Below are 55,770 nucleotides of genomic sequence, written 5' to 3'. Positions count from 1 at the left end.
AGACCCCGCCGCCGATGACGAAGCGGTCCGGGTCGAGCACGGCGGTCAGGTTCGCCATGCCCTCGCCGAGCCAGTGGCCGATCTCGGTCAGGCAACGGATCGCCGCCGGATCGCCCTTGCGGGCCGCCTCGGTGACGTCCGGGCCGGTCAGCCGCTCGGCGTCGCCGCCGCATGCCTCCAGCATCGCCGCCGCCGCGGCCGGGTCCGTCGCGGCGATCTGGCGGGCGACGCGGACCAGCGCCCGGCCGCTGGCGTACTGCTCCCAGCAACCCCGGTTGCCGCAGCCGCACAGGTGGCCGTCGGGCACGACCCGCATGTGGCCGGTCTCCGCCCCGATGCCGAACGCGCCGCGGTAGAGCTCGCCACCGAGGACGATGCCGCTGCCGATGCCGGTGCCCACGGTGAGGCAGACCAGGTCCCGCCGGCCGCGGCCGGCACCGAAACGGTACTCGGCCCAGGCCATCGCGTTGGCGTCGTTCTCGACGACGACGGGCAGCCCGACGCGGCCGCTCACCTCGTCGCGCAGCGGCTCGTCCCGCCAGGCCAGGTTCGGGGCGAACAGGACCCGCGAGCGGTCCGCGTCGATCCAGCCGGCCGCGCCGATGCCGACAGCCCGCACCTCGTAGTCGACGCTGAGCTCCGCGACCACGGCGGCGATGGTGTCCGCGACCTCGGACGCGGAATGACCCGGGGTCGGCCGGCGGACCGCCGCCAGGACGGCGCCGGCGCCGTCGACGACGCCGGCGGCGACCTTCGTCCCACCGACGTCCACGCCGATCGTCAGGCCCTCACTGCGGCGATCGTCGTCGGCCGACGCGTCCGCGGTGGGGGCGAGCGGGAGGGGGCTCTGCCGGGCGTCCGGGCCCGCGGGGCGGGCGGAGGAGGTGTCCGGGGTGCCGTGACGATCCGGGTTACCGGGACGATCCGAGCTGCCGGAAACAATGGTGCTCACGTGACATCGATCCTCTGGACGCGGGGTCTGGGCGCTGTGGCGGAACGGGTGCCCGCGGCGGCCCCCGGCCGCGGGTCCTGGTGGGCTGTGCGTCCCGCGCCCGGGGACGCGGGACGAGGGGCGCCGGACTCGTCGCGGGCGTCACCGGAGCGGGCGTCACCAGAGTAGGCGTCGAGGGCCGCGCGGAAGGCCGCCGCCAGCGACTCCGCCGCGGTCAGCAGGTGGCGGACCACCTCGGGCCGGTCCCCGGTGAACATCGCCAGCAGCCGGCACAGCGGGCACGACGTGCACGGCCGCCCGTGGCCCGGGCAGACCGGTCCCGCGGCTGCCTCCGCCGCGCCGGCGGGAACATCGGCGCCGGTTGGCGCACCGGCGCCGGCCCCAGCACCGCCGGCCCCAGCACCGCCGGCCCCAGCACCGCCGGCCCCAGCACCGCCGGCCCCAGCACTACCGGCGCCGACGACGTCGGCGACGGCGTCCCAGAGGCGGCGGCCACCCGAGTCGGCGCCGGTCAGGCCCCGCAGGGCGTCGACGAGCAGGGCCGCCTCGACCGCGAGCGGCCCGGGCGGCGGTGGCCGCTCCCCCGGGCGCCTGCCGGCGGATCCGCTCGGGCCAGGAGCGCCGGACGGGTTGGGACCGTCGGGAGGCGCGCCGGTCGGGACGGAGGTCATGCCCGCACCCACTGGTCCGGATCGGGCACGAAGGAGACGACCAGGCGGTCGCCGCGCAGCCGGGCGGCGCTGACGTCGCAGCGGCGCAGCGCCGCGGGCAGCGGGACCGCGCGGCGGAACGCCCCGACGGTGACGATCAGATCGTCGCCCAGTCGGGCCAGGTCGATCTGGGATCCGTCGACGAACGGAAGACCGAACGACAGCGCGTAACCGTCGTCGGTGCGTTCGACCCGCGGCGCCTCGCCGGCCCCGGTTGGCGAGGCGCCGAGGACGCCCGCCGGGTCCAGCTCGCCGTAGGTCGCCGCGCCGAAGGCCGCGAGCTCCTCCAGGCCGACCGGCTCGCCCGCACGGTAGCCCACCGGAAGGATCGGGGTCGGCTCGAACGCCCCGGTGATCTCGGCGAGCGCTTCGCGGTGGGCGGCGGCCCAGCCGGCCCGCCAGGCGTCCGCCCCGGCCGGCGAGAAGATCCGGTTGACGATCACACCGTCGAGGGTGAAGCCGTGCAGCGACAGCGCGGTGAGGCTGCTGCGCGCCGCGGCCAGCGCCCCGCTCTCCGGGGTGAGCACCAGCCGGATGCTGGTGGCCGCATGGTCGGTGAGGATCGCCCGCAGGTCCACGGCGGCGCGGTGCACGCGGGAGACGGTGTCGTAGGCGGGTGCGGCGAGGCTCCCCCACCGGCCGCCGAATGCTCCCGCCCACCCGAAGCCGGGCCGCAGCCAGCGGGCGAAGGCCCCGTCGGGCGGCAGCAGCCGCCGGCAGTACCACGACAGCGTCTCCGGGAAGGCGAGCAGCCGCAGCAGGCCGGCGACCGGGCCACCGTCGACGATGACGACGTCGTGGTCGGCGCTGGCCAGGCCGTCGCGCAGTTCGAGCAGGGTCAGCGTCTCGATGGCACCGGGCAGGAAGGCCAGCTCCTCGAGCTCCACCGGATCGACGTCGAAGGACGGCCAGGTGCCGGCCAACACCTCGCGCACCGCCGGCCAGCGCGTGCCGACGGCGCGGCGCAGATCGACCTGCTGGCCGGTGAGCCCGGGTTCGAGGTCGGTCGGGTCGGCTCCGATGGGGTGGTCAAGCGCGCCGGCGAGGCCGGCCGCCGGGTCGACGGACAGGACCAGGGTGCGATGACCCCGTTGCGCGGCAAGGATCGCGGTCGCCGCCGCCACCGTCGTGGTGCCGGCGCCGCCCTTCCCGGTGAAGAGCACACACCGCACGTGCGCTCAGCTCTCCACGTGCTTCTTGAGGTCCTTGAGAGCGGCATCCACGATGCCGCTCTGTACCTTCCGCCGAAGCAACCCCGGAATTTTGATCTTGGTTTCGGCGGTGAGGTCGTAGGTGACCTCGGTGGTGCCGTCGCCGAGGTCGCGCAGGGTGTAGCTGCCGTCCTGCGACGACATCGCCTGCCCCTCGACCATCGACCAGGTGACCTGGACGTCGTCGGACCAGACGTACTCGTTGACGAACTCGTCCTTGACCACGACGGCGTTGATCCGGAAGCGGGCGCGCCGGGGCCGGCCGTCCGGGCCGACGTCGAGCACCTCGGCCTCCTCGATCTGGCCGACCCAGGTCGGGTACGCCGGGATGTCGGCAATCGCCCCCATCACCGCGGCGGGCCTGGCATTGATGACGATGGTCGATCGGGCGTGGTCCGCCATGGGAGAGCAGCACCTCCACATTCGTCAAGCACGTCTGAAGGAGCACGGCGTCGCCGGCTCACCGGCAACCCGGATCTCTCCGGGATCCCGGATCATTCCCCGACCGATCGCCTGAGGCTACCGGAACCTGGGCCACATCTCGCCGAGCGGCTGGCTACCACTCGAGGACGAACGGGGTGCCACGGGCGTTGAAATGACCGACGTTCACGCAACGCGTTCCGTCGATCTCCAGACTGGCGGTGAGGGGCTGGTGAACGTGCCCGAAGAGCACGTAGCGGGGCCGGGTGGCGTGAATGGCCTCGAGGATCGCGACGCTGCCCCGCTCGAAGCGCCGGGCCTGGACGTCATAGACCAGCTCCGGCAGATGCGGGGGAATGTGGCAGCACAGAACGTCGACCTCGCCGACGGCGGCCACCTTCGCGGCGAAGACATCGTCGTCGATCTCGTACGGCGTGTGCATCGGGGTCCGCAGCCCGCCGCCGACGAAGCCGAACCGCCAGCCGCCGATCGTTGTGGTCTGCCCGTCCAACAGGGTGATGCCGTCGCGCAGGTAGTCGGGGTAGAGATGGGGCAGGTCGACGTTGCCGAACGTCAGGTAGGTCGGGGTCGGGAAGGCGGCGAACAGCCGCTCGTACTGCCGGCGGATGGCGGCCTCGACGATCTCGGAGCGGTCGCCGTCGAGGCGCGCCCACAGCGAGCGCGACCACTCCCGCGCCTCGTCGAAGCGCTGCGCGGTGCGCAGCTCCACCATCCGGCCGACGGCCTCGGCGCCGAACAGATCACCCATGATCCCCCGGCTGTGGTCGCGGTAGTCGATGAAAAGGATGAGGTCACCGAGGCAGATGAAGACGTCGGCGCCCTCGGCGGCGGCGGGCAGCGCGTCCGCTCGGCCGTGCACGTCGCTCACCACGTGGACCCGCATACCAGGAAGCTTAGGCGGCGACGAGGAACATCCGGCACGGTCCGGACGGGTCGGTCGGCCGGCGCCGCAGTGCCGTGCGACACCCGCGCGGCGGGCGAGCCTGATCCCGTCGCGACCAGCCACCATCCGTATGCGGACAGGTCGCGCCCCACCGATCGTCGTCCGCACGGTCGCCAGCCTCCGGTCCGCCCGCTAACGTCTGGTGCCCTGAACGGTCATCCGCCGTTCGGCGGCGTCGTCATCCGGCGGGCGCCCGAGGGCATCCGGTAGGACGCACGAGAGCACCTGGTAGGAGTAGCAGTGCGGGAGTACACCTCTGCGCCCCTGGTCACCATCGCGGACAATGCGACGCTGACGGACGCCGTGTTCCGACATGCCGCCGCCCGTCCGGACAAAATTCTCATTCGTCACAAGGTGGCCGAAGAGTTTGTCGGGATGACCACCCGCGAGTTCCACGATCACGTGGTGGCCACCGCCCGGGGACTCGTCGCACGCGGGGTGGAAACCGGCGGCCGGGTGGGGATCCTCAGCCACACGCGGTTCGAGTGGACCGTCGTCGACTACGCCACCTGGGCCGTCGGCGCCGTCTGCGTGCCCATCTACGAGACGTCCAGCCCGAGCCAGATCGAATGGATCCTCCGGGATGCGGGGATCGAACTGCTCGTCGTCGAGAACGCCGAGCTCGCCGCGCGGGTCGAGCAGGTCCGCGGCAAGGCGCCGGCCCTGCGCGACGTGCTCGTCCTCGACGACGGCGCGCTGGCCACCCTCGCCGCCGACGGCACCGGCGTCGACGAGGACCGGTTGGCCGCGGCGCGCGCGTCCCTCGGTGCCGACAGTCTTGCGACGATCATCTACACCTCCGGCACCACGGCGCAGCCGAAGGGCTGCGAGATCACCCACCGGGCGCTGCTGTTCACCGCCGAGTCGTCCATCGCCATGCTGCCGGAGGTGTTCGCGCCGGGCTGCTCCTCGCTGCTGTTCCTGCCGCTGGCCCACGTGTTCGCCCGGATGCTGCAGGTGGGCCTGGTGCAGGGGGCCTTCGAGCTCGCCTACACACCGGACTCGCGCACCCTGTTGCCGGACCTGGCCAAGGTGCGGCCCAGCTTCCTGCTCGCCGTTCCCCGAGTCTTCGAGAAGGTGCACGCCGGCGCGCGGCTCAAGGCGCACAGCGAGGGCAAGGGCCGCATCTTCGACGCCGCCGAGAACACCGCCGTGGCCTACAGCGAAGCCCTCGACCACGGTGGCCCCGGTTTGCTGCTGCGGCTGCGGCACCGGCTGTTCGCCGCGCTGGTGTATGGCAAGCTGCACGCGGCGCTGGGCGGGCGGGCCCGGTTCGCGATCAGCGGCGGGGCACCGCTGGGCCCGCGGCTCGGCCACTTCTTCCGCGGGATCGGCTTCACCGTCGTGGAGGGCTACGGCCTGACGGAGACCTCGGCACCGGCGGCGGCGAACCGCCCACACTCGGTGCGGATGGGCACCGTCGGGCAACCCCTTCCGGGGGTGACGATCCGCATCGCCGACGACGGGGAGATCCTCATCCGAGGCGACCTGCTGTTCCGCGCCTACCACCACAACGAGACCGCGACGAAGGAGGCGCTCGACGCCGAGGGCTTCCTGCACACCGGCGACCTCGGCGCACTCGACGACGACGGCTACCTGCAGATCACCGGCCGGAAGAAGGAACTGCTGGTCACCGCCGGCGGCAAGAACATCGCGCCGGCCCCGCTGGAGCACGTCATCCAGTCCCACCCGCTGGTCAGCCAGGCGATGCTCGTCGGCGACCAGCGCCCGTTCATCGCCGCGCTGGTCACCATCGACCCGGAGGCGTTCGAGCACTGGCGCGACGGCGCCGGCAAGGCTGCCGGGGCGACCGTGGCGGACCTCGCCGAGGACGCCGACCTGCGCGCCGAGATCCAGCAGGCGATCGACGCGGCGAACGCGACGGTGTCGCGCGCCGAGGGCATCAAGAAGTTCGTGATCCTGCCGCAGGACTTCACCGTCGAGACCGGGGAACTGACCCCGAGCCTGAAGGTCCGGCGCTCGCTGGTGATGGACCGCTTCGACAGCGCCGTCGAGGGCCTCTACGCCGGCGCCCGCCGCTCCTGATGCGCTGGGCCGGCGTGGGCTGGGCCGGCGGATCAGCGGGTCAGGCGGGTTGGCCGGCGAGCAGCGAGCGCAGCTCGGCGGCGAGCACGTCCCAGCGCCAGCGCAGCTCGACCCAGGCCCGCCCGGCGGCGCCCATCGACGCGGCCCGGTCCGGATCGGCGAGCAGGTCCCCGACGGCCCGCACCACCTCGCCCAGGTCGGTGCCGTCGACGACGAGGCCGGTGCGCTGGTCGAGCACCGCGTCGGGGGCGCCGCCGCTGCTCCCGGCCACCACCGGCAGGCCGGTGGCCGACGCCTCCAGGTAGACGATCCCGAGCCCCTCCACCTCCAGCCCACCGAGCCGGGACCGGCACGGCATTGCGAACACGTCGCCGGCCGCGTAGTGCGCAGGCAGCTCCTCCCACGGCACCGAACCGGTGAACGTGACGTGCTCGGCCACGCCGTTGTCCCGGGCGAGCCGTTCGAGGCCCGCGCGATGCGAGCCGCCGCCGACGATGAGCAGCGCCGCCTCCGGCACCCGGCGCCGCAGCGCCGGCAGTGCGCGCACGAGCATGTCCTGCCCCTTGCGGGCGACGAGCCGGCTCACGCACACCACCACCCGCCGGCCGGTCAGCCCGTACCGACGGCGGGTCTCCTCCCGCCCGGCGCCCGGGCAGAACAGCGTCGCGTCGACGCCACTGGGCAGGCGGGCGAGCGTCGGATGGGCGCCGAGCGCGGGCCCGATCCTGGTCCGGGTGTAGTCGGTCAGGTAGGTGACGACCTCCGCGGTCGCGCCGATGCGGCGCAGCAGCTGGCGGGCGGCCGGCAGCGCCGCCCAGCCGACCTCGTGCCCGTGGGTGCTCGCCACGACGCGGCGCACCGCCGTGTCCCGGCGCAGCCGCGAGCCCAGCAGCCCGAGCGGGGCGGCGGCGCCGAACCACACCGTGTCGCAGCCCTCCGCTCGCGCGATCTGGCGGGCCCGGCGCAGGACGTCCGGGGTCGGCAGCATCAGCGAGGACCGGTGGCGCACGACCGGGAAGTCCTGCCCGGCGTCGAAGGCCGCGGCGCCCTTCCACGACGGGGCGTACACGACGATCTCGTCGGCCGGCAGCCGCGCCGCGAAGTTGTGCACGTAGGCCTGGATGCCTCCCGGACGCGGCGGAAAGTCGTTGGTGACGGCCAGTACGCGCATCCGCCCATGTTCTCCCACGCCGACCGGCGGCCACCGCCCGGCTCCGGCCCCACGCCCGCCCGCGCCTGCACCATGCGGGCAGCCCCTCAGACCTCGGTGAAGGTGGCGCCCGGACTGGCGAGGCGGCGCCCCCGGGTGGTACGCCCCGGGGTAACAGCCCCACCGCCATGCCCCTGACGACCGCAAACAGCCTCAGCGGCCAGCGCCTCGACACGGCGGGCCGCTCAGCCGGCGCGGCGCGGCGGCCGGGCCGCACCGTGCGCGGCGGTACCGCGGGGCACGCGGTCGAGCACCGAGCCGGCCAGCTCCTCCGGTGGCGGCAGCAGGCCGGCGGCGGCCAGCACGGCGAGCGCGCGGTACTCCTGCGCGTCCCACACCACGCCCCCGCCCTCATCGGCAAACATGACGGTGACCGCGCAGTCGGCGCACCGGGCGCCGCGGCCGACGCAGGAGTCGCAGTCGATCAGCATCGCACTCACCTTCCCGAGGTCCGGCCGGTGACGGCCGGCGGCGGCGGCACAATCCGCGCACCGATATCCCGACGTCATCGACGGTAGGACCCGGGTCCGACAACTTTCGGCGGTCGACTGGACAGCAGGCGGCGGGGCGGCTCAACGACGGGACATCTGGACGGCTGACGACGTGACTGCCGGGCTGCTGAGACGCCGGGATGCCGGGATGCCGGGATGCCGGGATGCCGGGGACCTCAGCGGTCGAGCCGCGCCAGCAGCGCCGCGGACGGCACCGCCCGGGCCCCGGCCGCGGCACTGTTCTCCGCCACCTCCCGGTCGGAGGTGACGACGAACACCGGCCGGCCCTGCGGCTCCATCCGCACCAGCCGGACGATCTCCTCGTCGGCGAGCTGGCCGGGGCGGCTGAACAGCACCCGGACCCCCCGGGGCATGGCGACACCGACCGGGCGGGCGACGACCGCGGTCGCGTCGAAGACCACCGTGACCTCGCTGTCCGGGTTGCGCCCGGCGAGCGCACCGAGCCCGGACAGCAACCGTTCCCGCTGCGCCTGCAGGGTGAGCCGGCCGTAGCCGCGCTTGGTCACGTTGTACCCGTCGATGATCAGATGCACGCCGGGCACGCCGAGCACCTCGTCGATGAGGGTGGGGTCGTCATCGGGCCGCCCGCGGGCCCCGACGAACGCCTGCGGCGCGCTGCTCGGCCCGTCGCCGCCGCGGGCGAGCAGGTCCGCCGGCCGGGCGACCATCGTCGGCAGGTCGAGCTCGCGGCGCACGCCGTGGGCCGAGGCGATGAGCGTGTCGAGCAGGACGCGCATGCGGGCGTCGTCCACACTGCGGGAGTCGCGGGTGTCCCGGCGGGCGGCGGCCAGGGCGCTTTCCAGCTCGGCGACCCGGCCGCGCAGCCGGCGGACCTCGGCCTCGGCGTCGCGGCCGGCGGCGAGCGCCGCGTCGCGCGCCGTCTCGGCCGCGGTCACCGACTCCCGGGCGGCCTCCTCGGCGCGGCGGATCCGATCCGTCGACGCACGCAGTCGCCGCCGGGACTCCTCCGCCTCGGCGCGGGCCGCGGCGAGGCGTTCGCGCAGCTGCCCCAGCTCGCCGGCGGCACTGCGCTGGTTCGCCGCGAGCTGCTCGGTGAGCCGGCGGATCGTCCGCTCGGCCTCGTCGGCCCGGCCGCGGACCTCCGCCTCCGCGGCCGAGGCCGAGGCCAGCTCGACCAGCTCGGGCCAGCGCGAGACGCGCAGCAGGTAGGCCACCGCGGCGACCTTCTCCGGCGGGGCGGCCGGCGGGGGCCCATCGGCGGCCTCGGCGGCCTCGGCCAGCTCCGGCTGGTGCCGGCGGATCCACTCGGCCACCCGGCCGCGGAACACCTCGTTGTCGACCGCGGCGGCCAGCGGGATAGCGCCCGCCTTCGCCCGCCGGGACGCCTTGAACCGGCGCACGGCGACGAGCGACGTTGGCACGTCGGACTCGGACAGATCGGCGAGCGTCTGCGCGGCGAGCTCGATGACGTATTCCCGCACGGGCGCGGGCAGCGGCCCCGTCACAGCCTGCTCCCAGCTGGGGCGGCCGCCGCGGACACGGCCCGGATGGACATTGTCGAGAACCCGGCCGACGCAGCACCGACCACCTCGGCCGCGGCCCGGTGGGAGAGGTCGCCCGGCGCGGTCAGAGTGCCGACCGGGGCGGCCTGCGGACCAGTCCTGGGCAACGCGGGCACAAGCCGCGCGCAGAAATGTCCGTCAGCGTCCGGATGACACGGGAAATTGGACGAGCCGCGTCTGTGACGGCTCGTCCGACCGGCCGGACAGCAAGGCACCTGGGACTCCGGAGCCGACGGGAAGAACGATGACGGTACAGCCTATCGAGAGAGCTCAGAGGGCTCACACGGACCACCGGCGTGGGATCACGGACCGGTGGCCCGCGCCGGGGCGGGCATTGTCTCATGTGATACCCGACTTATGTAGCCTCGCGTGGTGCGTTCCCCAACGCACGATTTATTCCAAACGCGGCCCTGGCTGCGCCGGAGAGGACCATCGTGACCGACCAGAACCCCCCTCACCAGCCCCCCGGCGGTGACGGGAGCCAGGAGACGTGGAAGCAGCCGAGCAATCCCTGGCACCAGCCCGCAGAGACATCGAGCGGCGGCGCGGCGTCGGGCCCGTCTGGCTCGACTCCCCCGCCGGCTCCGTCATGGGGCACCGGTCCGGACCAGTCCGACGAGCAGACCCGGCTCGCCTGGTCCGCCGGCACCACCCCCGCGCCGGGCGGCACCACCCCCGCGCCGGGCGGGACCTCCCCGAGCGGACCGCAGGCCCCCGGGCCCGCTGCCCCCGGGCAGCGGTGGGGAACAGCGGAGCAGTCCTGGCCGCCCCCGCAGCAGCCCGGCGGCGGCTCCGCCGGCTGGGGACAACCCGTCGCCGGGCAGCCTGGAACCGAACAGCAGGGCTGGGGGCAGCCCGGGGTCGGCCAGCAGGCGCCCGACCACCACCAGGGCTGGGGGCAACCCGGTGGGGGACAGCCGGGCGGGGACCAGCAGGGCTGGGGGCAGCCGGGCGGCTGGCCCCAGGGCGGCTACCCACCCGGCGCCACCGGCGCCTACCAGGGTGACGCGGCCTACCAGGGACCGGGCGGCTACCCCGGCGCGCAGGGCCCCTACCAGCAGAGCCCGCCCGGCGGCTGGCAGCAGGCCGGTGGCTGGCAGCAGGGCGCCCCGCCCCCGCCGCAGCGGCGCCGCAACCCGCTGTTCGTGATCGTGCCGCTGGCCGTCGTCGCCGCGATCGTCCTCGGGGTGGTGATCGCCCTTGCGGTAGGGGGTGACGACTCGAACGACATCTCCGCACCGGTACCGGCACCGTCGTTGACCGCGCCCGGACTTCCGGGGACGGGACCGACGGCGGCCGCGCCGAGCGCCACCGCGACGGGGCCGATCGGCGTCTCGAACTGCGTCGCGGTCACCCCGCAGGGTGCGCCGGGGGCCGGCGCGGCGGGCATCGGCGGTTCGGGGACCGTCGTCGGCGAGGCGAACTCCTCGGTCAGCGACTTCGAGGCCCGGGTGACGCTGAACAGCGTCTGCTCGACCGGCGGCCGGGTGACCGAATACGGCGACCCGCCGACCCTGGGCGCCTACTACGTGCTGAACGTGACGGTCGAAGTGAGCCGCGGGGACACGTCCGCCTCCCCGTCGGACTTCTACATCCAGACCCCGGACGGGACGCGGTACGACGGAAGCTACGACAACGTGGAGCCGCGGCTGTCCGCGTCGACGGTGAAGGCCGGCCAGAAGGTTCGCGGCAACGTCGTCATCGACGCGCCGCCCGGGCACGGCCTGCTGAACTGGGAGCCGCTGTTCGCGGTCAGCCCGGCCACGTTCCAGCTCTGAGCCCGGTCCGGACGGCGCCTGGCGTTCGGCGTCAGCCGACGGCGGCGCGGATTCGTTCCGCCACGGCGTCGAGCTCGGCCGAGTCGGGGTTGTGGTCGGCGAGCGCGAAGTCGATCTGCGTCTCGTTCTCGATGGGCAGGAGGTGCACGTGCACGTGCGGCACCTCCAGCCCGGCGACGAGCGCCGCCACCCGCCGGGGCCGCAACGCGGCGTCGATGGCCCGGCCGACCGTCGCGGCGGCGGTCCACAGCGCCGTCTGGACGTCGTCGGGCAGGTCGATCCAGTGGTCGATCTCGGCGCGCGGGACCACCAGCGTGTGGCCCGGCCGGATCGGCGCGATCGTCAGGAACGCCACCGTGTACTCATCGGAGTACACGATGCGCCCGGGAAGCTCGCCGTTGATGATCCGGGTGAAGACGCTCGGCATGGCTCACGACCTTATCGACCACGCCTCTGCGCGGGCCGACCGGCGGGCGTGGCCCGGCGGACGTGGCCCGGCGGACGCGCGGGCACCCGCCGGCGACGACGCCCGACCCGCCGTTGGGACGCCCGTGCGGTCCTCAGTCCGCTGACCGGCAGCCAGATCCCCGGCCGGCAATCGGACCTGTGCCCCGGTCATCAGCCCCCGGACCGGTCATCATACGAAGGGCCGGGCGAAGCCGGCCGGCCCGGCCGTCATCACCCGGAACTCGTTGCCCTCGGGATCTGACAGGACGTACCCGCGCTCCCCGTCGTCGTCGTAACGGCCGACCCGGCGGGCGCCGAGGGTGGACAACCAGCCGATGACCCGCTCGGCGTCGACCGCGTAGAGGTCCAGATGCAGCCGGCTGGGACCACCGCCGCGGCGGGCTCCCGGCCGCAGCAGCAGCTTCGGCCCCGCACCGGCGGGGTGGCGCAGCAATGCCGCTTCGTCGTCGCGCCGGGCCACCTCGTAACCCAGCGCGGCGGACCAGAAGCGCACCATCACGTCCACGTTCGCACAGTCCAGCGCGACTCGCCCCACCCGAATGCCATTCGTTTCAAACCACGCCACCCGCGCATGATTTCGCATTCCAGGCGGGTTGGCCTGCCGAGTGGCCGCCGCGTGTCTCCGGCGTGGCGCCACAAGGAGTTCGGGACAGCCCCGACAGGACCACAATGAGACCCGCACCGGGACCCACCATCCCCTCCGACGCCTCCCGCGCCCGGAGCCCGACGGCCGACCCGTGGCGAAACTGTCGGCGGTGGGGCTTACCGTGACCCCGTGCGCCCAGATCCCGCCCCAGCCGACCGCTCCACCGCCGACGCCGGCATCCTCGCCGGCCTGGCGGGGGCGACCAACCCGGCGGGCGAGGCCGCTCGCCCCCGCGGTGGCCCAGCCGGCGCGGGCGCGGCCGGTGGCCTCCCCGGGCACCGGCAGACCAGCCTGGACGACCTCGGCCGGCCGCTGTCCGACCTGACGTTCGTCGTGGTCGACCTGGAGACGACGGGGACCTCGGTGGCCACCGGTGAGATCACCGAGATCGGCGCGGTGCGGGTGCGCGGCGGCGAGGTGCTCGCGGAGATGTCCACCCTGGTCCGCCCGAGCGTGGGCATCCCGCCGATGGTCTCGGTGATCACCGGGATCACCGATGCCATGGTGGCGACGGCCCCCGCGGAGGCCGAGGTGGTGCCGACGTTCCTGGAGTTCGCCCGCGGCGCCGTGCTGGTCGCCCACAACGCGCCGTTCGACCTCGGCTTCCTGCGTGCGGCGGCGCAGCGCTGCGGCTACCCGCCGCCCGTCTGGGAGCATCTCGACACCCTGCGCATCGCGCGGCGGGTGGTCAGCCGCGACGAGGCCCCCGACTGCCGGCTCGCCTCGCTGGCCCGGCTGTTCCGCAGCTCGACCGAGCCCTGCCACCGCGCGCTGGCCGACGCCCGGGCCACCGTGGACGTGCTGCACGGGCTGTTCGATCGGCTCGGCAACGCCGGCGTGCGCACGCTGGAGGAGCTGCACGAGTACAGCGCCCGGGTCTCGCCGGCCCAGCGCCGCAAGCGGTACCTCGCCGACGGGCTGCCGACCGGGCCCGGCGTCTACATCTTCCGCGACGCCGACGGGCGGGCCCTCTACGTCGGCACCTCGCGCTCGGTCCGATCCCGGGTGCGCACGTACTTCACGGCGAGCGAGCCCCGCACGCGGATGGCCGAGATGGTGGCGCTGGCCGAGCGGGTGGACGCCATCGGCTGCGCGCACGCCCTGGAGGCCGAGGTGCGCGAGCTGCGGCTGATCGCGGAGCACAAGCCGCCGTACAACCGCCGCTCCCGCTTCCCGGAGCGCACCGTCTACCTCAAGCTCACCGACGAGCCGTTCCCCCGGCTGTCCCGGGTGCGCGCCGCCCGCGACGGGGCGACCTACCTCGGTCCGTTCGCCAGCACCCGCGGCGCGGACGACGCCGCCGACGCGCTGCTCGCCGCCGTGCCGCTGCGCCAGTGCGCCGGCCGGCTCTCGCCACGAGCCCGCCGTCCCGCCTGCGCCCTGGCGGACCTGGGCAGGTGCGGGGCGCCCTGCGACGGCCGGGAGGACGTCGCCGCCTACGCCCGCCACGTCGCCGCCGCCCGGGCGGCCATCACCGGCGATCCGGGACCGGTCATCGCCGCGTCGACGCGGCACATCGACCGCCTCGCCGGCGAGCGGCGCTACGAGGACGCGGCCGTCCACCGCGACCGGATGGTGGCTTTCGTCCGCGCCGCCGCCCGCGGTCAGCGGCTGGCCGCGCTGACCCGCGTCCCGCAGCTCGTCGCGGCGGCGCCGACCGCGCAGGCCGGCTGGGACCTGGCCGTGGTCCGTCACGGCCGGCTGGTGTCCGCGGTGAGTGTGGCCCCGGGGGTCGACCCGCGGCCCTGGGTCGACGCCGCGGTCGCCAGCGCCGAGACGGTGCAACCGCAGCCGGGTCCCGCGCCGTGCGCCTCCGTCGAGGAGACCGAGCGGATCGCCCGCTGGCTGGCCGGGTCCGGGGTGCGCCTCGTGCGCATCGACGGCGAGTGGAGCTGGCCCGCTGCGGGCGCCACCCGCGACGCGCTGCGCTACGCCGACGTGCACCGCTCCCCCGACCTGTCGGAGCAGGCGGCCGGCCGGCGCGCCGAGGGCGAGCGCCCCCGCCGCTGAGGGCGGCCGGCGGATCGACCGTGCTCCCGGCTGGTGCGGGCCCCGGCTCGCCCGACGGTCACGCATCTGTGCGGATCATGGGCGCCGGGGGCGACAAAGGCCGCGGGGCCGGTCTGCCGTGACGGCGGACCGGCCCCGCGGCCGGTGTCAGCTCAGCGCTGAGGCGTTGGTGCTGGCCGTCAGTGCTTACCGCCGCCGACCGGTGTGCTCGGGCCGCCGGGGCCGGTCTCCTTCTCCTCGACGAAGAAGCCGCTCACCGCCTTACCGGCGCGGCGGGCGAGACCCTTGCCATGACCGTCCCCGTGGCCGTTCGCCGCCGGCAGCGCGAACCGGTCGGTGGGGACCTGCGGGTGGTCGGGCACCGGGGTCGGCTTCGGCCGGTGGTCCTCCACGAACTCCCCGCTGGGCAGCTGGCGGATGATGCCGGTCTCGATGCCGTGATGCTCGACCTCGGCGTCCTTCGCCTGCAGGTTGAGGCAGATCTTCTTGGTGATCGCGTAGGCGATCGGCGGGACGATGATCAGACCGATGCGGCCGGCCCACGTCATCGCGTTCAGCGAGATGCTGAACGTCTTCGCGATGACGTCGTTACCACCCGAGATCAACAGAACCAGGTAGAAGCTGATCGACATCGCGCCGAGCGCGGTCCTGGTCGGCGCCTCCCGGGGCCGCTGGAGCAGGTTGTACGACTTGGTGTCGCCGGTGAACCTGGCTTCCAGGAACGGGTAGAGCGCCAGCAGCGTGAACAGGATGCCGGGCAGGACCGCCGTCGGCCAGAACACGGCCGGGACGGTATGGCCGAGTCCGCGGAACTCCCACGGTGGCATCAGTCGGGTCGAGCCGTCGAGGAAGCCGATGTACCAGTCGGGCTGGGACGCCGAGGAGACGTTCGCCGGGTCGTACGGACCGAACATCCAGATCGGGTTGATCTGCGCGAGGCCGCCGAGCAGGGCGAGCAGGGCGAAGACCATCATGAAGAAGCCGCCGGACTTCACCGCGAACACCGGGAACACCCGGTGGCCGACGACGTTGTGCTCGGTCTTGCCCGGGCCGGGGAAGTCGGTGTGCTTCTGGTGCCACAGGATGCCCATGTGCGCGCCGATGAGGGCGAGCAGCACGCCGGGCACCAGCAGGATGTGGATCACGTAGAGCCGGGGCAGGAAGTTCTCGCCCGGGAACTCGCCGTTGAACACCAGGAACGACGCCCACGTCCCAATGATCGGGATGGACTGGGCGATCGAGGCGGCGATCCGCAGACCGGTGCCGGAGAGCAGGTCGTCCGGCAGTGAGTAGCCGGCGAAGCCCTCGAGGATGGCGAGGATCAGCAGGCCGACACCGATCAGCCAGTTGGTCTCGCGCGGCTTGCGGAAGGCGCCGGTGAAGAACACCCGGAACAGGTGGACGACGATCGACGCGACGAAGACCAGCGCGGCCCAGTGGTGGATCTGGCGGAACACCAGTCCGGCCCGGGTGTCGAAGCTGATGTCCAGCGTCGAGGCGTACGCCCGGCTCATCTCCACGCCCTTGAGGGGGACGTAGGAGCCGTCGTAGATGACCTCCGTGTTCGACGGGTCGAAGAACAGCGTGAGGTAGATGCCCGTCAGCAGCAGGACGATGAAGCTGTAGAGCGCGATCTCCCCGATCATGAACGACCAGTGGTCGGGGAACACCTTGTTCAGGTTGCGCCGCAGTCCGGCCTGGGTGCCGAACCGCTCGTCGATGGCACGGTTGGCCTTGCGGACCGGGGTCGGCCGCTTGACGAACTCCGGTGGGGATGCGGTTGTCATGAGCGCTCCCAGAAGGCGGCACCGACAGGCTCGTCGTAGTCACCGTTGCGGGCGTAGAGGAATCCGTCGTCGTCCGCGGTGATGGCCAGCTGCGGCAGCGACCGGCTGGCCGGACCGAAGATCGCCCGGCAGCCGTCCAGCACGTCGAAGACCGACTGGTGGCAGGGGCAGAGCAGGTGGTGGGTCTGCTGCTCGTACAGGCTCACCGGGCAACCGGCGTGCGAGCAGATCTTGGAGTAGGCGACGTGGCCATCGATGGACCAGTTCTCCCGCCCCTTGCGCGGCCGGTCGACACCCGGTGGCAGCCGGATGAGGATCGTGGTGCTGTCCGCCTTGGCGTGCAGGTCCATCTTCGGCTTGTAGGTGGTCGTGCCGTCCGACTCGGTCACCGGGATGGCCGGGAAGACGGTCTCGATGCCGCCGATGGAGATGTCGCCGAGCTTGACCAGGCGGCCGTCCTCGGTGACCAGGCGCGCGCCCTTCACCCAGGAGGTGTGGTCGAGCTTCTTGCCCGGCTTGGAGTTGGTGAGGTTGAGCAGCGGCACCACGATCAGCCCGCCGAGCACGGTGCCGGCGCCCAGCAGGGTGCGGCGCAGCAGCGGGAAGCGGGCGAGACCGGTGTCGGCGAAGCCGGCGGCGATCTCCGCCTCGGTGACCGCGATGTCCTCCTTGCTGGAGGTGAACTCGTGGCGCTCCTGGACGGCCTGCTCGTGCGGCATCAGCCGCTTGGCCCAGAGGATCATGCCGATGCCGAGGCCGCCGACGGCCAGGCCGAGCGCCGAGCCGAGGCTCGGCGTGTAGTACGCCTTGTGCTTGTCACCGACGAAGTTCGTGATGACGAAGCCGACGGTGCCGACCACCGAGATCAGGAACCAGAAGGCGATCAGCCGCTCCGCCCGCCGCTCGGCGCGGCGGTCGACGTCCTCGGCCCGCGGCGGGCGGACGGTGACCCCGCCACCGCCGCCGGCCCGCTCCCCGTAGGTCGGCTGCGCCACCCCGGCGTCGCCGGCCCGAATCACCGTGGTCTCGGGATCGCGGGTGGAGTCCGTCTGGTGCGGCGGGGTGCCCAGGGCCTCCGGGCCGTCGGAGGTACCGGCCGGGACGTCGGGACCCCCGGCCGAGATCCCCGACCCCCCGGCGGGGGCGCCTGAGGTGTCGACCGGGTGCTTGGCCCGCTTGAAGATGCTGCTCATCGAATCCTGGTCCGACTTGTCGGCCGGCTCACCCTGGTAGCCCGCGTAGTGCACGCGTTCCTGGGCGGAGTCGCCCGGCTGGTCCCCTCCGCCCGAGCCCGCCGGTCCCGGCGTCCCCGGGCCCGTCTGGTCACTCATACCTTCTGCCTCGCTCCGATCCACAGGCACACGACGAGCAGGCCACCAATGCCTACCAGCATGGCCAGCAACCCTTCCGGCACCGGACCGTACTTGCCGAGGCTGAAGCCACCGGGGCTCGCGCTCTCGTTCAGGTGCTTGACGTAGGCCGCCACCGCGACGGCGTCCTCTTCGTTGAGCTGACGGTCACCGAACACCGGCATGGATTCCGGCCCCGTACGCATGGCCTCGATGATCTGCACCGGGGTGGACTCGCTCAGCGAGGGCGCGAACTTGCCGTAGGTCAGCGGAGCGCCCTGGGCGACGGCCTGGTGGCACTGCGCGCAGTTGGCACGGTAGAGCTCGCCGCCGTGGGACAGGTCGGCGTCGCTGATCGCCTCGTCGCTGACCTTGGGCACCTCCGGGCCGCCGCCGAGGCTGGCGATGTACGCGGCGAGCTGGTCGATCTGCGTCGCCGAGTAGATCGGCGGCTTGCGGTCGGCCTGCGCGGCCGGGGCGGCCAGCGGCATGCGCCCGGTCGAGACCTGGAAGTCCACCGCGGCCGCGCCGACGCCGATGAGGCTGGGGGCGTCTTTCGCGCCCTGCGCGCCCAGTCCGTGGCAGCTGGAGCAGCCCTGCAGGTACAGGGCGCGGCCCTGCCGGACCGCCTCGTTGGCGTCCGCCGTCTGCGCGGCGTTGCCACCGGGCGCCAGCACCGTCCACAGCACCCCGGTGGCCAGCAGGCCGAGCGCGAGGACGAGGGCGGAGGATCTCCGGCGCCGGCGCGCGGCGGGACCACGCTTGCGCGCGGACCGCTTCGTGGCGGCGGCCGGCGTCGCGACCGCGCTCGGCGCGGGGTCCGACGGCGTGTCCGACGGCGTGTCCGACGGTGTGCCCGAGGTTTCAGTCATGTCGCTCACTGGAGGAGGTAGATGGTCGCGAACAGGGCGATCCAGACGACGTCGACGAAGTGCCAGTAGTACGACACGACGATCGCCGATGTCGCCTTCTCCGGCGTGAAGCGCCCAAACGTCGACCGGCCCAGCACCATGACGAAGGCGACGAGACCACCGATGACGTGCAGCCCGTGGAACCCGGTGGTCAGGTAGTACACCGAGCCGTAGGCGTGCGACGCCATCGTGAACTCGTTCTCGCCGAAGTACTCGTTCGCCTGGCCGCCGACGAAGACAAGGCCCATGATCAGCGAGATCAGGTACCAACGCCGCAGCCCGAAGACGTCACCGCGCTCGGCGGCGAACACCCCGAGCTGGCAGGTGACGCTGGACAGCACCAGGATCACGGTGAAGAACAGCGCGTACCCGACGTGCAACTCCACGGGCCCGTGTTCGGAACCGACGGGATCGCCGGTCGTCGGCGGCCAGTTGCCGCTGTTGACCGAACGGATCGTGAAGTACATCGCGAACAGGGACGCGAAGAACATCAGCTCCGACGACAACCACACGACCGTGCCGACCGAGACCATCGAGGGACGGTTGGCCGTCGGGTGTGGTGGAGGAGCCTTCTCGAGGACGGGGGCTGAGGCCACGACGGTCATTCTGGCACGCGACGCTCCAGGCGCCACCGTAGGTTCGACGTTCGGTAGGACTACGACTCGTCGATGACCGGCCCGAGACGCCGTGCGGACCGCCCCACCCACCGCACAAATCCCTGCGTCGCAGCGGAAACCGCAGGTCCTCGGGGTGCAGCGACGGGAGTCGAAAAAACCATGGCGACCGGCGCGATCCCGGCGGATGTTGCGTGCCTCACCCGTCGAGCGTCCACCTCACGAGCCGGGTCGCCCGGCACGGTCCACTCGGGCCAGACGGCACGGCCCGAGTGGACGGCCGCACGGCAGGCGACCGCCCCCGCCGATCGAAACGGCAGGTCACGGGGCCCGCCAAGCGGCGCGCGCACCCGGGCGGGCACCGCCGGTGGGCAGGTCGGGAGGATCGAGGTGCGGGGCCGCGTTCGGAGGCGGCCCGCCGGGCGGAGAACGGGCAGCGAAGAGAGAACGGTCGGCGGGCCGATCGCGTGCCCGCCAGGATCGTGGTCGGACGGGAGCGAGATACGTGATGCGATGGCTTCGGCGGTCCGGTCGCGCCGCGGCGCCGGTCCTGGTCGACGACGGCTCCCTCGCCGTGCTCGCCTCGTCGTCCGACCCGGCCGCGGGCGAGGGCCCCGCGCTGGCCGCGCTGGCCGCCGCCGGCCATCCACCCGGCACACCCGTGCTGCTGCGGCACCTGTTCGCCCTTGCCGGGCCACCCGACGCGGCCGGCACGCCGGCACGCGACGTACCCACGGGCGCTTCCCCGCCTGCCCACCGGGACGAAACGGACACGGAAGCCCGTGGCAGGGCAAGCGAGGCGGCGCTGCGCGCCCTGGTCGAGCGGGACGGCTACGAGGTCCGCCGCCTCGGCCCGGAGCGGCTCGTCGCGACCCGCCAGACGGTGCCGACCGTGCTGGACGTGGCCCGGGAACGGGCCCGGATGACCGGTCTGGAGATGCGGTTCCCCGTGACCTACCTGGGATGGCAGGCGCTGGCGCCGCCCCCCGCCGGCCGAGCCGGCGACGCGCCGCCGAGAGATGACGGTCGGTAGACCGAACCGCCACCCCTCACCGACGGCTACGGCCGCCGCCGGGCACACGGCCGCGCTGGGACCGGCCGGGCGGCCCGGCCCCGGCCGCACGCCCAGGCGGAAGGCGTGCGGCAGGCCGGTCAGATCGAACGGACGGCCAGGTCAGGCGGACAAGGCGGCGAGTGCCCGCAGGCCCTCCGCCGGCAGGGCAATCCCGGTCTCGGAACCGGGATCCACCGCCAGCAGCAGGTCGTCGGACGGCCAGATCCGGCCCAGGGTCGCGATCTGGACCGTGCGGTAGCGGGCGACGTCGGGCAGAGCCTCCGTCAGGCGCTGCTCGGAGGTGAACGTCGGGACGAACTGGGTCCCGTCCTGACGCTCCGCAACGGGCAGTTGCAGGACCTCGCTCTCCTCGGACAGGTCGGTGACGTCGTTGCCGAGGTCGGGCAGCAGGACGTCCGCGAGGGCGAGGTCACCGAGCGCGGAACGCTCGTCCTCCCCCTCGGCCAGGCGGTGCAACGCGTCGAGCGCCGCCGCGCCCTGCTCGGACGGCCGGCCGCCGGCCGCCGGCGCTGCGCTGGAGTCCCTGGCGGGCCTGGCGTCGCGGGCGGTCGCGCCGGCATGCGCCGGGTTGCGGCCGGGGGCCCCGCGGGACGGGTCGGGAGCGCCTGAACCGGCGGACGCGAGGTCGGGACGTAGCTGGTCATCGGTCACGGGTGACTCCCTTGACGTGGATGAACGTGCTGACGTGGTGTGCCGTAAGCCGTGGTGTGCCGTAAGCCCTTCGCGTACCCGGTCGCGGGCGCTGGCGAACGGATGACCCGCGACAAATCTCGCCGGCCGCCCGGAGTGGCCCACCGACCTCATGCTTCCCCGACTATCCGTTCCCCGGATCGGTGGCCCGTATGAGGGACGGCCGCCTGTTTCAAGACGCGCACGGGCCGGGGCAGTCTGATCTCATGGGGGAGCAGAATCCTGATATGCCCGCTTCGGGGGGCCGGCTGGGTTGGGACTTCTTCGTGTCCTACACATCCGCTGATCAGGCCTGGGCGGAGTGGATCGCCTGGCAACTGGAGAACGCCGGCTACCGGGTGCTGATCCAGGCGTGGGACTTCGTCCCCGGCGCGCACTGGATGACCCGCATGGCCGAGGGGGTCCGCACCAGCCAACGGGTTCCGGCGGTGCTGTCCGAGGCCTCTCTGAGCTCGGTGTACGGCCACAAGGAGTGGGAGACCGCCTTCCAGCAGGACCCGGGCGGTCACCCCCAGACCCTGACCACTGCACACAACCTCGCCGTCGCCTTGAACGAGCTGGGCGACCATCAGGCGGCCCGCGACCTCGCCCAGGACACCCTCACCCGCCAACGCCAAACCCTCGGAAACGACCACTCTGCTGCCCAGGCAACCGGGCAGATGCTGAGTCGCATCGACCGACAGCGAGAGCGCGGTCGCCACCGGAGCAGGTGGCTCGGCAGGCAGCCCTGACCCGATGAAGGCCCTCCGTCCTGCAGAGGAGGCCGGCGGGGCGGGTCAGGGGCGCAGGGCGAGGTCGGCGATGAGGGCGCGGCGGGTGGCGCCGGTCAGCGGGGTGGAGTCGTTGTACTCGGGGTGGTCGACGACGAGTTCGGCGGGGACGTCCGGGTCGCGGAAGGCGTCGCGGAGCTCGTCGGTCAGCGCGAAGCGCACCATGTGCACCGAGACCGTCTCGGAGGGGACGTCCGGGTCCTCGTCGAGGCCGGGGATCTCCTCCCCCGCGATGCGGGTGCCGCCGATCTCCAGGGACAGGCTGTGCTGCAGGCCGGCGAGGCGGCTGAGCTCCTGGCGCACCGTCTCGAGCACGTTGAGCTCGATGAACACGGTGGCGGTCAGGACGTGACTGCCGGGCAGCAGGCGGGAGTATGCCTCGATCTCGTGGGCGACGTCGGCGGAGGCCGTCAGCCGCTCGGTGTAGACCATCTCCTGCACCTGGTAGCGCAGGGTCTGCTCGTTCTCGAACTCGGCGAGGACGATGTCGCCGACCCGGACGCGGCGCTCGGCACGCACCGGGATCATCTGGCGGCGCAGTTGCGGGCGGCTCTCCGCGTACGCCTGGTGGTCGGTGGTGATGTCGGCGACGGTCAGCGCCATGGCGCGGCCTCCTGTCCGGAAGCGAGGGTGGTGTTCGACGGCGATGCGGTGATGCGCGGTGATGCGCGCGGTGATGCGGTGGTGCCGGGCGCTGCGGCCGGTGGCGAGCACCGACAGTGGCCGGCTCCGACGGGATGATGCTCGGAGCCGGCCACCGGTGTGGTGCCAGGGGGCCGATCAGGCGTCGGCGGTCTCCTCGGCGTTGAGGGCGTCGAGGGCCTTCTTGAACCGGCCGGCGTGGGTCTTCTCGGCGCGGGCGAGGGTCGAGAACCAGTCCGCGATCTCCTCGAAGCCCTCCTCACGGGCGGTCTTCGCGAAGCCGGGGTACATGGCGGTGAACTCGTAGGTCTCGCCGGCCACGGCGCTGGCCAGGTTCTTGGCGGTGGTGCCCAGCGGCTCGCCGGTGGCCGGGTCGCCGACCTCGGCGAGGAAGTCCAGGTGCCCGAAGGCGTGCCCGGTCTCGCCCTCCGCGGTGTCGCGGAACAGCGAGGAGGCGTCGGTCAGGCCCTCGATGTCGGCCCGACGGGCGAAGTACAGGTAACGACGGTTGGCCTGGCTCTCGCCGGCGAACGCCTCCTTGAGGTTCTCGTGGGTCTTGGTGCCGTCAAGCTTCGGCATGAAGCGCTCCTTTGGCGTGGGTGTTCACTGTTGGCCGGTCCCGCCCGCGGTGCGGGCCGGATCGGAGCCGTTCGCCTGACAGTCCGGACACAGCCCCCGGAACTGCAGGTCGTATCCGGTGATGGCGAAGCCCGAGCGACGGGCGATCTCCGCCATCATTCCGTCCGGTACGGGGTGATCGATGTCGACCGCGCGGCCGCAGCCGTCACAGACCGCATGGTCGTGGCGGCGGGTGTTGGCGTCGTACCGGGCCGCCGCGCCGTCGCCCAGGTTGAGTTCCAACGCCCGACCGGTCGACACCAACAGCGCCAGGGTGCGGTACACCGTAGCGCTGCCGATCCGCGGGGAGGCGCGGCGTACCCGCTCGTACACCTCGGCCGCGGTGGGATGGTCGTCGGCGGCCCGCAGGACCTCCAGCACGGCCATCCGTTGAGGGGTCAGTCGAAGATCAGCCAGGTCGGTCATGGATCACGCCCGTCGGTCGCAGCGGAGCACCCCTCGCCGCCCTTCGTCCCGGGCGAACGCCCGGAGGAACCGCCGACGGATGGCTCCGCTGGTTGAGAACGACTCTCAGTATCACCGTTCTTCCCGCCGGCTGGCAACCACCCCGGCCCGGCGGCTCCCGCGCGGGCGGAGAGGGGATGACGCGGGCCCGTAAGCGGGTAATCTTCGGAGCGGATCGCGCCGGTCACCCGGTCGCTCCTGATCGCTCCCGGTCACCCGCCCCGCGGCGGGTCCGGTCGCGGGCGGAGCGGCGGTCCACCCCGGGCCGCCGGTCGGCGGTGGCCACCTGATGCGAAAGGCCGCGGACGCCATGAGCACCGTCCTCGTCTACGCCGACCGCGCCGACGTGCGCGCGCGAGTCATCACCGCGATCGGTCGACTGCCCGCCGCCGACCTCGGCCCGCTGGAGTTCGTCGAGGCCGCCGACGCCGCCGAGGCGATCGGCGTGGTCGACCACCACGAAGCGGATCTGTGCATCTTCGACGGGGAGGCCGCCCCCACCGGCGGCATGGGCCTGTGCCGCCAGCTGAAGAACGAGGTGGCCGACTGCCCGCCGACGATTCTGCTCGTCGCCCGGGCGGATGACCGGTGGCTGGCCACCTGGTCGCAGGCCGACGCCGTCGTCTCCCACCCGGTCGACCCCGGCCGGCTCACCGAGGCCGTCGTGACGCTGCTGCGCGCACGGGCCGGCGGCGCGGCGGCCCGGCGGCCGCTGACGGGCGCCCAGCTCGCCGGCTGACGCGGGTGACCATCGAGGCGACCGTGGCGCCCACCGAGGTGGCCACGGCGACGACGAGCTGGCCGGAGCTGATCGGCGCCCTGCTCGCCCGCGAGTCCCTGGACTCGGCGCGGACGGCCTGGGCCATGGACCAGATCATGGCCGGCGCCGCCTCCCCCGCCCAGATCGCGGGGTTCGCGGTGGCGCTGCGTGCCAAGGGCGAGACGGCGGCCGAGATCGGCGGGCTGATCGCGGCGATGCTCGCCCACGCCGCTGCGCTGCGCATCCCCGACGAGATCCGAGCACGCGCGGTGGACACCTGCGGGACGGGCGGCGACCGGTCCAACACGGTCAACCTGTCCACGATGGCCGCCTTCGTCGTGGCCGGCGCGGGCGTGCCTGTGATCAAGCACGGCAACCGGGCCGCGTCGTCGGCCTGCGGCTCGGCCGACCTGCTCGCCGAGCTCGGCGTCGTCGTCGACCTGTCCCCGGCCGGGGTCGAGGCGTGCCTGCGGGCGGCCGGCATCGCCTTCTGCTTCGCCCGGATCTTCCACCCGGCGATGCGGCACGTCGGCGGCCCGCGCGCCGAGATCGGCGTCCCGACGGCGTTCAACATCCTCGGCCCGCTGACCAACCCGGCCGCCCCGGGCGCGCAGGCCATCGGGGTCGCCGACGCCCGCCTCGCGCCGGTCGTCGCGCAGGTCCTCGCCGACCGCGGCACCCGGGCGCTGGTCTTTCGCGGCGACGACGGTCTCGACGAGCTCACCCCGACGACCACCTCCACCGTCTGGGTGATCCCCGGCGACCCGGCCGGTGCCGCCGACACCCGGCTCACCCTCGCGACCGCGACCGCCACCGCCACCGCCGGGGCGGCCGCCGCCGGGAGGAGCGGGGCCCCGGCTCCGCCGCCGCGCCGTGATCGGTTCGACCCGCGCGATGTCGGCATCCACGTGCCGGACGTCGCCGCCCTGCGCGGCGCCGATGCCCCCCACAACGCCGCCGTCGCCCGCGCGCTGCTCGCCGGCGAGCCGGGTCCGGTCCGCGACGCGGTGCTGCTCGCCGCCGCCGCCTCGCTGGTCGCGGCCGCGGGCCCGACCGAGGCGCCCGTCACCGAGCAGATCGCCGGGGCGCTGCCCCGGGCCGCGCACGCCATCGACTCCGGCGCCGCCGCCGCAGTCCTGGACCGCTGGGTAGGCGCCAGCCAGGCCGCCGCCGCAGCCGCCGATACCACCGCCCGCTGAGCGCCTGGCCGGTCGACCCGACCCCTTCCCTGTGGGAGGCGGCCTTGGGCGGTGCTGGCGACAGGGGGGGAAGATCGCGTGTTCGACGACGCGAAGGCTGACTCGTAGCCGCCGGTCAGGGGTCAGCGTGGCGAGCGCGCAACCGCACCACACGTCCAGCACCAGCACCAGCACCAGCACCAGCGATCATGGTGTTCCGCGGAACCGGGGTGCGCGTCCGGGCGGATCCCCGGCCCGCGTCGATCCCGACCCAGACCTGACCCACCCATGCCGCCGTGGAGCCCGGCGCCCCCGCGAGGGCGGGAGAAGCAGCGAGACCCACGGCGGGGGCGCACACGCGAATGGGGCCGGCCGATGCCGAAGCATCTGCCGGCCCCATCCACGCCCTCGTGTCAGAGGCCGCGGCCGGGTTCTGCCCCGGGCCGCGGGCACGCGTCTCAGTCCTCGGGCACCGGGGGGTGCCAGAAGTTCTCGAACACGAGGCAGGTCGTGAACACCACGACCATCGCCAGGCCGAGGACGAGCAGCCAGATCCCGAAGACGAGGCCCATGGCGGCCGTCACCGAGCTCGCCCCGATGAAGAACGGGTAGTAGCTGCCCGGCGTGAAGTGCCCGAGCTCGCCGGCGCCGTCCGCCACCTCGGCGTCCGGCAGGTCCTGCGGCCGCATGCCGATCCGGCGCCCGGTGAAGATCAGGTAGCCGCCGACCAGCAGGCCCAACCCGGTGGTGAGGGTGAGCGCCGCGGTGCCGGTCGGGTCCTTCGCCCAGAACCAGTAGACCAGCGCCGCAGCCCCGGCGAAGACGCCGAAGAAGCTGAAGATGATGCCTTCCACCTTCATACGATCACCGTCCCCTAACCGATCTCGGGTGTCGCGTGATAATCGACCCGGCCGATCGTGGCCGGGAAGTGCAGGTCGAACGCGGGCCGCTCGGAGCGAATCCGCGGCAGCGTCCGGAAGTTGTGCCGTGGCGGCGGGCAGGACGTCGCCCACTCCAGGGAGTTGCCATAACCCCACGGGTCGTCGACGACGGCGAGCTGGCCCCTGCGGTACGAGTGCCACATGTTGTAGATGAACGGCAGCGTCGACAGCGCCAGCAGGAACGAACCGGCGGTCGACACGGTGTTCAGGGTGGTGAAGCCGTCCGTCGGGCTGTAGTCGGCATACCGGCGGGGCATGCCCCGCAGGCCCAGCCAGTGCTGCACCAGGAACGTGGCGTGGAAGCCGAGGAACACCGTCCAGAAGTGGATCTTACCCAGGCGGTCGTTCATCATCCGGCCGGTGACCTTCGGGAACCAGAAGTAGGTGCCGGCGTAGGCGGCGAACACGACGGTTCCGAAGATCACGTAGTGGAAGTGGGCGACGACGAAGTAGCTGTCACTGACGTGGAAGTCGATCGGCGGGCTGGCCAGCAGCACCCCGGTCAACCCGCCGAACAGGAAGGTCACCAGGAAGCCGATGCTGAACAGCATCGGCGTCTCGAAGGTGAGCTGCCCGCGCCACATCGTGCCGATCCAGTTGAAGAACTTGATGCCGGTCGGCACCGCGATCAGGAACGACAGGAAGGCGAAGAACGGCAGCAGCACGGCGCCGGTGACGTACATGTGGTGCGCCCACACCGCGATCGACAGGGCGCCGATGCCGATGGTGGCGTAGACGAGGCCCTTGTAGCCGAACAGCGGTTTGCGGGAGAACACCGGCAGGATCTCGCTGATGATCCCGAAGAACGGCAGGGCGAGGATGTAGACCTCGGGATGGCCGAAGAACCAGAACAGGTGCTGCCAGAGCAGCGCGCCGCCGTTCGCGGCGTCGAACACGTGCGCACCGAACCGGCGGTCGGCCTCCAGCGCCAGCAGCGCCGCGGCGAGCACCGGGAAGGCGACCAGCACGAGGATCGAGGTGACGAGGAAGTTCCAGCAGAAGATCGGCAGCCGGAACATCGTCATGCCGGGCGCGCGCAGCGTCAGGATCGTGGTGATCATGTTGACGGCGCCGAGGATGGTGCCGAGACCGGACACCGTCAGGCCGACGATCCACAGGTCGGAGCCCGCCCCGGGCGAGTAGACCTCGTTGTTCAGCGGCGAGTAGGCGAACCAGCCGAACGACGCCGCGCCGTTCGGGGTGAGGAAACCGGCCACCACCGTGAGGCTGCCGAACAGGAAGAACCAGTACGACAGCGCGTTGAGCCGCGGGAACGCGACGTCCGGCGAGCCGATCTGCAGCGGCACCAGGAAGTTCGCGTAGGCGAACGCGATCGGCGTCGCGAACATCAGCAGCATCAGCGTGCCGTGCATCGTGAACAGCTGGTTGTACTGCTCGTTGGAGAAGTCCTGCAGACCCGGCCGGGCGAGCTCGGCTCGCATCATGACCGCCAGGATGCCGGCGAACAGGAAGAACGCGAACGAGGTCACGAAGTACATGACCGCGATGTCCTTGTGGGACGTCGTGCGCAGGTAGCCGAGCAGGTTCGTCCGCTTGGGTAGGTGGGGTTGCTCGGGCTCGGCGTGGCCGACGCCCGACTCTTGCACGAGGGTCACTGTCCGCTCCCGGTGGTGGCGGTGGTTGCGGCGGCGGCGGTCGTCGTGCCGGCCGACGTCGACGGCACGGGGGCGTTCTGCCGCTCCGTGATGAACCTGTCGTACTCGTCCTGCGGCACGACCTTCACGTAGAAGTTCATCCGGTCGTGGTCGGTCCCGCAGAGCTCGGCGCAGCGACCGATGAAGGTACCGGTCTTGGTCACGGTGAGCTCGAACTGGTTGATCCGACCGGGCACGACGTCCCGCTTGAACAGGAACTCGGGCACCCAGAAGGAGTGGATGACGTCCGGCGAGGTCTCCACGAACCGGATGGAGCGGTTCTGCGGCAGGACCAGCACCGCGGGCTCACCGGGCCGGCCGGTGACCTCGATCTGGTTCGGCCCCTTGTGACCGGCGCCGGGGTCGATGTACTTGAACTGCCAGTTCCACCGGAAGCCGATGACGTCCACCGTGACGTCCGGGTTGGCCGAGAGCTTCGTGACCTTCGACTCGTCGCGCGCGGTGTAGTAGAACATCCCGGCCACGATCACGACGGGTACGACGGTGTACAGGATCTCGACGGGCAGGTTGTACCGGACCTGCCGCGGGAGCACGTCGCTGCGCTTACGGAAGGCGACGACCGCGTAGAGGATCATGCCCCAGACGATCACGCCGACAATCAGCGCCGCGATCGCCGAGCCCTGCCAGATGTTGAGCAGCCGCGGAGTGTGGTTGGTCACACCATCCGGATAGCCGAAGTTGGGTTTTTCGCAGGCGGTCGCCGCGATCCCCACGACGGCGAGAGCGCCGACCAGGCGCAAGGGTCGGCGAACCGGCCGCGCCCGTCGCCTCCCATGGGCGCCGACCGTGCCAACCGCCTCGACCGCGTCGTCCGCGACCCCGCCCGCAACGCCGGAGTCAGCCGGCGTCGTCGGCGTCTCCTCGACATCCGCGACCGACGGCCGGGTCCGACCGAAGGATCTCCTCACCAGGTCCTGCCTCCCACGACTAGCGGCCCGCGTCGACGGGGCGGAGGCTGTCCGCCGCCATCCGCGAAGCCCCAGAAACGCCATGTCACCCCGGTCGATCCCTCCGGACGACATGCTGTCTTCGACACGCTGTAGATGGTGCGGCAGCAGCGTATCTCAGCGGCCCGGCAGCTTCTCGTCACAGGCCCCATCAAGGGCCTGTGACGCACGCCCCCCAAGGCTCGTCACGGCGTAGCGTCGCACCCGTGTCGGCCTATCTCGACCACGCGTCGACCACGCCCCTGCACCCCGCGGCACGGGAGGCGCTGGGGGTGGCGCTTCAGGACGGCTGGGCGGACCCGGCGCGGCTCTACCGCGAGGGCCGCCGCGCCCGGATGCTGCTGGACGCGGCCCGCGAGACCGTCGCGGGCGTTCTCGGCGCCCGGCCCGACGAGGTCAGCTTCGCGGCGAGCGGGACCGCAGCGGCCACGCTCGCCCTGCTGGGCACGGCGTCCGCCCGCCGCCGCGCCGGCAATGTGATCATGGTGAGCGCGGTCGAGCACTCCAGCGTGCTGCACGCGGCGCAGCACCACGAACAGGCCGGCGGGCGGGTCGTGGAGGTGGGGGTCGACCGCTTCGGGCGGGTCGATCCGGCCGCGTTCGCGCCGGTTCCCGGCGCCGCCGTGGCCAGCCTTCAGCACGCCAACCACGAGGTCGGCACCGTCCAGCCGGTCGCCGAGGTCGCCGAGCGGCTGCACGCCGCGGGCGTCCCGCTGCACACCGATGCGGCCGTGACGGTCGGCCGGGTGCCCGTCGACCTGGGCGTGCTCGGCGCGGACCTGCTGACCGCGAGCGCCCACAAGTTCGGCGGCCCGGCCGGGGTCGGCATCCTCGTGGTGCGCACGGGGACCCGCTGGCGCAGCCCCGGGCCGGCCGACGAGCGCGAGGGCGGGCGGGTCGCCGGCTACCCGGACGTCCCGGCGATCGTGGCCGCCGCCGCCGCGCTGGCCGCCCGCACGGCGGAGATCGCGGCGGAGGGCCCGCGGCTGGCCGGCTACGTCGGTGACCTGCGGCGCCGGCTACCCGAGCTCGTCGACGGGGTGGAGCTGCTCGGCGACCCGGACCAGGCCCCGACCGTGCCGCACATCACCGCGTTCTCCTGCCTCTACGTCGAGGGTGAGGCGCTGCTGACCGAGCTGGACCGGGCCGGCATCGCGGTCAGCTCCGGGTCCAGCTGCACCTCCGACACCCTCGCCCCGAGCCACGTTCTGGTCGCGATGGGCGCGCTGACCCACGGGAACCTGCGGGTGTCGTTCGGCCGCGACTCCACCCAGGCCGACCTCGACGCCCTCCTCGACGTCCTGCCGGGCGCCGTGCGGGCCGTGCGGGCGCGGCTGGGGGCGGACGAGCTGTGACCGGACGGCCCAGCCCGGCGCGACGTGCGGCCGGCCGGCCCGGGACGGCGGCCCCGGGGGCCGGGCGACCAACGGCACCCGGATCCGCCGACGCCCGGCCCGGCACCGAACGGCCCGTGACCTGCCGGCTCACGGCCGGCCAAGGCGCGGCGCGAGCAGTGGAACCAGGCCGACGATGACCAGGCCGACGATGACCAGGCCGACGATGATCATGGGCAGCCACGCCCGATGTCGGAGGGGCGGGGAGGTGAGCCGACGATGACCACCGACGGGCCGTCGGGCGCCGAAACGGGGCCCGATCGGGGAATCGTCGCGCCGGCGGGCACGCTGGATTCACGCGGCCGGCGCTGCCCGCTGCCGATCATCGACCTCGCCCGTGCGTTCGGCTCGGTGGTGCCCGGCGACACCATCACCCTCTGGGCGGACGATCCGGCGGCCGGCCCGGACGTGGCGGCCTGGTGCCGGCTGCGGGGTCAGGAACTGGTGGCGGTGCGCGCGCTGCCGGCCGGCGGCGAGGAGTTCGTCATCCGGCGCCTCGCCTGAGCGCAGCCCTGTCCCGGCGCCCGGCCGCGGCCGCCGGTTCAGGCCGTTCAGGCGGTGGGCAGGTGCTCGGCGATCTGGGCGGCCGCGTCGGCGCCATAGGCCTCGGTGATCCGCTTGAGCGCGTCGGACGGCTCGGCCGTGTACTCCTGCGGGCCGAGGGTCTCCAGCACCAGGGTGGCGAGCAGGCAGCCGACCTGGGCGGAGCGTTCGAGCGGCAGCTCCCAGGACAGCCCGGCGAAGAAGCCGGCACGGAATGCGTCGCCGACGCCCGTCGGGTCCGGGGTGGCCCGGGCGGGCACCACGGGGACGCGGATCGGGTCGCTCTCCGGCGCCTCGATCACGACGCCGTCCTTGCCGTGGGTGGTGACCCGCACGCCGACCTTCGCCAGGATCTCCGCGTCACTCCAGCCGGACTTGCTGGCCAGCAGCGCCTTCTCGTACTCGTTGCAGAACAGGTAGGCCGCGCCGTCGACGAGCTCACGGATCTGCGGGCCCTGCAGCAGCGCCAGCTGCTGGGACGGGTCGGCGGCGAAGGCGTAGCCGGCCTCGCGGCACTCCTGGCTGTGCCGCACCATCGCACCGGGGTCGTTCGGGCTGATGATCACGATGTCCAGGCCGCCGAAGCGGTCGGCGATCGGCCCGAGCTCGATCTCGGCGGCCTCGCTCATCGCCCCCGGGTAGAAGGAGGCGATCTGGTTGAGGTCCTCGTCGGTGGTGCAGACGAAACGGGCCGTGTGCGCGATCTCACTGACCCGCACGGAGGTGGTGTCCACCCCGTGCCGGTCGAGCCAGGAGCGGTAGTCGGCGAAATCCTCCCCGACGGCACCGACGAGGATCGGGCGCAGGCCGAGCCGGCCGAGGCCGAACGCGATGTTGGCCGCCACCCCCCCGCGGCGGATCACGAGCTCGTCGACGAGGAAGGACAGCGACACGCTCTGGAGCTGATCGGCGAGCAGCTGCTCGGCGAACCGCCCCGGGAAACGCATGAGGTGGTCGGTGGCAATGGAACCCGTCACGGCGATACGCACGATCGTGGAGCCTACCGGCACCTGTGGCGGCCCGGAACAGCCCCCGCCGTTCCCGTGACCGAGCCGCGGGCAGCCGCCGGCCGCGGACAGAAAGGCGAAGAAGCCCGGCCCGACCGTGGCAGGTCGGACCGGGCTTCTTCGGAGGATCTATCCGCCGGCGTCACCACGACGCCGGCCACCGTTTCCAGGCCGCTGGTGAGAGGAATGCACCAGGGCTGGCGAGCGGCCGCGGGCCGGGTCGGCCCCTCGGTCGATCAGTGGAACGAGTCGCCGCAGGCGCAGGAACCCTGTGCGTTCGGGTTGTCGATGGTGAAGCCCTGCTTCTCGATGGTGTCGACGAAGTCGATCGTCGCGCCGCCGAGGTACGGGGAGCTCATCCGGTCGAGGACGACCTTGACACCGGAGAAGTCCAGGACGGTGTCGCCGTCGAGGGACCGCTCGTCGAAGAAGAGCTGGTAGCGCATGCCCGAGCAGCCCCCGGGCTGCACCGCGATGCGCAGCTTGAGGTCATCCCGGCCCTCCTGCTCCAGCAGGGTCTTGACCTTGCCGGCGGCCGTGTCGGTGAGGATGACGGTCGAGGACTGCGTCGCGGTCTCCGTCGTGTCCTGAACGGTCATAAGGACTACTCCTGCCCTTGCTGGACGTGCCTGAGGTGCCAGGCATCACTGGTTCCGGTCGGGTACTGCGCTTCCGGTCGGTTGCATCCGGTCGGGTACTGCCCGCGGCGGGCCGAGTCGCCTCGGCGACGCCCCGGGCACGGCACAGCGTCTGCGCCGACGTTCATGCCCAACACCATGGGACGGGATCCGCTTCCCATCGTAGCGACGGCATCGGGACCGGGCCATGGCGCCGACTGCCGGGCCACGAGACGCCGGTCACCTCCGTTCACGTTCGTGACCGCGTTCACGTTGGTGACCGGAACCGGAGCGGCAACCCGGACAAGCCGGCGCTCGACCACCGGAGCTCCGCATACGATGGCTGCGGGGAGTTAGAGTCTCATCGACCATTCGCGGACGGCCCCGGCGGGATCGCCGGTCGGTCGGCGCGGACGACCAGGCGGCCAGGCTGCGGGCCGGTCGACCAGAGGAGCGCCATGACGATCAATCCGACCCTCGGGCGGGATCCGGCCCTCGCGCAGGTGGGCGTCACCCCGTCCCCCCTGGCCCTGCTGCTGCTCGGCCGCGGGTCGGACCCGGCGAGCGAGCGTGGCGTCGACTGCCCCGGGGAGCTGCCGCCGGCCGCGGACCCCTCCCTCGCGGCCCGCGCCGCCGCCGCGAAGAACGCGCTCGGTGACCGGGTTTTCATCCTGGGGCATCACTACCAGCGCGACGAGGTCATCGCCTTCGCCGACGTAACCGGCGACTCGTTCAAGCTCGCCCAGCAGGCCGCGGCCCGCCCGCAGGCCGAGGCGATCGTCTTCTGCGGCGTGCACTTCATGGCCGAGAGCGCCGACATCCTCACCGGCGCGCACCAGCGGGTCATCCTGCCCGACCTCGCCGCCGGCTGCTCGATGGCCGACATGGCCACCGCCGAGCAGGTCGAGCAGGCCTGGGACGACCTGCTCGACGCCGGCGTCGCCGCGGACACCGTCCCGGTCAGCTACATGAACTCCTCGGCCGCCATCAAGGCCTTCACCGGCCGGCACGGCGGCACGATCTGCACCTCCTCGAACGCCCGGCGGGCGCTGGAGTGGGCGTTCGGCGAGCGCGGCGGCGCCCGCGTGCTGTTCCTGCCCGACCAGCACCTCGGGCGCAACACCGCCGTCGGCGAGCTGGGGATGACCGAGGCGGACTGCGTCGTCTACGACCCGCACCGGCCCGGCGGCGGGCTGACCCACCGCCAGCTGCGCGAGGCGAAGATGATCCTCTGGCGCGGGCACTGCTCGGTGCACGGGCGCTTCACCCGCGACAGCGTCGACGAGGTGCGCGCCCGCATCCCCGGGGTCACCGTCCTGGCGCACCCGGAGTGCCGCCGGGAGGTCGTCACCGCGGCGGACCTGGTCGGCTCCACCGAATACATCATCTCCGTCGTCGACGCCGCCCCGGCCGGCTCGGCGTTCGCCGTCGGCACCGAGCTGAACCTCGTGCAGCGGCTGGCGAAGCGGCACCCCGACAAGACCATCGTCTTCCTGGACCGTACGGTGTGTTTCTGCTCCACCATGAACCGGATCGACATGCCGCACCTCGTCTGGGCGCTGGAGTCACTCGTCCGCGGCGAGACGGTCAACCAGATCGCCGTCGACCCGGACGTGGCCACCTTTGCCCGGAAGGCACTCGATCAGATGTTGGCACTGCCCTGATGGCCCTGCTGAAGCGGCGTGGCTCCGCCGACTCCGAACCGCTCGCCGAGCAGGTCGAACCGGTCGAGCCGGACTCGTCGGCCGACCCGCGGCGCACCGCGGCGAAGGGGCGGCCCACGCCGAAGCGCTCGGACGCCCGGGCCGCCCGTGGCAAGACCGCCGCACCGACGGGCAAGGGAGCGAGCCGCCAGGACGCCAAGACCGCCCGGCGCCGGCAGAGCCAGGAGTACCGGGCGGCGATGATGTCCGGGGACGTCAGCCGGCTGCCGCCGCGCGAGCGGGCCCCGGAGCGGGTGCTGGCCCGCGACCTCGTCGACACCCGGATCAGCGTCGGCCCGTACTTCCTGCTGGCCGCCGTCGTCTACTTCGTCGGCGGGCTGATCCCGAACGGCGTCGTGCGGCTCGCCGCGACCCTGCTGATGCTGGTCGGCATCATCGCGGTCGTCGTCGACTCGATCGTGCTCTCCTGGCAGGTGAGCCGCAAGGTCGCCGAACGCTACCCGGACTCGCGGGTGCGGGTGCGCGCCTACGCCGCGCAGCGGGCCCTGCTGCCGCGCCGCTGGCGCCTGCCCCGCCCGCGGGTGTCCCGGGGCGACCCGCGGCCCTAGCCCCGCCGTAGGTCGCCGGACCCCCTCCCAGGTGGGTGGGCCCCGTCGTAGGTTTGTGACGTGAAGCATCGACGCCTGGGGCGCAGCGGCCTGTCCGTCAGCGAGATCTCCTACGGAAACTGGATCACCCATGGTGACCAGATCGAGGCGGACGCGGCGACGGCCTGCGTGCGCGCCGCCCTCGACGAGGGCATCACGACCTTCGACACCGCGGACGTGTACGCGGGCACCCGCGCCGAGAGCGTGCTGGGCGACGCCCTGCACGGCGTCCGCCGGGAGTCCTACGAGCTGTTCACCAAGGTCTACTGGCCGACCGGCCCCGGCGAGAACGACAAGGGCCTCGGCCGCAAGCACATCATCGAGTCCGCCCACGCCTCGCTGCGCCGGCTGCGCACCGACCACCTCGACCTCTACCAGGCGCACCGCTACGACCCGACGGTGCCCCTGGAGGAGACGCTGCGGGCCTTCGACGACCTGGTCCGCGCCGGCAAGGTGCTCTACGTCGGTGTCTCCGAGTGGTCCGCCGAGCAGATCACCGACGCCGTGCGGATCGCCGGCGAGCTGGGCCTGGACCGGATCATCTCCAACCAGCCGCAGTACTCGATGCTGTGGCGCACCATCGAGGCCGAGGTCGTGCCCGCCAGCGAGCAGGCCGGCATCTCCCAGATCGTCTGGTCGCCGATCGCACAGGGCGTGCTGACCGGCAAGTACCTGCCCGGCCAGCCGCCGCCGAGCGGCAGCCGCGCCACCGGCGGGCCCGGCGCGACGTTCATCGCCCGGCTGCTCAACGACGACGTCCTGACCGCGGTGCAACAGCTGCGCCCGATCGCCGCGGACGCCGGCCTGAGCCTGGCCCAGCTCGCCGTCGCCTGGGTGCTCCAGAACGACAACGTCGCCTCGGCGATCATCGGCGCCTCCCGGCCGGAGCAGGTGCGGGAGAACGTCAGGGCGGCCGGGGTGACCCTCGACCCGGCGCTGCTCAAGCGGATCGACGACGTGCTCGCCGACGTCATCACCCGCGGCTGAGCCGGCATCCGGGATCGACGCCCTGACCGGCCGGCCGGCCGACCGGGCGGCCCGCAACGCCCCCGGACGCGAGGGCCGACCAGGCGGACGCGGGATCAGGCGCCGTCGACGGGTCGGCGAAACGCTGCGGTCAGCGCGGCCCAGGTCCGATCCAGGTCGGAGCCCGGCAGGTACCGGCCGTCGAGTTCGAGGATGACCGTGCCGTGCGCCGCCGCCCACAGCGCCTGCGCGAGGTAGGGCTCCCCCGTGGCCCGGTAGAACGGCTCGCCCGCCCAGTCCTCCACCCCCGCGGTGAGCTGGTCGCGGCGCAGCGGGCCGGAGGTGACCAGCCGGTAGAGATTCGGATGCGCGCGGGCGTGCGCGCGGTAGGCGGCCAGCAGGTCGCCGAGCACGCTCGCGGCGTCGGCGCGGTCGACGACGCCGTGCAGCAGGTCGCCGATCTCGACCAGCGCGGCGTCGACCAGCCTGGCCTCGAGCTGGGTCTTGCCGGCGAGGTGCTTGTACAGCGAGGGCGCGCGGATGCCCAGCAGCTCGCCGAGCCGGCGCATCGTCAGCGCCGCCGGCCCCTCCTTCTCCAGCACCTCCCGCGCGACCGCGACGATCTCGCCGACCCGCGGCGAGGGCGGGGCCAGCTCGGGCCGGGGCGCGACGGGCGCCAGCGGCAGGCCACCCGGGCCCTGCGGTGTCCCCATCCGTCCCCTCTCGCACGGCGCCGGGCGGCGAGGCGGCAGATCACCTCGCGGTCAGCGTGAAGACCGGATGGCGGTGCGCGATCCGGCGGATCTCCTCGTCGGCGGAGTCGGGCCCGATCCCGTCGAAGAAGGCGCCGACCTCGGCCTTCCATCGCTTCAGGTAGGCCCGCAGCACGGCGACGCTGTCCGCCGGGTCCAGCTCGTCGGCGTGGTAGAGCGTACGCGAGCGCCCCCGTAGCAGATACAGCTCGCCGCCCGCGGCGCGGACGTTGCGGACCCACTGGCCGTGGCCGCGGGCGGAGACCAGGTACTGCCGCCCCTCGTGGGTGAGCAGGTTCACCGGGGTCCGCCGCGGCTGGCCACTGGCCCGACCGCGCACCTCCAGCACCCGGCTGCCCAGCACGCTCACACCGGCCCGGGTCACCAGCGCCACAAGGCGGTTGGCCACGTTGCGGGTGAACCAGCCGGGCGCGCGGTAGTGCGCGCCGGTGGGACGGGACGACGCCTGGTCACGCTGCTCTGTCATGTGTCTGCACCTCCGGGACGACGGGTCGGCTAACACCGTTAGCCACCGTGTCAGCTAACAACGTTAGCCTGAGGATGTCAACAGAGGCGACCACGTCCACGTCCACGTCCGAGGGTCTGGGCCAGGGGCGAGGTCCGGCCGATGAGGTCTGCTCGGGCATCGCCGAGGAGCAGGTGGCGGACGTCGCCCGTGAAGGAAGCCCATGCCTGCGGGTCGAGTGGTGGTGCGCCGGTCTGGCCGGGGCGCTGCTCGGCGACCCGCGCCCACACGTCGCCCTGCTCATTGAAGTCCAGGCCTGCGGTTCGCATGAGCACGCTGCACAGCACGAGTGACTGTTCCCGCCGGTCGGCGGGGCCGCGGCAGAGGAGGGGGAGCAGGTGGCGGCTGCCGTGACGGCGACCGCGCCTCCTTCAACCCGACTTCGGCGCAACAGCCTGGCGCGACCGCTGCGCCCAGCACCGCGCCCGCCGACTGGCCTCACCCCGCCACACCCGCTTCGCCGGTAATCTCCCCGCACCACTCGACGCCTACCTGCACGACCGCGCCGAACGCATCCTCCGCCGCGGCAACATCGACGAACCCGTCACCTGGGAACCACCCTTCGACTGGATCACCGGCGTCGCCTGGCCGGGCGTCGACCCCACTCGCGTGCACCGCCGGGAACTCTGGGCCCACCAACCCCGTCCCACCCCACCGAACCACCCCCCACCGTCCAGCCCGCACCGTCCAGCCCCGACCATCGCGGAGCCCCGCCGACCATCCGGACGCGCGATCCTCGCCGCGGTCGATCCCGCCTGGCCAGGCGAGCAGTACGACGTCAAACGACGGCGGTTCGCCGACATCGCCGCCGAGCTCGGCGTCCACGGCACCGACGTCAGCGCCCGAGCCCGCGCCCTCGGCATCCCCACCCGCCGCGGCACCGCAGCCCACACCCACCCCCCTGACCCCGCAGGGAGGACCCGATGCGTTCACCCCGCACGGCGAACACTTCGCCCGCGAAGCCCGACTCGTTCTCAACCTCCTCGATGAATCCCACCCGCCGACCACGTTCAGTAGCCGACGAGAGGCATCGATCCACACGGGACTCCGACGGATCTGGCCGATAAACTCGCGCGCACGGTCGCCCGCCGAGGTCGGCCCGCCGAGCCGGAAGATTTACCAAAGAAATCATTTTTCTTCTGCGATTCGCCAGTCGAAAAAACATTCGATGTGCTGCGCGATGCAGATTCCAGCTTCGCGGGATGATTAGCGCAGCGGGCGGAAAAAGGTGCGCACGTCCTCCCGGAGAGGCCGAAACCCGGAATGTGCGGGAGCACGAGGTGAAAGGCATCGGCGGGGTCTCCGCCGTGGGCGTGTGGATCGGTCAGGGGCCCGATGACGTCAAGGAACTCCACGACTGATCCGGGCCAGCCGTGAGTCATGATCAGGGGCAGCGCATGCCGTTCGGGCGAGCGGACATGCAGGAAGTGCACGCTGGCTCCCCCGAAGAGGGTCGTGAACTGGGCGAACCTGTTGAGTTCGGCCTCACACGCACGCCAGTCACAACCGGTGCGCCAGTAATCGGTCAGCGCTTGCAGGCGGTCGAGCGGGATGCCGTAGGTCCACGTTCCTCCCGCGGCATCGTCCGGCCACCGGGTACGGGCGAGGCGCTCGCGCAGGTCGTTCAGCTGCGCCTGGGGCACCTCCAGCCGAAACGGATGAATCGCCGCGGCCGCGGCGGTGGTAGGCGTGGCCCGCGTCATGCGTCGTCATCCTCAGGCGTCCCGGCGAGCGTGCGGGCCTCGGCGGCGACGCCCTGGGTGAGGTTCTTGTCGCCGGTGCCGTCATGGTCGCGCACCTGCGCCTCGATCCAGCGGTTGTGCACCTCCCAGGCAGTCTGCTTGCTCGTACCCAGCGCCCGCCCGATCTGGGACCAGGAAGCCCCAGCCGCACGAGCGGTGCGCACGGCAAGCTGCCGGCCGTAGCCAGCCTTGCGGGCGATGACCTCGCCCAGAGCCAGCAACTCCAACGCCTCGTCCCTACTGAGCGGCTGCGCGTCGCCCACGTCGGAGTCCAGCGCGTTCGGATCGGCCAGCGAGTCACGCGTGCGCAACTGCTCATAACGGGCGACCGCGGTCCGCAACGTCACCTGCATTTCGACGGCATCAGGAGTGATCACTCGCCCACCCTGTCGTCAGATCGGCCTGACGTCAAGTCGATCTGACGATGCCGGCTGCCCACGTCGAACCCGCGAGCCGTCCCGCACGAGGGGCCCCAACCCCGCCTTTCGATCTCACCCGGCGACGACGTTCGGTGGCCGACGAGGGGCGCTGATCCACACGAGACTGCACGTCGCCTGCTCCTCTCTCCCGATCGAACAGCGGATAGACGAGCAGGCGGACTCGTAGTTGAGCACTACATGAGCAGCGGGCTACGAGCTATTTGAGCAGTCACGCGCAGTGGCGGATTTTGTAGGTCCACCGACCCCATGGGCGAGACGGATCAGCCGATGTTCTTCAGCGCCTCGCGGCGGGACAGGGGCGACAGGGCATGGCCGCGAGCGCTGACGAAGCGGCGGACCTCCGTCGGGTCCGTCCAGGCGTACTGGCGCAGCGCCCAGCCGATCGCCTTGCGGATGAAGAAGTCCCGGTCGTCGAGGTTGGCGTCGATGCAGGCGTACAGCAGTTCGAGGTCGGTCGCCGTCTTGAACGACAGCTGGGAGATGATCGACGTGCGGCGCCGCCACAGGTCGCCGTCGCGGCTCCAACGCAGCATCACGGGACGGATCGCGGCGGGGTCGACGGCGAGCAGCGGTCCGATCCGGCGGGCGGCGATCTCATCCACGTAGTCCCACCAGGCACCGGTGGTGATCATCTCTTCGTACATGTCCAGCGTCTCCGCCCGCTGGTAGGCACGATAGGCGCGATGGCCGGTCAGGTCGATCGCGGCGTACCGCTCCTCCCGGTATGCCGCGTCCCGCCACATCGCGAGGACGGTCACCGTCCAGCTGGCCAAGTCCGGCAACGTCCGCGCGGCGAAGACGGGACGCAGCACCCGTTCCCGCGTAGGCTTCGGCACGCCGCGATAGGGCATGTCCGACTTCATGTACGCCTGCATGCCCGGCGCCTTCGCCGGGTCGGCGGCGCTGGCGAGCGCTGCCCGCACCGCCGCCACCAGACCACTATCGACCGCGCCGTTGACCGCGCCGTTGACCGCTCCGTCAAGCTCCCTCGCCATGGCTTGACATGCTGCCCTCCACGACCGGCAAGCCGCTCGCGTGGGCTCGGGGATGGGGCTGCGGCAGGCTCGTTCAAGGCCGAGCAGCCCGTGCCGACCACAGTCGGTAACGGCCAGCCAGCGAAGCCCGACGCGGGCACGTCACCGCTGCTCAACTATCGCGCCGGACGCCACGCCAAAAAATGCTCAACTACCCCTCACGCCCGCGGGCTGAATGCTCAGCTATCCGCGCGCCCTACACGGGGTTGTAGGGATCGGATCTGGTTGGCAAGTCCGGGTGTCGAGGTGGTACCGGCCGCCAGGTGGTCCTGGTGCTGCTGTGTCACCACTGCCGGTTGGCGGGTTTCGCGCCAGGGCGCCAGGCCGCTGACTGGAGCTCGGGTTTGGCCCCTGAGTGGGCGACGAGCCGCCAGGAAAGCATCCTAATGAACGCGCGTTGCCACGAGCGTGGCCAGAGATGGGGAAAGTCGGATTTCCGCGCCCTTGAGGAGCGGATGATTCAGCCAATGGTTACGAGCAGAGTCGTGCTCCGACGCACCAGGCCGACCGACCGGGACGAAGTCGTCGAGCACGACCGTCCCTCCCAGCTTGAGCCAACCATCGGCAGGATCAAGAGGTGAGTCCACGCTTGGGTCCTTGCCTTTGCCTCCACCGTCCAGGACCAGCATATCGAACGGGCCATAATCTCGTGATCCGTGCCAGTCCCCATGAGCGATGTGGACGTTGCGGTGACCACTGAAAAAGTCCGCCGACGCAGCGGCCCGCTCCGCATCCAGTTCAATACTCACAAAAGATGTGTCCGGACCGGCCGCGTCGACCATCCAGGCCAGTCCAACACCGCAGCCCGTGCCTGTCTCCCCCACAAGGCCACCGGTCCAGCCCCTTGCGAGAACCGACAGCCTTCTTCGGTCACGAAGTTCGACACTGCTGCACACATCGCCGCGCAAGCTCAGACACGCGCACCCCCGTACATCGTTCCGATACTGGCCTGCGCACAGGCCCGCGCCTTCGCACTTACCGGGCGGCAGGAAGAAGCACGCTCCGCCCCGCGAACCATGGGCGAGAACATCTGGGCAGGCAAGCATGTACCGGGCCCCTCACCCATCGATGACGAAGCGTACGAGGCGTTCGGTGCTGTCATCCTCGGCTACCTTGGCGAGGGCGAGGAAGCCGAACCACACGTCAAACGATCACTGACGATGCTTGCCGAAAGCGGTCGGTACAGGACGACCGCCGGTACACATCTCGCACTTGCACGCGCCTTCATTCACCGCCGCCACCCCGATCCCGAACAAGCTGCCAGGGCTGCGATCGATGCCGTGGCCACGATCGGCGGCAGAGAGGTTCCGGACGGTCCCACCGCCGGCCGCGCCGCGGGCATTTGGCGCACGCTGGTCCGCAATACCGACTGGGCACGGCTCGAATCCGTTCGGGATCTGGGCGAACAGGTTTCGTCGGGACGACGTGCCCTCCCTCCCGGACCAACCATCTGAAGCGCGTACAGCACTTTCTCCGGGTTTATTGCACCACCGCGCCACGCGTCCGGGCCCCCGACCCCGATCGCGACGATCATGGTGTTCCGCGGAACCACGCCCCGCCGCCGGCCCAGCTCCAGCGATCGCAGTCGGCACCATCCGCCACCAGACCCCGGCCGCCGTCTGCGTGGCCATCGGCGTGCCCGCGAGCAGTCCGGTATCGGTGAGGTCAGGCCCCGGCACGGATCAGGTGACCGGGCGCAGGCTCATCGGGCCGTAGATCCGCCGTCCGGCGTCGAGCAGTGTGACCTGGACGACGCCCGCCGCGAGCAGATCACGCCACGTCTCCCCGAGCCAGGTCTCGGCGTCGCCCTGACTGGTGAAGGATTCGGAGCTCGACGCACCGCCGATCGTGGCGATCGCTCCGTCGTCGCCCTCGTAACGCCAGGTCCAGGTCATGCGTGGGTCCCTTCACCCGGGCGGCCCGAGTCGGCCAGCCGTCTTCCGCGATCGCCCGATCGGTCGACCGGTGGCCCCATCCAACCGTGTGTCCCGCGTCGGCGCGGCCCCGCGGATCAGCGCGCCGCCCATCGCCCCCACGCCAGGGCCGATGCTCCGCGGCGGATCGGTCGAGCGGACCGGCGGTTCAGTACCGCACGCCACTGGCGCGCACGCGGGCACCCGCGTCAGGATGTCCTCGACGCCGGTAACGTCAGCCCCGACGGGACACGGGACACAGCACGACGTGCGACCCCGACACGGGACCTCGGGCCGCGACGTGGCCGGCACCGGCGCGCAGGCCGGCGGCCCGGGTCGCCGCCCGGCGCGACCGCGTTTCGTCGCCGACGGCGCCCCGCGTCGCCGGCTCCGTCGTCCCTGCACCATGCCCGTCCACACCCGGTATATCCGGTCGAGGAGGAAGAACCCGCGTGGGAACGACCGTCTACAACGCCGCAGCCTTCGCCGCCGAGTCCGCGGAGCACGACCCGCCCCTGACCTGGTGGGCTGCCGTGATCGTCACCTTCGTGGCCATCTTCCTGCTGGCGGCGGTGCTCGCGCTGATGACCCGGTGGGAGCGCAAGCGCCACCCGCACGTGTGACCCGACGCGGCGGCGACGGCACCGGCAGCCCGTGCGGTGAGGGGGGCCGTGCGGTGAGGGGGCCTGGCGGTGAGGGGGGCCTGGCGGTGAGGGGGGCCTGGCGGTGCGGGTGACCCTGCTCGGCACGGGTTCGGCGGACGGCTGGCCGAACCCGTGGTGCGACTGCGCGTCCTGCGCCTGGGCGCGGGACCATGAGGTCCGCGGGCAGACCGCCGTCCTCGTCGACGACGCCCTGCTGATCGACTGCGGGCCCGACGTGCCGCGGACCGCTGCCCGGCTCGGTGTCCGGCTCTCCGGCCTGCGCCATCTGCTGATCAGCCACGCGCATCCCGACCACCTCGGCCCGGAGAGCCTGATGTGGCGGTCGTGGTCGTCCGCCGCCGGTCGGCCGCTCGACGTCGTCGGGCCGCCCGCGGCGCTGGCGGTGTGCCGCGAGTTCCTGACCCGGTGGGAGGGCGCCGACCCGACCCGGGAGGGCTCCGCCCTGCGCTTCGTCCCGGCGACGGCGGGCGACGGGTCGCCGGACGGTGATCCGCTGTGCCTCGGCGCGGATGACGCCGAGTACCTCGTGCGCCCGCTGGCCGCCCGGCACGGCGACGCGAGCATCGGCCCGGCAGTGCTCTACGACGTGACCGCCCCCGACGGCGGCCGGCTGCTCTACGGCTGCGACACCGCCGCGCCCCTGCCGGCGTCGACGCTCGCCGCGGTCACCGGCCGGGCGTACGACGTGGTGCTGCTGGAGGAGAACAACGGGGACCGGCCCGGTTTCGGCGAGCACCTCGGCCTCGACTCCTTCGCCGAACTCGTCGCGGAGCTGCGCCGGCGCGACGCCGTCGTCGACGGCACCCGGGTGCTCGCCGTCCACCTCAGCCATCGCAACCCGCCCGGGGACGAGCTGGCCCGCCGGCTCGCCCTGCTCGGCGCGCAGGCTCCCCCCGACGGCGCCGTCCTCGACCTCACGCCCCGCGCGCCGCTGCCGCCCGTCCGGTCCCCCGCACCCACCGCACGACTCGCGAGTCCCGCTGCACCGCTGCCATCGCCGCCGAGCACGGCGCCGCCCCCGCCGTACCGGGTGCTGATCACCGGGGGTGCCCGGTCCGGGAAGTCCGCCGAGGCGGAGCGTCGGCTGCTCGCCGAGCCGGCGGTGGTGTACGTCGCCACGTCGGCGCCCCCGGACCCCACCGACGCCGAATGGTCGGCGCGGATCGCCGCGCACCGCGAGCGCCGCCCGGCGGCGTGGACCACCGTGGAGACCCTCGACCTGGTGCCGCTGCTGCGCTCGCCGGGTCCGCCGCTGCTCGTCGACGGCATCGGGCTGTGGGTCGCCGCGCTGCTCGACGACCCCGCGGAGCTGGCGAGCCGGGCGAGCGAACTGGTCGAGGCATGGCGCCACACCGCGCGGCGCGTGGTCGCGGTGACCGACGAGGTGGGCTCCGGGGTGGTGCCGGAGACGGCCGCCGGCCGCCGCTTCCGCGACGCTCTAGGTCTGCTGAACGCCGAGCTCGCCGCCGCGTCCGACGAGGTGTGGCAGGTCGTGGCGGGCACGGCGGTCCGGCTGCGCCCGCGGGACGCGGACGCCGCCGTTCACCCGTCGAAGTTCGTTCACCCGTCGAAGTCCGTTCACCCGTCGAAGTCGTAGCGGAACAGCCCCGCCGAGCCGGCCACGACAAGACCGCGGCCGAGGCCGGCAGGAAGCCAGGTGCAGTCTCGGGCGCCGCCGTCGAAGCGCATCATGGCGACGCAACGCCAGGTCGTCGCGTCCCAGATCCGCAGCGCGCCATCCCCACCGGCCGTGGCCAGCCACGCGCCGTCCGGCGAGAACCGCGCAGCCCGCACGGTGTGCACGTGGCCGGCCAACGTCACGACCGGCGCGCCGTCGTCGACCCGCCAGACGCGCACGGTGTGGTCGGCCGCGGCGGTGACCAGCAACTCGCCGCCGGGCGAGAAGGCGATCCCGAGGATGTCGTCGGTGTGCCCGGTGAACTCGCGGCGCGGCCGGAAGGTCGCCGCCTCCCACAGCCGCACGGTCCGGTCCCGCCCACCCGAGGCCACCCAGCGCCCGTCGGGGCTGACGGCGCAGGCCAGCGCGGCGCCCCGGTGGGCGGTTCCGGCCGGCGCCTCCGACGCGCCGGCCGCGATCGCCGCCGCCACCGTCGGCGACGGGTGACCGGTCGCGACGTCCCACCGCCGGAGCGTCCCGTCCATGCAGGTGGCGACGGCCCAGGTTCCGGTGGGGTCGAGGGCGAAGCCGCTGATCTCGGCATCGGCCGTCAGCATCCCCGCGACGGCACCCGTCACCGGGTCCCACCGGCGCAGCGCGGTGAGCTTCTCGGGCACGAGCACCCAGGTCCCGTCGGGACTCACCTCGACCCCGCGGGCCATCTCCACGGCGCCGGCGACGGCGGTGCCGGTGAGCTCGCCGGTCGCCAGGTCCCAGGCGGCCGCGGTGCCGTCGTCGGAGTAGGCGACGACGAGCGGCGCGACGCCGTGCTCGCCGGAGGCCACGACGGCGCATCCCCGCATCGGCTCGTCCCGGCCGCCCGCGGACGGTTTCGGCAGGTCGACGTCGGTGGCCCACAACCGGATCGCTCCGTACCGGTCGGCGGCGGCCACCCAGGTCCCGTCCGGCGAGAGAACGCAGGTGCGGCTGCCGACCGCCCCCGACAGATCGGCCCGGTGACGCTCCGCCGGTGCGTCCCACAGCCGGACCACGCCTTCCCGGCTCGTCGTCGCCAACAGCCGGCCGTCCGGCCCGACCGCGGCGCCACGGATCGCCCCCCAGTCCTCCCGCAGCGTTCCGATCGGGCGGCCCGCGGGCATCGACCACCGGCGGAACGTGCCGTCCTGTCCCGACGATCCCAGCCAGCTGCCGTCCGGCGCGACGGTCAGCGCCAGGACGCCTCCGAGATGGCCGGTGAGGGTCATCGTCCGCCGCCCGGTCGACGGATCGCAGATGCGGATCACCCCGTCATCCCCGGCGACGGCGATCCAGCCGCCGTCCGGGGCCGGGGCGCAGCAGCGCAGCGGCACGTCGGCGACGGTGACCGCGAGCAGGCAGGCCGCGCTGCGCGCATCCCAGCAGCGCAGGCTCCCGTCCTCCCCGGCCGAGAGGACGACGGCGCCGTCCGGGCTGAACGCGCAGGCGGTGACGCTCCCGACATGGCCGCGCAGCACCTGCGACGCGGCCGGTCGGCTCGGCGGGACCGCCGGAGCGGGCTCCCCTCGCCCGCCCGCCCACAACACGGATCCGTCGTCCCACGCCCGCGGCACCGCCCAGGTCCGCACCGTGCCGTCCGCCCCGGCGGAGGCGACCGTGCGGCCGTCCGGCGCGAACGCGCAGTCGAGCACCTCGCCGTCGTGCCCCGACAGCACCGCCTGGCCCCGCCCGTCCGGCACCTCCCACAGCCGCACGGTGCCGTCGCTGCCCACGGAGGCCAACATCCGCCCGTCGGGAGCGACGGCGAGCCCGTCGACCCAGCGGCGATGGCCGCCGAGGGTTCGCCGCAGCGCCGGATGCGGCTGGTCCGGGCGCGACCACCGGTTGTTCAGCCGAGGCGTGGTGACGTGGGCCGCGAGGGCGGACCGGGCGCCGTCGAGATCGGGGCTGCCGTCGAGGCGGCTGAGCAGGACCGCGCCGAGGGAGGCCGGCGGGTCGGTCGGGGCGAGCAGGTGGGCGTTGCGCAGGACGGCGCGGCACAGGGCGGCCAGCACCGGCTCGTCCGGCAGGACGGTCGCCGCCAGGTCGAGGTCGGCCTGGACGGCGACCGGGCCGAACTGGGGACGTTGCAGCTTGGCCAGGGTCCAGCGCAGATCCCGGACCAGCGCGGCGACCTCGGCCGTCCGGCCCGCGCCGACGAGGTGGCCGACCAGGTGGGTCCACGCGTAGTCGGCGGACTCCGGCAGCAGCCACCACGGCTCGCTCGGCGACACGGCCGCGCCGGGCGGCGGCACCTCGGCCGAGGCGGGCGGCGCGGTCGGGGCGGGCAGGAAGGTGTCGCGCAGCGCGTCGCAGAGCACGGCCTCGAACTCGCGCAGCCGGTCCTCGCCGACCCGGATCCGCAGGTAGGTGCGCAGCACGTCCTGGAGCAGCAGCGCGGGCGGTGACCGACGGTAGGTGACGACCAGGGAGAGGTCCGCCAGTTCCTGGCAGAGGTCGTCGACCTCGTCCGGATCGAGATCGCCCGTGGCCCCCCAGTAGGCGTCGAGCACCCGGCGCGGGATCTCGACGTCCTCGGGGAAGACGGCGAGTTCCAGGTAGCGCTCCAGGCGGTGCCCGGTCAACAGGCCGAGGCTGGCCGCCAGGGTGGCCTCGACCGCCTCGGTGCGCTGCGCGGCCCGGCTGACGTCGAGCCCGGTCGGGCCACGCCGGCGCATCCGGCGCAGCACCCGCTCGGCGGCCCGCGGCACGCTCATGCCATCGCGGACATGCCGCACGAGCGCACGGTTGACCAGACGCACCAGCACCGGCCAGCGTCCGGTCACGCCCAGCAGCCGTTCGGCCGCCTCCGGCGCCTGCGCACCGAGGTCGCGCAACAGCAGCGTCATGGCCTCGCCGGGGAGCATCGCCGAGATCTCGATCATCCGTGCCCGGGGAACGAGGTCACGCAGCCGGGTGGTGACGAGCCGGACGGTGCCCGCCCCGCCCTGCAGGAACGGCTGTAACTGGGCCGGGTTCCACACGTCGTCGACGACCAGCAGCCGGGACTCGTCACCGAGCAGCGTCCCGAGATGGAAGCCGGCCTGTTCCGGATCGGAGAGGGTCGGCCGGACGCCGCAGAGCGCCTCGCTGAGATCGTTGATCCGGTCCGCAAGCCGGGCGCCGTCCAACGTCTCCCCGATGGTGACCCAGAGTAATCCGCCACCGAACGTCTCGGCGATCTCCGGTTGCCGGCAGACCTCCCGGGTCAGCGTGGTCTTCCCCATGCCGCCCGTGCCGTGCAGCACGACGGGTCCCTGGAAGGCGCCGGGCCGCACACCGCTCGCCCCGCCGGCCGCGTTCACCGCGTTCACCGCGTCCGCCGCGCTCGCGAGCACCTCGGCGAGCACGACCGAGGTGAGCGCCGGGCGAGGCACGAGGTCGTCGCGGTCGCCGGGGAGCATCCACGGTCGGCGCTGGCCGCCGGCGCGCGGGACCCCCGCGGCGGCGTCGGTTGCGGCAGGACCGGCGCCGCCCCCGCCGACCATGCGCCGTTGGCTCTCCCGCAGCTTCACCAGGGCGTCGAGGACGGCCGTCTCCAGATCGCCGGCACCGCGGAAATCGGCCGTGATGATGCCGGACTCGCGCAGCCGGCTTCGGAACGCCTTCTGGCGTTCCGCGTGGCTCTCGTCGACGAACTCACCGAACGGAACCTCGGCGAGATAGTCCAGGAGGAACACCAGGCGGGGTATCCCGGCCCGCGTCGCCGTGTCGAACTCCAGCTCGGTGTAGGACGTCTCGGGTCGGCCGGTCACCAGGGAGCCGTAACGAAATCCGATGAGGCCCAGGTAGACGTCCGACGAAAGGACCGTCCGCACGCAGAAGTCCGCCGGATCGGCGTCCCTGGCGCCGAAGTACTCCATGTCGATCACCCGGTCGCCCGCCAGCGCGACGGCACGCTCGGCGGCGGCGACGAACGAACGCTCCCGCGGAAACCGGCGCAGCTCCGCGGTATGGCTCAGAAACACCCGCCGTTCGCGTTCGACGGGCAGCCCACCGCCGGCCGGCGCCGACCCGGGTGCCCGGGTCCGATCCGGAAACGAATCAACCGGGAGCGACACATCTCGCAACGTATCCGATCGACTCCGTTGCCCGCATCCTCCGCCGCTTCTGCGTGGCCGCCCGGAGACTGTCCGACCAGGTGCGGGCGGCCTCGGGTGGCAACCGGCTCGGCGCGGCACGCTGCGGCCCGGCCGCGGGCCTGCCGCGTTGGAGACGGGGTGCGAGCTCCCCGCAACGGATCAGGTAGTAAGGACCTCGTGGATTCCCATGATGCGAGCGGCGTCGTTCCCGTCGTCCCGGGGTTGGACAGCGACGCGATGGTGGCGGCACGGCGCCGGCAGGCCGAGCTGACCAAGCCGCCGGGCGCGCTCGGCCGGCTCGAGGAGCTGTCCATCTGGCTCGCCGGCGTGCAGGGGACCTGCCCCCCGCGGCCGTTCGACCGGGTCCGGGCGATCGTGATCGCCGGCGACCACGGGATCGCCCAGCTCGGCGTGTCCGCGTTTCCCAGCGACGTGACCGCGCAGATGGTGGCCAACTTCGCCGCCGGCGGGGCGGCGGTCAACGTCCTCGCCCGCCAGGTCGGCGCCGCCGTGCGCGTCGTCGACGTCGCGGTGGACAGCCCGCAGCCCACCACCGTGGGCGGGGTCGACGGCACCGCGCCGCCCGACCGCTACCGGGTGCGGCGCTCGAGCGGGCGGATCGACCGGACGGACGCGCTGAGTGTGGCCGAGGCCGAGCGGGCGTTCGCCGTCGGTCGGCTCATCGCGGACGAGGAGATCGACGCCGGTGCGGATCTTCTCGTCCCCGGGGAGATGGGCATCGGGAACACGACCCCCGCGGCGACGATCGTCGCGCTGCTGTGCGACCGCGAGCCCATCGAGGTGGTCGGGCGGGGAACGGGCATCGACGACCGGCGCTGGATGGTGAAGACGGCCGCGATCCGCGATGCCATGCGGCGCGGGCGGCCGTTCACCGGCAACGCGCAGTCGATGCTGCGGGTCGTCGGCGGGGCGGACCTGCTGGCGCTCACCGGCCTGCTGGTGCAGGCCGCCGTGCGGCGGACCCCGGTCGTCCTCGACGGTGTGATCGTCTGCGCCGCGGCGCTGGCGGCCGAGCGCATCGCGCCGGGTGCCAGGCAGTGGTGGGTGGCGGGCACCCGCTCCCCCGAGCCGGCGCAGGCGATCGCCCTCGGCGCGCTCGGGCTCACGCCCCTGATCGACGCCGGGCTGCGCCTGGGCGAGGGCACCGGGGCGCTGCTGGCGGTGCCGCTGGTGCGCGCCGCGCAGGCGACGCTGGCGGAGATGGCGACGTTCGACCAGGCGGGTGTCAGCGGCAAGTCCGAGGCCGTCGGCGGCCTGGACGCCACCGACGGCGCGGCGGTCGACGTCACGTGATGCTGGCGGCGAGAACCGCATTCACGCTGCTCACGGTGCTGCCCCTGCGCGGCCCGGAGCGGCTGGACCGGCGGGGGGCCGGCCGTGCGATGGCGCTGGCGCCCCTGGTGGGCCTGGCCCTCGGGCTGGTCGTCGCCGTGGTCGTGGTCACGATGCGGGTCACGACCGGGACGCCCGGCCATCGCAACCAGAGCCTGCTGCCCGCCGCGATCGGCATCGCCGTCCTCGCGCTGGCCAGTGGGGGCCTGCACCTCGACGGCCTGGCCGATCTCGGGGACGGCCTCGGTGCCCGGCGCGTGCGGGGGCGGGACCGCGCCCTGGAGATCATGCGCGAGTCGACGATCGGCGCCTTCGGCGTCATCAGCGTCGTGTTCGTCGTGTTGCTGCAGGTCGTGGCGCTCAGCGCCGCCGTCACCGTGCACCGCGGCACGGTCTCGATCCTCGTCGCCGTCATGACCGGGCGGCTCGCCGCGACCCTCGCCTGCGCCGCGCGCACCCCGCCCGCTCATCCGGACGGTCTCGGCGCGCTCGTGGCCGGCACGGTACGCACCCGGGACGCGGTGCTGGCCTTCGTCGGGGTCTGCGCCCTGGCGGCGCTGGCCGGCCGCCTCGACTTCGACGGCGGGGACGTCGGCCGGGCCGTGCGCGCCGTCGTCGCGGTCTGCGTCGGGACCGCCTTCTCGGTGGCGCTGCGGCGCTATCTGACCAGCCGCTTCGGTGGCCTGAGCGGTGACATGCTCGGCGGAATCATCGAGCTCACGACCATGGTGACGCTGATCGTCATGGCGATGACCCTGCCGACGCCGGCGGTGCGCTTCCTGGGCCATTGACATCCTCTCCGTATTGGAGAGCGGAGATTCCCGTCTGCTACGCCGCTGTGGTTGTGAGCTTCGGGTGGGTTCCCGCTTCGCCGCGCGGTACCGGCGCGGATGCCGGTCCTACCCGCGCTCCCGCCAGCGAACCATGCAGGCACACTGGCAGACACCGTGTCTTCGCGCCGCCCAAACAACCGCTGTCCCAGCCCGAGGTGCGCCGCGTCGAGGTGACGGGGCGCGTCCTACCTGGGCGAGGACCCGACGAAGGGGGGCCGCACGACCGTCATCGGGCTCGGCCGGCCGCGGACGTCGACGTTCACGGTGTCGCCCGCGGAGACGCCTCGGTCCAGCAGCGCCAGGCCGATGCCCTGGCGCAGCGTCGGGGAGAACGTTCCGCTGGTGACCTCGCCGACCGCCTCGCCGGAGGCCGCGGTCACGGCCATGTGCGGCCGGGGGATGGCCCGCCCGGTCGATGTCAGCCCCCACAGCAGGCGCGCGGCTCCGGCGGCCCGCTCGGCGAGCAGCGCCTCCCGGCCCCAGAACCGCTCCTTGTCCCAGCCGACCGCCCACCCGGACCGGGCCTGCACCGGGGTGATCTCCCGCGACAGGTCCTGGCCGTGCAGCGGGTATCCCATCTCGGTGCGCAGGGTGTCGCGGGCGCCGAGGCCGACGGGCGCCGCGCCGAGGGCCTCCCCCGCGGCGAACAGCGCGTCCCACAGCGCGGGCGTGTCGTCCCAGCGGGGCAGCAGCTCGTAGCCGCGCTCGCCGGTGTAACCGGACCGGCAGACGATCACCGGCCGCCCCTTCCACTCCGCCTCGACGAAACTCATGTACGCCCCGTCTGTGGGCAGGCCGAGGGCCGCCACCAGGGCCGGGGCCGCGGGGCCCTGCACCGCGAGCACCCCGAACCCGGTATGCCGGTCGGTGACGGACACACCCGCGGGAGCGGCCGCGGCCAGGCGGGCGACGACCTCGGCGTTGTTCGCGGCGTTGGGGACCAGAAAGACCCGCTCTGCGGAGAAGAGGTAGGCGATCAGGTCGTCGACGACCCCGCCGTCGTCGTCGCAGCACAACGTGTACTGAGCCTGCCCCGGGGAGATCCGGCCCAGGTCGTTGGTCAGGCAGGCGTTGACGAAGTCGGCGGCGCCCGCGCCGACGACCTCGGCCTTGCCGAGATGGCTGACGTCGAAGATTCCGACCGCGCCACGAACCACCTGATGCTCGGCGAGAACTCCGCGCCCGGCGTATTCGATCGGCATCTCCCAGCCCCCGAAGCCGGCCATCTTCGCGCCGAGATCGACATGACGGCCGTACAGCGGAGAGCGACGCAGGTCTGCCATGGCGAACAGCCTAGTGTGACCGCGAGCCGGATCGGAAAGACCGGCGGCGGACCGGTCTCGGCGCCCGGGGGGGCGTCGACCGGGCTTGTCGTTCAATACGCTCACCGCATGACCAGCATCGCGCCCAGCTCAGCAGCTCTAGTCGATCTCGAGGCCGATGCGGTGGTGATCGGCACCGCGGTGGGCGAGAACGGCCTTCTGGTGACCGGCGGCGCCGCCGAGGTGGACGCGGCGCTCGGCGGCCGGCTCGCCACGGTGCTCGCCTCGCTCGGCGCGACCGGGAAGGCCGGCGAGACCGTTCGCTTCGCGACCCTGGGGGCGCTTCCGGCGGCGACCGTCCTCGCGGTGGGGCTCGGCCCGCTGGCGTCCCCGTCCACCCCGCTGGATGCCGAGGTCCTGCGCCGCGCGGCGGGCACGGCGGTGCGGGCGCTGGCCGGGACCGGCTCCGTGGCACTGGCCCTGGCTGCCGCTCCGGGCGCGATCACCGCGGAGTCGGTCCGGGCGGTGGCCGAGGGCGGGCTGCTCGGCACCTACTCCTTCGACCGGCTGCGCACCACCTCGGCGAAGGGTCGCCCCGCCCCCGTCGGCGCGCTGACGCTCCTCGTGGACGACAAGTCCCTGACGCTCGCGCAGGAGGAGATCGACCGCGCCGTGGTCGTCGCCGAGTCGGTCGTCCTGGTCCGGGACCTGGTGAACACCCCGCCGAGCCACCTTTCCCCCGCCCTGCTCGCCGACGTCGCCGTCGAGAAGGCGACCGCCGCCGGCGTCACCGTCGAGGTTCTCGACGAGGTGGCGCTGGCCGAGGGCGGCTTCGGCGGGATCATCGGGGTCGGCCAGGGCTCCGCCAACCCGCCCCGGCTGATCCGCCTCGAATGGCGCGGCGGCGGCGAAAGCCCGGCGCTCGCGCTGGTCGGCAAGGGCATCACCTTCGACTCCGGCGGCCTGTCGCTGAAGCCCCCGACGGCGATGGAATGGATGAAGACGGACATGGCGGGCGCGGCCGCGGTCCTCGCCACGGTCATCGCCGCGGCCCGCCTGCGGCTGCCGGTCACGGTGACCGGCTGGATGCCCTGCGCGGAGAACATGCCCTCGGGCGACGCGATCCGGCCCTCGGACGTGTTGACGCTGCGCGGCGGCACCCGGGTCGAGGTGCTCAACACCGACGCCGAGGGCCGGCTCGTCCTCGCCGACGCCCTCGTGCGGGCGGCCGAGGAGGCACCGGACCTGATCGTGGACATCGCCACGCTGACCGGTGCCCAGATCGTCTCGCTGGGCCAGCGCACGAGCGGGGTGATGGGCCGGGACGGCGCCGTCGACGCGGTCGCGAAGGCCGCCGCCGCGACCGGGGAGAGCGTCTGGCCGATGCCGCTGCCGCCGGAGCTGCGCAAGGGGCTGGACTCCACGGTCGCCGACATCGCGAACGTTCCGCCCGGCGGCAGCCGGGACGGCGGGATGCTGGTCGCGGCGCATTTCCTCGCCCACTTCGTGCCCGACGAGGCGAGCTGGGCGCACATCGACATCGCCGGCCCGTCGTGGAACGGCGGGCAGCCCTACGGGCACACGCCCAAGGGCGGCACCGGCGTGATCGTCCGCACGCTCGTCCAGCTCGCCGAGAACCGCGCCGGCACGCCTACGGGCAACGGCTCCGCCATCGCGGACTGACCGCCCGGGCAGGTGTGGCAGAGCGGCGATTGCGACTACACCTCGCGCGATGCAGCACACTCACCCATCCGAGCGGAAGGGGGCCCACGGCGTGAAAGACTGGGCTCGGACCGACGTGGTGTGGCGAGTCGTGGCCTGAAGCGCCGGCCCGAAGGGCACGTCGATGCCGGCGTTTCCCGGCCGTGCACGGTGACGAACGCCGCCGGCGCGGCCGGGGCCGTGCCACCAACGTCGCGATCATGCGACACCGGCGGGGTACGGGTCACGCTCCCGGCATCACCGGCACAACCATAGAAGTCAACGAGAAGGGACCCCTGGCGTGGCGGATTCAGCGGCCGGTCCCGTCGACCTGGTCATCCTCGGTGGCGGCAGCGGCGGATACGCCGCCGCGCTGCGCGCCGCGGAACTCGACCTGAGCGTCGTTCTGATCGAGAAGGACAAGCTCGGCGGCACCTGTCTGCACCGAGGCTGCATCCCGACCAAGGCGCTGCTGCATTCGGCGGAGATCGTCGACAACATCAATGAAAGCGAGTCCTTCGGGATCCGCTCCACCTTCGACGGCATCGACATGGCGAAGGTCAACTCCTACAAGGATTCGGTCATCGCCGGCCTGTTCAAGGGGCTGACCGGTCTGGTCAAGTCGCGCGGCATCGAGGTCGTCGAGGGATTCGGCCGGCTCGCCTCGCCGACGTCCGTCGCGGTCGGCGACCGGATCATCGAAGGCCGGCACGTCCTGCTCGCCACCGGCTCGTACTCGAAGTCCCTGCCCGGTCTGGACATCGACCACGACAAGGTCATCACCAGCGACGACGCCCTCACCCTCGACCACGTGCCGGCATCCGCCGTGGTCCTCGGCGCCGGCGCCATCGGCTGCGAGTTCGCCTCGGTCTGGCGCTCCTACGGCGCCGAGGTGACGATCGTCGAGGCCCTGCCGCACCTGGTGCCGCTGGAGGACGAGTCCAGCTCCAAGCTGCTCGAGCGCGCCTTCCGCAAGCGTGGTATCAAGCAGCACCTCGGCGCCCGCTTCGCCGGCGTGAAGACGACCGACCACGGGGTCACCGTGTCGCTGGAGAGCGGCACGACCATCGACGCCGAGCTGCTGCTCGTCGCGGTGGGCCGCGGACCGGTCTCGGCCGGCCTCGGCTACGAGGAGGTCGGCATCGCGACCGACCGCGGCTACGTCCTGGTCGACCGCTTCCTGCGCACGAACGTCCCCACCGTGTCCGCGCTCGGCGACCTGCGGCCGGGCCTGCAGCTCGCCCACGTGGGCTTCGCGGAGGGCATCTTCATCGCCGAACAGCTCGCCGGACTCAACCCGGTGCCGGTCGACTACGACAACGTCCCGCGGGTCACCTACTCCCACCCCGAGGTGGCGTCGGTCGGGCTGACCACCGCGGCCGCCAAGGAGCGCTTCGGCGACGTCAGCACCGTCACCTACAACCTGGCGGGCAACGGCAAGTCCCAGATCCTCAAGACCGCCGGCGCCGTCACGCTGGTCGCGGTCCCCGACGGTCCGGTGGTCGGCGTCCACATGGTCGGCGACCGGGTGGGCGAGCTCATCGCCGAGGCCCAGCTCATCACGAACTGGGAGGCGTTCCCCGCCGAGGTCGCCCAGCTGATCCACCCGCATCCCACACTGTCCGAGGCTCTCGGCGAGGCGCACCTGGCGCTGGCCGGCAAGCCCCTTCACGTCCACGGCTAAGGCGATCGCCCTGGGATCGGTCCGCGACCGGGTCAGCCCCGCGGCCCGATCCCGCCCAGGTACTCACGTTCACGCCATAGCATGAGCGCCTCCGGCCGGCCGCTTGCGCGGTGCATGCCGGACGCGACGAAGGAGTCGTTCCAGCATGTCTGTATCTGTCACGATGCCCCGGCTCGGGGAAAGTGTCTCCGAGGGAACCGTCACCCGTTGGCTGAAGCAGGAGGGTGAGCGCGTCGAGGCCGACGAGCCGCTTCTCGAGGTCAGCACGGACAAGGTCGACACCGAGATTCCTGCCCCCGCTTCCGGTGTCATCAGCTCCATCAAGGTCGCGGAGGACGAGACCGTCGAGGTCGGCGTCGAGCTCGCGGTCATCGACGACGGCTCCGGCGGCGGCGCCGCCGCGGCCGAGACCGCCGCG

The 55,770-nt window shown here is 72.9% G+C and carries 52 protein-coding genes and 1 pseudogene (1 of these 53 running past the window's edge); 20 read left to right on the top strand and 33 right to left on the bottom strand.

Annotated elements, in window-relative coordinates; genetic code table 11:
- From FRAQA3DRAFT_RS30540 to FRAQA3DRAFT_RS30520, 5 genes are all read right to left on the bottom strand, one after another.
- Positions 1-952, bottom strand: the 5' portion of a protein-coding gene (locus FRAQA3DRAFT_RS30540) for an ROK family glucokinase (RefSeq protein ID WP_009742919.1). It extends 152 nt beyond the left edge of the window; 952 of the gene's 1,104 nt are visible here — the first part of the coding sequence; the start codon lies at positions 950-952; its stop codon lies off the left edge, out of view.
- Entirely contained in the window at positions 949-1,623 is a 675-nt protein-coding gene (locus FRAQA3DRAFT_RS35580) for a hypothetical protein (protein ID WP_009742918.1), read from the bottom strand. The genes FRAQA3DRAFT_RS30540 and FRAQA3DRAFT_RS35580 overlap by 4 nt, the downstream gene beginning before the upstream one ends.
- Positions 1,620-2,834: an ArsA family ATPase gene (locus tag FRAQA3DRAFT_RS30530; RefSeq protein WP_009742917.1), complete on the bottom strand. Its 1,215-nt coding sequence runs from the start codon at positions 2,832-2,834 to the stop codon at positions 1,620-1,622. Before FRAQA3DRAFT_RS30530 ends, FRAQA3DRAFT_RS35580 begins: the two co-directional genes overlap by 4 nt.
- 6 nt (positions 2,835-2,840) lie before the next feature.
- Complete coding sequence (locus FRAQA3DRAFT_RS30525; RefSeq protein ID WP_009742916.1) at positions 2,841-3,275, bottom strand: SRPBCC family protein; 435 nt, start codon at positions 3,273-3,275, stop codon at positions 2,841-2,843.
- A gap of 154 nt (positions 3,276-3,429) precedes the next feature.
- Complete coding sequence (locus FRAQA3DRAFT_RS30520) at positions 3,430-4,197, bottom strand: metallophosphoesterase (RefSeq protein ID WP_009742915.1); 768 nt, start codon at positions 4,195-4,197, stop codon at positions 3,430-3,432.
- 300 nt (positions 4,198-4,497) lie between these two features.
- Here FRAQA3DRAFT_RS30520 and FRAQA3DRAFT_RS30515 point away from each other — a divergent pair, with 300 nt between their 5' ends.
- Positions 4,498-6,303, top strand: a complete 1,806-nt coding sequence (locus tag FRAQA3DRAFT_RS30515) for a long-chain fatty acid--CoA ligase (RefSeq protein WP_009742914.1) — start codon at positions 4,498-4,500, stop codon at positions 6,301-6,303.
- A 40-nt stretch (positions 6,304-6,343) separates the two neighbouring features.
- Here the strand turns inward: FRAQA3DRAFT_RS30515 and FRAQA3DRAFT_RS30510 are convergent, their stop codons facing one another.
- From FRAQA3DRAFT_RS30510 to FRAQA3DRAFT_RS30500, 3 genes are all read right to left on the bottom strand, one after another.
- Entirely contained in the window at positions 6,344-7,474 is a 1,131-nt protein-coding gene (locus FRAQA3DRAFT_RS30510) for a glycosyltransferase family 4 protein (protein ID WP_009742913.1), read from the bottom strand.
- A gap of 224 nt (positions 7,475-7,698) precedes the next feature.
- Positions 7,699-7,944 (bottom strand): hypothetical protein, encoded by a 246-nt coding sequence (locus tag FRAQA3DRAFT_RS30505; protein ID WP_009742912.1) that lies wholly within the window; start codon positions 7,942-7,944, stop codon positions 7,699-7,701.
- Positions 7,945-8,180: 236 nt separating this feature from the next.
- Positions 8,181-9,491: an NYN domain-containing protein gene (locus FRAQA3DRAFT_RS30500; RefSeq protein ID WP_009742911.1), complete on the bottom strand. Its 1,311-nt coding sequence runs from the start codon at positions 9,489-9,491 to the stop codon at positions 8,181-8,183.
- Between the two features lie 491 nt (positions 9,492-9,982).
- On the opposite strand from FRAQA3DRAFT_RS30500, the gene FRAQA3DRAFT_RS30495 reads away from it, so the two are divergent.
- Complete coding sequence (locus FRAQA3DRAFT_RS30495) at positions 9,983-11,326, top strand: DUF4352 domain-containing protein (protein ID WP_009742910.1); 1,344 nt, start codon at positions 9,983-9,985, stop codon at positions 11,324-11,326.
- Between the two features lie 31 nt (positions 11,327-11,357).
- Here FRAQA3DRAFT_RS30495 and FRAQA3DRAFT_RS30490 read toward each other — a convergent pair whose 3' ends face one another.
- Positions 11,358-11,753, bottom strand: coding sequence for an HIT family protein (locus FRAQA3DRAFT_RS30490; protein ID WP_009742909.1), 396 nt, complete (start codon positions 11,751-11,753; stop codon positions 11,358-11,360).
- A gap of 210 nt (positions 11,754-11,963) precedes the next feature.
- A complete protein-coding gene (locus FRAQA3DRAFT_RS30485) occupies positions 11,964-12,377 on the bottom strand; it encodes a VOC family protein (RefSeq protein ID WP_009742908.1) in 414 nt (137 codons plus the stop codon).
- 192 nt (positions 12,378-12,569) lie between these two features.
- On the opposite strand from FRAQA3DRAFT_RS30485, the gene FRAQA3DRAFT_RS30480 reads away from it, so the two are divergent.
- Positions 12,570-14,450, top strand: coding sequence for a DEDD exonuclease domain-containing protein (locus FRAQA3DRAFT_RS30480; RefSeq protein ID WP_009742907.1), 1,881 nt, complete (start codon positions 12,570-12,572; stop codon positions 14,448-14,450).
- Positions 14,451-14,629: 179 nt separating this feature from the next.
- On the opposite strand, the gene FRAQA3DRAFT_RS30475 is transcribed toward FRAQA3DRAFT_RS30480, so the two are convergent.
- The 4 genes from FRAQA3DRAFT_RS30475 to FRAQA3DRAFT_RS30460 are packed head-to-tail and all read right to left on the bottom strand — an operon-like array spanning position 14,630 to position 19,102.
- The gene (locus FRAQA3DRAFT_RS30475) at positions 14,630-16,237 is read right to left on the bottom strand and encodes a ubiquinol-cytochrome c reductase cytochrome b subunit (RefSeq protein ID WP_009742906.1); all 1,608 of its coding nucleotides are present in this window, start codon (positions 16,235-16,237) and stop codon (positions 14,630-14,632) included.
- Complete coding sequence (locus tag FRAQA3DRAFT_RS30470) at positions 16,234-17,568, bottom strand: ubiquinol-cytochrome c reductase iron-sulfur subunit (protein WP_009742905.1); 1,335 nt, start codon at positions 17,566-17,568, stop codon at positions 16,234-16,236. Before FRAQA3DRAFT_RS30470 ends, FRAQA3DRAFT_RS30475 begins: the two co-directional genes overlap by 4 nt.
- Entirely contained in the window at positions 17,565-18,458 is an 894-nt protein-coding gene (locus FRAQA3DRAFT_RS30465) for a c-type cytochrome (RefSeq protein ID WP_009742904.1), read from the bottom strand. The genes FRAQA3DRAFT_RS30470 and FRAQA3DRAFT_RS30465 overlap by 4 nt, the downstream gene beginning before the upstream one ends.
- A 5-nt stretch (positions 18,459-18,463) precedes the next feature.
- On the bottom strand, positions 18,464-19,102 hold the full coding sequence (locus FRAQA3DRAFT_RS30460; protein WP_009742903.1) for a heme-copper oxidase subunit III: 639 nt from the start codon (positions 19,100-19,102) through the stop codon (positions 18,464-18,466).
- 517 nt (positions 19,103-19,619) lie between these two features.
- Between FRAQA3DRAFT_RS30460 and FRAQA3DRAFT_RS30455 the strand changes: the two genes are divergently transcribed.
- Positions 19,620-20,144, top strand: coding sequence for a hypothetical protein (locus tag FRAQA3DRAFT_RS30455; protein ID WP_009742902.1), 525 nt, complete (start codon positions 19,620-19,622; stop codon positions 20,142-20,144).
- Between the two features lie 141 nt (positions 20,145-20,285).
- On the opposite strand, the gene FRAQA3DRAFT_RS33920 is transcribed toward FRAQA3DRAFT_RS30455, so the two are convergent.
- Positions 20,286-20,837 (bottom strand): SseB family protein, encoded by a 552-nt coding sequence (locus FRAQA3DRAFT_RS33920; RefSeq protein WP_009742901.1) that lies wholly within the window; start codon positions 20,835-20,837, stop codon positions 20,286-20,288.
- Between the two features lie 266 nt (positions 20,838-21,103).
- Between FRAQA3DRAFT_RS33920 and FRAQA3DRAFT_RS31955 the strand changes: the two genes are divergently transcribed.
- Positions 21,104-21,607 (top strand): toll/interleukin-1 receptor domain-containing protein, encoded by a 504-nt coding sequence (locus FRAQA3DRAFT_RS31955; protein WP_083873796.1) that lies wholly within the window; start codon positions 21,104-21,106, stop codon positions 21,605-21,607.
- Between the two features lie 45 nt (positions 21,608-21,652).
- Here FRAQA3DRAFT_RS31955 and FRAQA3DRAFT_RS30440 read toward each other — a convergent pair whose 3' ends face one another.
- From FRAQA3DRAFT_RS30440 to FRAQA3DRAFT_RS30430, 3 genes are all read right to left on the bottom strand, one after another.
- On the bottom strand, positions 21,653-22,249 hold the full coding sequence (locus FRAQA3DRAFT_RS30440; RefSeq protein ID WP_009742899.1) for a DUF3501 family protein: 597 nt from the start codon (positions 22,247-22,249) through the stop codon (positions 21,653-21,655).
- 177 nt (positions 22,250-22,426) lie between these two features.
- Positions 22,427-22,867 (bottom strand): rubrerythrin family protein, encoded by a 441-nt coding sequence (locus FRAQA3DRAFT_RS30435; RefSeq protein ID WP_009742898.1) that lies wholly within the window; start codon positions 22,865-22,867, stop codon positions 22,427-22,429.
- 24 nt (positions 22,868-22,891) lie between these two features.
- On the bottom strand, positions 22,892-23,332 hold the full coding sequence (locus FRAQA3DRAFT_RS30430) for a transcriptional repressor (RefSeq protein ID WP_009742897.1): 441 nt from the start codon (positions 23,330-23,332) through the stop codon (positions 22,892-22,894).
- A 349-nt stretch (positions 23,333-23,681) separates the two neighbouring features.
- On the opposite strand from FRAQA3DRAFT_RS30430, the gene FRAQA3DRAFT_RS30425 reads away from it, so the two are divergent.
- Together FRAQA3DRAFT_RS30425 and trpD are read left to right on the top strand one after the other, a co-directional pair.
- Positions 23,682-24,110 carry a response regulator gene (locus tag FRAQA3DRAFT_RS30425; protein ID WP_035921755.1) on the top strand — a complete coding sequence of 143 codons (429 nt, stop codon included), beginning with the start codon at positions 23,682-23,684 and terminating at the stop codon, positions 24,108-24,110.
- Positions 24,111-24,115: 5 nt separating this feature from the next.
- Positions 24,116-25,330: an anthranilate phosphoribosyltransferase gene (trpD, locus tag FRAQA3DRAFT_RS30420; protein ID WP_232291828.1), complete on the top strand. Its 1,215-nt coding sequence runs from the start codon at positions 24,116-24,118 to the stop codon at positions 25,328-25,330.
- 437 nt (positions 25,331-25,767) lie between these two features.
- Here trpD and FRAQA3DRAFT_RS30415 read toward each other — a convergent pair whose 3' ends face one another.
- The 3 genes from FRAQA3DRAFT_RS30415 to coxB are packed head-to-tail and all read right to left on the bottom strand — an operon-like array spanning position 25,768 to position 28,834.
- Positions 25,768-26,169, bottom strand: coding sequence for a cytochrome c oxidase subunit 4 (locus FRAQA3DRAFT_RS30415; protein WP_009742894.1), 402 nt, complete (start codon positions 26,167-26,169; stop codon positions 25,768-25,770).
- A gap of 14 nt (positions 26,170-26,183) precedes the next feature.
- Positions 26,184-27,866 carry a cytochrome c oxidase subunit I gene (ctaD, locus tag FRAQA3DRAFT_RS30410; protein ID WP_009742893.1) on the bottom strand — a complete coding sequence of 561 codons (1,683 nt, stop codon included), beginning with the start codon at positions 27,864-27,866 and terminating at the stop codon, positions 26,184-26,186.
- The gene (gene coxB, locus FRAQA3DRAFT_RS30405; RefSeq protein WP_009742892.1) at positions 27,863-28,834 is read right to left on the bottom strand and encodes a cytochrome c oxidase subunit II; all 972 of its coding nucleotides are present in this window, start codon (positions 28,832-28,834) and stop codon (positions 27,863-27,865) included. Before coxB ends, ctaD begins: the two co-directional genes overlap by 4 nt.
- A 245-nt stretch (positions 28,835-29,079) precedes the next feature.
- On the opposite strand from coxB, the gene FRAQA3DRAFT_RS30400 reads away from it, so the two are divergent.
- Together FRAQA3DRAFT_RS30400 and FRAQA3DRAFT_RS30395 are read left to right on the top strand one after the other, a co-directional pair.
- Positions 29,080-30,228, top strand: coding sequence for a cysteine desulfurase family protein (locus FRAQA3DRAFT_RS30400; RefSeq protein WP_009742891.1), 1,149 nt, complete (start codon positions 29,080-29,082; stop codon positions 30,226-30,228).
- 258 nt (positions 30,229-30,486) lie between these two features.
- Positions 30,487-30,771: a sulfurtransferase TusA family protein gene (locus FRAQA3DRAFT_RS30395; RefSeq protein ID WP_009742890.1), complete on the top strand. Its 285-nt coding sequence runs from the start codon at positions 30,487-30,489 to the stop codon at positions 30,769-30,771.
- Between the two features lie 47 nt (positions 30,772-30,818).
- Here the strand turns inward: FRAQA3DRAFT_RS30395 and FRAQA3DRAFT_RS30390 are convergent, their stop codons facing one another.
- Entirely contained in the window at positions 30,819-31,799 is a 981-nt protein-coding gene (locus tag FRAQA3DRAFT_RS30390; RefSeq protein ID WP_009742889.1) for a carbohydrate kinase family protein, read from the bottom strand.
- A gap of 254 nt (positions 31,800-32,053) precedes the next feature.
- Positions 32,054-32,416, bottom strand: coding sequence for an iron-sulfur cluster insertion protein ErpA (gene erpA / locus FRAQA3DRAFT_RS30385; RefSeq protein ID WP_009742888.1), 363 nt, complete (start codon positions 32,414-32,416; stop codon positions 32,054-32,056).
- Positions 32,417-32,892: 476 nt separating this feature from the next.
- Between erpA and nadA the strand changes: the two genes are divergently transcribed.
- Genes nadA through FRAQA3DRAFT_RS30370 form a run of 3 tightly spaced genes read left to right on the top strand, consistent with a single transcriptional unit; the run spans position 32,893 to position 35,732 of the window.
- Positions 32,893-34,098 carry a quinolinate synthase NadA gene (gene nadA / locus FRAQA3DRAFT_RS30380; protein ID WP_009742887.1) on the top strand — a complete coding sequence of 402 codons (1,206 nt, stop codon included), beginning with the start codon at positions 32,893-32,895 and terminating at the stop codon, positions 34,096-34,098.
- Positions 34,098-34,706, top strand: a complete 609-nt coding sequence (locus FRAQA3DRAFT_RS30375; RefSeq protein ID WP_009742886.1) for a DUF3043 domain-containing protein — start codon at positions 34,098-34,100, stop codon at positions 34,704-34,706. Before nadA ends, FRAQA3DRAFT_RS30375 begins: the two co-directional genes overlap by 1 nt.
- 60 nt (positions 34,707-34,766) lie before the next feature.
- Complete coding sequence (locus FRAQA3DRAFT_RS30370; RefSeq protein ID WP_009742885.1) at positions 34,767-35,732, top strand: aldo/keto reductase family protein; 966 nt, start codon at positions 34,767-34,769, stop codon at positions 35,730-35,732.
- Positions 35,733-35,827: 95 nt separating this feature from the next.
- On the opposite strand, the gene FRAQA3DRAFT_RS30365 is transcribed toward FRAQA3DRAFT_RS30370, so the two are convergent.
- The 7 genes and pseudogenes from FRAQA3DRAFT_RS30365 to FRAQA3DRAFT_RS30340 form a co-directional block, all read right to left on the bottom strand.
- Positions 35,828-36,424, bottom strand: coding sequence for a TetR/AcrR family transcriptional regulator (locus FRAQA3DRAFT_RS30365; RefSeq protein ID WP_009742884.1), 597 nt, complete (start codon positions 36,422-36,424; stop codon positions 35,828-35,830).
- Positions 36,425-36,464: 40 nt separating this feature from the next.
- Complete coding sequence (locus tag FRAQA3DRAFT_RS30360; protein ID WP_009742883.1) at positions 36,465-36,950, bottom strand: nitroreductase family deazaflavin-dependent oxidoreductase; 486 nt, start codon at positions 36,948-36,950, stop codon at positions 36,465-36,467.
- Between the two features lie 134 nt (positions 36,951-37,084).
- A pseudogene (locus tag FRAQA3DRAFT_RS37900) lies at positions 37,085-37,336 on the bottom strand (bacteriocin biosynthesis protein); the annotation flags it as partial.
- 91 nt (positions 37,337-37,427) lie between these two features.
- Positions 37,428-37,814 carry a hypothetical protein gene (locus tag FRAQA3DRAFT_RS30350; protein ID WP_035921749.1) on the bottom strand — a complete coding sequence of 129 codons (387 nt, stop codon included), beginning with the start codon at positions 37,812-37,814 and terminating at the stop codon, positions 37,428-37,430.
- Between the two features lie 185 nt (positions 37,815-37,999).
- A complete protein-coding gene (locus tag FRAQA3DRAFT_RS33915) occupies positions 38,000-38,692 on the bottom strand; it encodes an epoxide hydrolase family protein (protein ID WP_009742882.1) in 693 nt (230 codons plus the stop codon).
- Positions 38,689-39,108 carry a helix-turn-helix domain-containing protein gene (locus FRAQA3DRAFT_RS30345; RefSeq protein WP_009742881.1) on the bottom strand — a complete coding sequence of 140 codons (420 nt, stop codon included), beginning with the start codon at positions 39,106-39,108 and terminating at the stop codon, positions 38,689-38,691. Before FRAQA3DRAFT_RS30345 ends, FRAQA3DRAFT_RS33915 begins: the two co-directional genes overlap by 4 nt.
- A gap of 323 nt (positions 39,109-39,431) precedes the next feature.
- Positions 39,432-40,166: a DNA alkylation repair protein gene (locus FRAQA3DRAFT_RS30340; protein ID WP_009742880.1), complete on the bottom strand. Its 735-nt coding sequence runs from the start codon at positions 40,164-40,166 to the stop codon at positions 39,432-39,434.
- Positions 40,167-40,873: 707 nt separating this feature from the next.
- Here FRAQA3DRAFT_RS30340 and FRAQA3DRAFT_RS33910 point away from each other — a divergent pair.
- Positions 40,874-41,659, top strand: coding sequence for a hypothetical protein (locus tag FRAQA3DRAFT_RS33910; protein ID WP_009742879.1), 786 nt, complete (start codon positions 40,874-40,876; stop codon positions 41,657-41,659).
- A 228-nt stretch (positions 41,660-41,887) separates the two neighbouring features.
- Here FRAQA3DRAFT_RS33910 and FRAQA3DRAFT_RS30330 read toward each other — a convergent pair whose 3' ends face one another.
- Complete coding sequence (locus FRAQA3DRAFT_RS30330) at positions 41,888-42,100, bottom strand: hypothetical protein (RefSeq protein ID WP_009742878.1); 213 nt, start codon at positions 42,098-42,100, stop codon at positions 41,888-41,890.
- Between the two features lie 470 nt (positions 42,101-42,570).
- On the opposite strand from FRAQA3DRAFT_RS30330, the gene FRAQA3DRAFT_RS36425 reads away from it, so the two are divergent.
- Positions 42,571-42,741, top strand: coding sequence for a hypothetical protein (locus FRAQA3DRAFT_RS36425; RefSeq protein WP_009742877.1), 171 nt, complete (start codon positions 42,571-42,573; stop codon positions 42,739-42,741).
- A gap of 103 nt (positions 42,742-42,844) precedes the next feature.
- Positions 42,845-44,380 (top strand): bifunctional adenosylcobinamide kinase/adenosylcobinamide-phosphate guanylyltransferase, encoded by a 1,536-nt coding sequence (locus tag FRAQA3DRAFT_RS30320; RefSeq protein WP_009742876.1) that lies wholly within the window; start codon positions 42,845-42,847, stop codon positions 44,378-44,380.
- Here FRAQA3DRAFT_RS30320 and FRAQA3DRAFT_RS30315 read toward each other — a convergent pair.
- Entirely contained in the window at positions 44,362-48,405 is a 4,044-nt protein-coding gene (locus tag FRAQA3DRAFT_RS30315) for an NB-ARC domain-containing protein (protein WP_009742875.1), read from the bottom strand. The genes FRAQA3DRAFT_RS30320 and FRAQA3DRAFT_RS30315 overlap by 19 nt on opposite strands.
- A 291-nt stretch (positions 48,406-48,696) precedes the next feature.
- Between FRAQA3DRAFT_RS30315 and cobT the strand changes: the two genes are divergently transcribed.
- Positions 48,697-49,833: a nicotinate-nucleotide--dimethylbenzimidazole phosphoribosyltransferase gene (gene cobT, locus FRAQA3DRAFT_RS30310; protein WP_009742874.1), complete on the top strand. Its 1,137-nt coding sequence runs from the start codon at positions 48,697-48,699 to the stop codon at positions 49,831-49,833.
- Positions 49,833-50,663 carry an adenosylcobinamide-GDP ribazoletransferase gene (locus FRAQA3DRAFT_RS30305; RefSeq protein WP_009742873.1) on the top strand — a complete coding sequence of 277 codons (831 nt, stop codon included), beginning with the start codon at positions 49,833-49,835 and terminating at the stop codon, positions 50,661-50,663. The genes cobT and FRAQA3DRAFT_RS30305 overlap by 1 nt, the downstream gene beginning before the upstream one ends.
- Positions 50,664-50,890: 227 nt before the next feature.
- Here FRAQA3DRAFT_RS30305 and gcvT read toward each other — a convergent pair whose 3' ends face one another.
- Positions 50,891-51,988 (bottom strand): glycine cleavage system aminomethyltransferase GcvT, encoded by a 1,098-nt coding sequence (gene gcvT, locus FRAQA3DRAFT_RS30300; RefSeq protein ID WP_009742872.1) that lies wholly within the window; start codon positions 51,986-51,988, stop codon positions 50,891-50,893.
- 108 nt (positions 51,989-52,096) lie between these two features.
- Between gcvT and FRAQA3DRAFT_RS30295 the strand changes: the two genes are divergently transcribed.
- From FRAQA3DRAFT_RS30295 to FRAQA3DRAFT_RS37895, 3 genes are all read left to right on the top strand, one after another.
- On the top strand, positions 52,097-53,650 hold the full coding sequence (locus FRAQA3DRAFT_RS30295) for a leucyl aminopeptidase (protein WP_035921742.1): 1,554 nt from the start codon (positions 52,097-52,099) through the stop codon (positions 53,648-53,650).
- A 319-nt stretch (positions 53,651-53,969) separates the two neighbouring features.
- Positions 53,970-55,352 carry a dihydrolipoyl dehydrogenase gene (gene lpdA, locus FRAQA3DRAFT_RS30290; protein ID WP_009742870.1) on the top strand — a complete coding sequence of 461 codons (1,383 nt, stop codon included), beginning with the start codon at positions 53,970-53,972 and terminating at the stop codon, positions 55,350-55,352.
- A gap of 145 nt (positions 55,353-55,497) precedes the next feature.
- Positions 55,498-55,770: biotin/lipoyl-containing protein (locus FRAQA3DRAFT_RS37895; protein ID WP_009742869.1), on the top strand; the 273-nt coding region annotated here is incomplete at its 3' end.

It is taken from the genome of Frankia sp. QA3, assembly GCF_000262465.1.
Classification (GTDB): Bacteria; Actinomycetota; Actinomycetes; order Frankiales; family Frankiaceae; genus Frankia.
This window is presented reverse-complemented; position numbering and strand designations above follow the sequence as displayed.

Excerpts from the sequence above, each read along its gene's own strand:
- FRAQA3DRAFT_RS35580 (WP_009742918.1), bottom strand. The coding sequence starts at position 1,623 with ATGACCTCCGTCCCGACCGGCGCGCCTCCCGACGGTCCCAACCCGTCC.
- FRAQA3DRAFT_RS30525 (WP_009742916.1), bottom strand. The coding sequence starts at position 3,275 with ATGGCGGACCACGCCCGATCGACCATCGTCATCAATGCCAGGCCCGCC.
- FRAQA3DRAFT_RS30520 (WP_009742915.1), bottom strand. The coding sequence starts at position 4,197 with ATGCGGGTCCACGTGGTGAGCGACGTGCACGGCCGAGCGGACGCGCTG.
- FRAQA3DRAFT_RS30510 (WP_009742913.1), bottom strand. The coding sequence starts at position 7,474 with ATGCGCGTACTGGCCGTCACCAACGACTTTCCGCCGCGTCCGGGAGGC.
- FRAQA3DRAFT_RS30505 (WP_009742912.1), bottom strand. The coding sequence starts at position 7,944 with ATGCTGATCGACTGCGACTCCTGCGTCGGCCGCGGCGCCCGGTGCGCC.
- FRAQA3DRAFT_RS30490 (WP_009742909.1), bottom strand. The coding sequence starts at position 11,753 with ATGCCGAGCGTCTTCACCCGGATCATCAACGGCGAGCTTCCCGGGCGC.
- FRAQA3DRAFT_RS30485 (WP_009742908.1), bottom strand. The coding sequence starts at position 12,377 with ATGCGAAATCATGCGCGGGTGGCGTGGTTTGAAACGAATGGCATTCGG.
- FRAQA3DRAFT_RS30475 (WP_009742906.1), bottom strand. The coding sequence starts at position 16,237 with ATGACAACCGCATCCCCACCGGAGTTCGTCAAGCGGCCGACCCCGGTC.
- FRAQA3DRAFT_RS30470 (WP_009742905.1), bottom strand. The coding sequence starts at position 17,568 with ATGAGTGACCAGACGGGCCCGGGGACGCCGGGACCGGCGGGCTCGGGC.
- FRAQA3DRAFT_RS30465 (WP_009742904.1), bottom strand. The coding sequence starts at position 18,458 with ATGACTGAAACCTCGGGCACACCGTCGGACACGCCGTCGGACACGCCG.
- FRAQA3DRAFT_RS30460 (WP_009742903.1), bottom strand. The coding sequence starts at position 19,102 with ATGACCGTCGTGGCCTCAGCCCCCGTCCTCGAGAAGGCTCCTCCACCA.
- FRAQA3DRAFT_RS30455 (WP_009742902.1), top strand. The coding sequence starts at position 19,620 with ATGCGATGGCTTCGGCGGTCCGGTCGCGCCGCGGCGCCGGTCCTGGTC.
- FRAQA3DRAFT_RS31955 (WP_083873796.1), top strand. The coding sequence starts at position 21,104 with ATGCCCGCTTCGGGGGGCCGGCTGGGTTGGGACTTCTTCGTGTCCTAC.
- FRAQA3DRAFT_RS30440 (WP_009742899.1), bottom strand. The coding sequence starts at position 22,249 with ATGGCGCTGACCGTCGCCGACATCACCACCGACCACCAGGCGTACGCG.
- FRAQA3DRAFT_RS30435 (WP_009742898.1), bottom strand. The coding sequence starts at position 22,867 with ATGCCGAAGCTTGACGGCACCAAGACCCACGAGAACCTCAAGGAGGCG.
- FRAQA3DRAFT_RS30430 (WP_009742897.1), bottom strand. The coding sequence starts at position 23,332 with ATGACCGACCTGGCTGATCTTCGACTGACCCCTCAACGGATGGCCGTG.
- FRAQA3DRAFT_RS30425 (WP_035921755.1), top strand. The coding sequence starts at position 23,682 with ATGAGCACCGTCCTCGTCTACGCCGACCGCGCCGACGTGCGCGCGCGA.
- FRAQA3DRAFT_RS30415 (WP_009742894.1), bottom strand. The coding sequence starts at position 26,169 with ATGAAGGTGGAAGGCATCATCTTCAGCTTCTTCGGCGTCTTCGCCGGG.
- FRAQA3DRAFT_RS30395 (WP_009742890.1), top strand. The coding sequence starts at position 30,487 with ATGACCACCGACGGGCCGTCGGGCGCCGAAACGGGGCCCGATCGGGGA.
- erpA (WP_009742888.1), bottom strand. The coding sequence starts at position 32,416 with ATGACCGTTCAGGACACGACGGAGACCGCGACGCAGTCCTCGACCGTC.
- nadA (WP_009742887.1), top strand. The coding sequence starts at position 32,893 with ATGACGATCAATCCGACCCTCGGGCGGGATCCGGCCCTCGCGCAGGTG.
- FRAQA3DRAFT_RS30375 (WP_009742886.1), top strand. The coding sequence starts at position 34,098 with ATGGCCCTGCTGAAGCGGCGTGGCTCCGCCGACTCCGAACCGCTCGCC.
- FRAQA3DRAFT_RS30365 (WP_009742884.1), bottom strand. The coding sequence starts at position 36,424 with ATGGGGACACCGCAGGGCCCGGGTGGCCTGCCGCTGGCGCCCGTCGCG.
- FRAQA3DRAFT_RS30360 (WP_009742883.1), bottom strand. The coding sequence starts at position 36,950 with ATGACAGAGCAGCGTGACCAGGCGTCGTCCCGTCCCACCGGCGCGCAC.
- FRAQA3DRAFT_RS33915 (WP_009742882.1), bottom strand. The coding sequence starts at position 38,692 with ATGACGCGGGCCACGCCTACCACCGCCGCGGCCGCGGCGATTCATCCG.
- FRAQA3DRAFT_RS30340 (WP_009742880.1), bottom strand. The coding sequence starts at position 40,166 with ATGGCGAGGGAGCTTGACGGAGCGGTCAACGGCGCGGTCAACGGCGCG.
- FRAQA3DRAFT_RS33910 (WP_009742879.1), top strand. The coding sequence starts at position 40,874 with ATGAGCGATGTGGACGTTGCGGTGACCACTGAAAAAGTCCGCCGACGC.
- FRAQA3DRAFT_RS30330 (WP_009742878.1), bottom strand. The coding sequence starts at position 42,100 with ATGACCTGGACCTGGCGTTACGAGGGCGACGACGGAGCGATCGCCACG.
- FRAQA3DRAFT_RS30305 (WP_009742873.1), top strand. The coding sequence starts at position 49,833 with ATGCTGGCGGCGAGAACCGCATTCACGCTGCTCACGGTGCTGCCCCTG.
- gcvT (WP_009742872.1), bottom strand. The coding sequence starts at position 51,988 with ATGGCAGACCTGCGTCGCTCTCCGCTGTACGGCCGTCATGTCGATCTC.
- FRAQA3DRAFT_RS30295 (WP_035921742.1), top strand. The coding sequence starts at position 52,097 with ATGACCAGCATCGCGCCCAGCTCAGCAGCTCTAGTCGATCTCGAGGCC.